Annotated in this window: 60 protein-coding genes and 1 pseudogene (2 of these 61 only partly in view); 40 read left to right on the top strand and 21 right to left on the bottom strand. The window is 44.5% G+C overall.

Features of this window, described 5'->3' with window-relative positions:
- The 4 genes from R7E00_RS09890 to R7E00_RS09875 all read right to left on the bottom strand — a co-directional run.
- Positions 1-927 carry the 5' portion of an ABC transporter permease gene (locus tag R7E00_RS09890; protein ID WP_222716900.1) on the bottom strand. Its footprint begins 240 nt before the window's first position, so only the first 927 of its 1167 coding nucleotides appear in the window; its start codon is at positions 925-927; its stop codon lies off the left edge, out of view.
- Between the two features lie 22 nt (positions 928-949).
- The gene (locus R7E00_RS09885) at positions 950-1930 is read right to left on the bottom strand and encodes an HlyD family secretion protein (RefSeq protein ID WP_005377122.1); all 981 of its coding nucleotides are present in this window, start codon (positions 1928-1930) and stop codon (positions 950-952) included.
- Between the two features lie 3 nt (positions 1931-1933).
- The gene (locus tag R7E00_RS09880) at positions 1934-3349 is read right to left on the bottom strand and encodes a TolC family protein (protein WP_005387166.1); all 1416 of its coding nucleotides are present in this window, start codon (positions 3347-3349) and stop codon (positions 1934-1936) included.
- 130 nt (positions 3350-3479) lie between these two features.
- Complete coding sequence (locus R7E00_RS09875; RefSeq protein WP_005377125.1) at positions 3480-3707, bottom strand: hypothetical protein; 228 nt, start codon at positions 3705-3707, stop codon at positions 3480-3482.
- A 476-nt stretch (positions 3708-4183) separates the two neighbouring features.
- On the opposite strand from R7E00_RS09875, the gene R7E00_RS09870 reads away from it, so the two are divergent.
- Positions 4184-5803 carry a sensor histidine kinase gene (locus R7E00_RS09870; protein ID WP_053306993.1) on the top strand — a complete coding sequence of 540 codons (1620 nt, stop codon included), beginning with the start codon at positions 4184-4186 and terminating at the stop codon, positions 5801-5803.
- Complete coding sequence (locus R7E00_RS09865; RefSeq protein WP_017821355.1) at positions 5800-6486, top strand: response regulator; 687 nt, start codon at positions 5800-5802, stop codon at positions 6484-6486. Before R7E00_RS09870 ends, R7E00_RS09865 begins: the two co-directional genes overlap by 4 nt.
- 91 nt (positions 6487-6577) lie before the next feature.
- Here R7E00_RS09865 and R7E00_RS09860 read toward each other — a convergent pair whose 3' ends face one another.
- Positions 6578-8713 carry a TonB-dependent siderophore receptor gene (locus R7E00_RS09860; RefSeq protein ID WP_064353992.1) on the bottom strand — a complete coding sequence of 712 codons (2136 nt, stop codon included), beginning with the start codon at positions 8711-8713 and terminating at the stop codon, positions 6578-6580.
- 99 nt (positions 8714-8812) lie between these two features.
- Positions 8813-9778: a helix-turn-helix domain-containing protein gene (locus R7E00_RS09855; protein ID WP_005387160.1), complete on the bottom strand. Its 966-nt coding sequence runs from the start codon at positions 9776-9778 to the stop codon at positions 8813-8815.
- 537 nt (positions 9779-10315) lie between these two features.
- On the opposite strand from R7E00_RS09855, the gene zwf reads away from it, so the two are divergent.
- Genes zwf through gnd form a run of 3 tightly spaced genes read left to right on the top strand, consistent with a single transcriptional unit; the run spans position 10316 to position 14018 of the window.
- Positions 10316-11818, top strand: a complete 1503-nt coding sequence (gene zwf / locus R7E00_RS09850; RefSeq protein WP_017634563.1) for a glucose-6-phosphate dehydrogenase — start codon at positions 10316-10318, stop codon at positions 11816-11818.
- The gene (gene pgl, locus R7E00_RS09845; protein WP_005387158.1) at positions 11815-12531 is read left to right on the top strand and encodes a 6-phosphogluconolactonase; all 717 of its coding nucleotides are present in this window, start codon (positions 11815-11817) and stop codon (positions 12529-12531) included. Before zwf ends, pgl begins: the two co-directional genes overlap by 4 nt.
- 38 nt (positions 12532-12569) lie before the next feature.
- Positions 12570-14018 carry a decarboxylating NADP(+)-dependent phosphogluconate dehydrogenase gene (gnd, locus tag R7E00_RS09840; RefSeq protein ID WP_262606325.1) on the top strand — a complete coding sequence of 483 codons (1449 nt, stop codon included), beginning with the start codon at positions 12570-12572 and terminating at the stop codon, positions 14016-14018.
- An 85-nt stretch (positions 14019-14103) separates the two neighbouring features.
- On the opposite strand, the gene R7E00_RS09835 is transcribed toward gnd, so the two are convergent.
- The gene (locus R7E00_RS09835) at positions 14104-14307 is read right to left on the bottom strand and encodes a hypothetical protein (protein WP_104975364.1); all 204 of its coding nucleotides are present in this window, start codon (positions 14305-14307) and stop codon (positions 14104-14106) included.
- 578 nt (positions 14308-14885) lie between these two features.
- Here R7E00_RS09835 and R7E00_RS09830 point away from each other — a divergent pair.
- Positions 14886-15023 (top strand): hypothetical protein, encoded by a 138-nt coding sequence (locus tag R7E00_RS09830; protein ID WP_005377165.1) that lies wholly within the window; start codon positions 14886-14888, stop codon positions 15021-15023.
- Between the two features lie 61 nt (positions 15024-15084).
- Here R7E00_RS09830 and R7E00_RS09825 read toward each other — a convergent pair whose 3' ends face one another.
- A complete protein-coding gene (locus R7E00_RS09825; RefSeq protein WP_104975363.1) occupies positions 15085-16851 on the bottom strand; it encodes a sigma-54-dependent Fis family transcriptional regulator in 1767 nt (588 codons plus the stop codon).
- Between the two features lie 239 nt (positions 16852-17090).
- Between R7E00_RS09825 and R7E00_RS09820 the strand changes: the two genes are divergently transcribed.
- Entirely contained in the window at positions 17091-18611 is a 1521-nt protein-coding gene (locus R7E00_RS09820; protein WP_104975362.1) for an aldehyde dehydrogenase family protein, read from the top strand.
- 127 nt (positions 18612-18738) lie between these two features.
- Here R7E00_RS09820 and exsE2 read toward each other — a convergent pair whose 3' ends face one another.
- Positions 18739-19044, bottom strand: a complete 306-nt coding sequence (exsE2, locus tag R7E00_RS09815; protein WP_104975361.1) for a T3SS regulon translocated regulator ExsE2 — start codon at positions 19042-19044, stop codon at positions 18739-18741.
- An 8-nt stretch (positions 19045-19052) separates the two neighbouring features.
- Entirely contained in the window at positions 19053-19499 is a 447-nt protein-coding gene (exsC, locus tag R7E00_RS09810) for a type III secretion system regulatory chaperone ExsC (RefSeq protein WP_005377174.1), read from the bottom strand.
- Between the two features lie 388 nt (positions 19500-19887).
- On the opposite strand from exsC, the gene R7E00_RS09805 reads away from it, so the two are divergent.
- From R7E00_RS09805 to R7E00_RS09710, 20 genes and pseudogenes are all read left to right on the top strand, one after another.
- The gene (locus R7E00_RS09805) at positions 19888-20301 is read left to right on the top strand and encodes a YscW family type III secretion system pilotin (protein ID WP_054579559.1); all 414 of its coding nucleotides are present in this window, start codon (positions 19888-19890) and stop codon (positions 20299-20301) included.
- 609 nt (positions 20302-20910) lie between these two features.
- Positions 20911-21771: an AraC family transcriptional regulator gene (locus tag R7E00_RS09800; RefSeq protein WP_005377191.1), complete on the top strand. Its 861-nt coding sequence runs from the start codon at positions 20911-20913 to the stop codon at positions 21769-21771.
- Between the two features lie 148 nt (positions 21772-21919).
- On the top strand, positions 21920-22900 hold the full coding sequence (locus tag R7E00_RS09795; protein WP_262606326.1) for a T3SS regulon anti-activator ExsD domain-containing protein: 981 nt from the start codon (positions 21920-21922) through the stop codon (positions 22898-22900).
- A 12-nt stretch (positions 22901-22912) separates the two neighbouring features.
- Positions 22913-23341, top strand: a complete 429-nt coding sequence (locus tag R7E00_RS09790; protein WP_085569994.1) for a YscB family type III secretion system chaperone — start codon at positions 22913-22915, stop codon at positions 23339-23341.
- The gene (sctC, locus tag R7E00_RS09785; protein WP_392404192.1) at positions 23338-25212 is read left to right on the top strand and encodes a type III secretion system outer membrane ring subunit SctC; all 1875 of its coding nucleotides are present in this window, start codon (positions 23338-23340) and stop codon (positions 25210-25212) included. The genes R7E00_RS09790 and sctC overlap by 4 nt, the downstream gene beginning before the upstream one ends.
- A gap of 5 nt (positions 25213-25217) precedes the next feature.
- On the top strand, positions 25218-26519 hold the full coding sequence (sctD, locus tag R7E00_RS09780; RefSeq protein WP_053307004.1) for a type III secretion system inner membrane ring subunit SctD: 1302 nt from the start codon (positions 25218-25220) through the stop codon (positions 26517-26519).
- Positions 26506-26709 carry an EscE/YscE/SsaE family type III secretion system needle protein co-chaperone gene (locus R7E00_RS09775; protein WP_005377198.1) on the top strand — a complete coding sequence of 68 codons (204 nt, stop codon included), beginning with the start codon at positions 26506-26508 and terminating at the stop codon, positions 26707-26709. The genes sctD and R7E00_RS09775 overlap by 14 nt, the downstream gene beginning before the upstream one ends.
- Positions 26710-26727: 18 nt before the next feature.
- Positions 26728-26976: a type III secretion system needle filament subunit SctF gene (sctF, locus tag R7E00_RS09770; protein ID WP_005377199.1), complete on the top strand. Its 249-nt coding sequence runs from the start codon at positions 26728-26730 to the stop codon at positions 26974-26976.
- Between the two features lie 3 nt (positions 26977-26979).
- On the top strand, positions 26980-27339 hold the full coding sequence (locus R7E00_RS09765) for a YscG family type III secretion system chaperone (protein ID WP_170893413.1): 360 nt from the start codon (positions 26980-26982) through the stop codon (positions 27337-27339).
- On the top strand, positions 27336-27971 hold the full coding sequence (locus R7E00_RS09760; RefSeq protein WP_053307006.1) for a YopR family T3SS polymerization control protein: 636 nt from the start codon (positions 27336-27338) through the stop codon (positions 27969-27971). Before R7E00_RS09765 ends, R7E00_RS09760 begins: the two co-directional genes overlap by 4 nt.
- A gap of 8 nt (positions 27972-27979) precedes the next feature.
- Complete coding sequence (gene sctI / locus R7E00_RS09755) at positions 27980-28324, top strand: type III secretion system inner rod subunit SctI (RefSeq protein WP_005387149.1); 345 nt, start codon at positions 27980-27982, stop codon at positions 28322-28324.
- On the top strand, positions 28324-29070 hold the full coding sequence (sctJ, locus tag R7E00_RS09750) for a type III secretion system inner membrane ring lipoprotein SctJ (protein WP_086012989.1): 747 nt from the start codon (positions 28324-28326) through the stop codon (positions 29068-29070). The genes sctI and sctJ overlap by 1 nt, the downstream gene beginning before the upstream one ends.
- A complete protein-coding gene (vscK, locus tag R7E00_RS09745) occupies positions 29063-29728 on the top strand; it encodes a SctK family type III secretion system sorting platform protein VscK (RefSeq protein ID WP_053307007.1) in 666 nt (221 codons plus the stop codon). The genes sctJ and vscK overlap by 8 nt, the downstream gene beginning before the upstream one ends.
- Positions 29707-30345 (top strand): HrpE/YscL family type III secretion apparatus protein, encoded by a 639-nt coding sequence (locus R7E00_RS09740; protein WP_053307008.1) that lies wholly within the window; start codon positions 29707-29709, stop codon positions 30343-30345. Before vscK ends, R7E00_RS09740 begins: the two co-directional genes overlap by 22 nt.
- Before the next feature lie 185 nt (positions 30346-30530).
- Positions 30531-30962 carry a type III secretion system chaperone gene (locus tag R7E00_RS09735; RefSeq protein ID WP_053307009.1) on the top strand — a complete coding sequence of 144 codons (432 nt, stop codon included), beginning with the start codon at positions 30531-30533 and terminating at the stop codon, positions 30960-30962.
- 3 nt (positions 30963-30965) lie between these two features.
- Positions 30966-32129, top strand: coding sequence for a VopS family T3SS effector adenosine monophosphate-protein transferase (locus tag R7E00_RS09730; protein ID WP_017821339.1), 1164 nt, complete (start codon positions 30966-30968; stop codon positions 32127-32129).
- 255 nt (positions 32130-32384) lie between these two features.
- Positions 32385-32831 (top strand): type III secretion system chaperone, encoded by a 447-nt coding sequence (locus R7E00_RS09725; RefSeq protein WP_033906168.1) that lies wholly within the window; start codon positions 32385-32387, stop codon positions 32829-32831.
- 10 nt (positions 32832-32841) lie between these two features.
- Positions 32842-33808: pseudogene (locus R7E00_RS09720) on the top strand (hypothetical protein).
- Positions 33809-34038: 230 nt separating this feature from the next.
- On the top strand, positions 34039-34497 hold the full coding sequence (locus tag R7E00_RS09715) for a CesT family type III secretion system chaperone (protein WP_005377211.1): 459 nt from the start codon (positions 34039-34041) through the stop codon (positions 34495-34497).
- 9 nt (positions 34498-34506) lie between these two features.
- Positions 34507-35985 carry a hypothetical protein gene (locus R7E00_RS09710; protein ID WP_053307010.1) on the top strand — a complete coding sequence of 493 codons (1479 nt, stop codon included), beginning with the start codon at positions 34507-34509 and terminating at the stop codon, positions 35983-35985.
- An 89-nt stretch (positions 35986-36074) separates the two neighbouring features.
- Here the strand turns inward: R7E00_RS09710 and R7E00_RS09705 are convergent, their stop codons facing one another.
- From R7E00_RS09705 to vscN, 10 genes are all read right to left on the bottom strand, one after another.
- Positions 36075-36977, bottom strand: a complete 903-nt coding sequence (locus tag R7E00_RS09705) for a DMT family transporter (RefSeq protein WP_372035280.1) — start codon at positions 36975-36977, stop codon at positions 36075-36077.
- A gap of 106 nt (positions 36978-37083) precedes the next feature.
- Entirely contained in the window at positions 37084-37794 is a 711-nt protein-coding gene (locus tag R7E00_RS09700; RefSeq protein ID WP_031781101.1) for a helix-turn-helix domain-containing protein, read from the bottom strand.
- 102 nt (positions 37795-37896) lie between these two features.
- Positions 37897-38946, bottom strand: coding sequence for a SctU family type III secretion system export apparatus subunit VscU (gene vscU / locus R7E00_RS09695; RefSeq protein ID WP_042523790.1), 1050 nt, complete (start codon positions 38944-38946; stop codon positions 37897-37899).
- 15 nt (positions 38947-38961) lie between these two features.
- Complete coding sequence (gene sctT / locus R7E00_RS09690) at positions 38962-39747, bottom strand: type III secretion system export apparatus subunit SctT (protein ID WP_053307011.1); 786 nt, start codon at positions 39745-39747, stop codon at positions 38962-38964.
- Entirely contained in the window at positions 39744-40010 is a 267-nt protein-coding gene (gene vscS / locus R7E00_RS09685; protein WP_005377227.1) for a SctS family type III secretion system export apparatus subunit VscS, read from the bottom strand. The genes sctT and vscS overlap by 4 nt, the downstream gene beginning before the upstream one ends.
- Positions 40011-40023: 13 nt before the next feature.
- Positions 40024-40674: a SctR family type III secretion system export apparatus subunit VscR gene (gene vscR / locus R7E00_RS09680; protein WP_005377232.1), complete on the bottom strand. Its 651-nt coding sequence runs from the start codon at positions 40672-40674 to the stop codon at positions 40024-40026.
- Positions 40671-41639 carry a SctQ family type III secretion system cytoplasmic ring protein VscQ gene (vscQ, locus tag R7E00_RS09675; RefSeq protein WP_025768125.1) on the bottom strand — a complete coding sequence of 323 codons (969 nt, stop codon included), beginning with the start codon at positions 41637-41639 and terminating at the stop codon, positions 40671-40673. The genes vscR and vscQ overlap by 4 nt, the downstream gene beginning before the upstream one ends.
- Positions 41636-42847 (bottom strand): type III secretion system needle length determinant, encoded by a 1212-nt coding sequence (locus tag R7E00_RS09670; RefSeq protein WP_213911264.1) that lies wholly within the window; start codon positions 42845-42847, stop codon positions 41636-41638. The genes vscQ and R7E00_RS09670 overlap by 4 nt, the downstream gene beginning before the upstream one ends.
- Before the next feature lie 9 nt (positions 42848-42856).
- Complete coding sequence (locus R7E00_RS09665) at positions 42857-43318, bottom strand: type III secretion protein (protein WP_025768127.1); 462 nt, start codon at positions 43316-43318, stop codon at positions 42857-42859.
- Positions 43315-44637, bottom strand: a complete 1323-nt coding sequence (vscN, locus tag R7E00_RS09660) for a SctN family type III secretion system ATPase VscN (RefSeq protein WP_017821332.1) — start codon at positions 44635-44637, stop codon at positions 43315-43317. The genes R7E00_RS09665 and vscN overlap by 4 nt, the downstream gene beginning before the upstream one ends.
- A 185-nt stretch (positions 44638-44822) precedes the next feature.
- Here vscN and sctW point away from each other — a divergent pair, with 185 nt between their 5' ends.
- The 13 genes from sctW (at position 44823) to R7E00_RS09595 (ending at position 55662) form a co-directional block, all read left to right on the top strand.
- Complete coding sequence (gene sctW / locus R7E00_RS09655; protein WP_017821331.1) at positions 44823-45716, top strand: type III secretion system gatekeeper subunit SctW; 894 nt, start codon at positions 44823-44825, stop codon at positions 45714-45716.
- Positions 45697-45981 (top strand): TyeA family type III secretion system gatekeeper subunit, encoded by a 285-nt coding sequence (locus R7E00_RS09650; RefSeq protein ID WP_213911262.1) that lies wholly within the window; start codon positions 45697-45699, stop codon positions 45979-45981. Before sctW ends, R7E00_RS09650 begins: the two co-directional genes overlap by 20 nt.
- A complete protein-coding gene (gene sycN, locus R7E00_RS09645) occupies positions 45968-46342 on the top strand; it encodes a type III secretion chaperone SycN (RefSeq protein ID WP_005388159.1) in 375 nt (124 codons plus the stop codon). The genes R7E00_RS09650 and sycN overlap by 14 nt, the downstream gene beginning before the upstream one ends.
- A complete protein-coding gene (gene vscX, locus R7E00_RS09640; protein ID WP_005377246.1) occupies positions 46339-46716 on the top strand; it encodes a type III secretion system protein VscX in 378 nt (125 codons plus the stop codon). The genes sycN and vscX overlap by 4 nt, the downstream gene beginning before the upstream one ends.
- Before the next feature lie 5 nt (positions 46717-46721).
- Positions 46722-47063, top strand: a complete 342-nt coding sequence (gene vscY / locus R7E00_RS09635; protein ID WP_005377248.1) for a type III secretion system chaperone VscY — start codon at positions 46722-46724, stop codon at positions 47061-47063.
- Entirely contained in the window at positions 47047-49173 is a 2127-nt protein-coding gene (vcrD, locus tag R7E00_RS09630) for a SctV family type III secretion system export apparatus subunit VcrD (protein ID WP_104979251.1), read from the top strand. Before vscY ends, vcrD begins: the two co-directional genes overlap by 17 nt.
- Positions 49173-49586, top strand: coding sequence for an LcrR family type III secretion system chaperone (locus tag R7E00_RS09625; RefSeq protein ID WP_042523767.1), 414 nt, complete (start codon positions 49173-49175; stop codon positions 49584-49586). The genes vcrD and R7E00_RS09625 overlap by 1 nt, the downstream gene beginning before the upstream one ends.
- A 60-nt stretch (positions 49587-49646) precedes the next feature.
- A complete protein-coding gene (locus R7E00_RS09620) occupies positions 49647-49931 on the top strand; it encodes an LcrG family type III secretion system chaperone (protein WP_005395092.1) in 285 nt (94 codons plus the stop codon).
- Positions 49932-49941: 10 nt separating this feature from the next.
- Complete coding sequence (locus R7E00_RS09615; RefSeq protein WP_284144530.1) at positions 49942-51765, top strand: virulence-associated V antigen; 1824 nt, start codon at positions 49942-49944, stop codon at positions 51763-51765.
- A 12-nt stretch (positions 51766-51777) separates the two neighbouring features.
- Positions 51778-52263 carry a SycD/LcrH family type III secretion system chaperone VcrH gene (gene vcrH / locus R7E00_RS09610; RefSeq protein ID WP_005377258.1) on the top strand — a complete coding sequence of 162 codons (486 nt, stop codon included), beginning with the start codon at positions 51778-51780 and terminating at the stop codon, positions 52261-52263.
- A 7-nt stretch (positions 52264-52270) separates the two neighbouring features.
- Positions 52271-53470 carry a type III secretion system translocon subunit VopB gene (gene vopB / locus R7E00_RS09605; RefSeq protein WP_054866172.1) on the top strand — a complete coding sequence of 400 codons (1200 nt, stop codon included), beginning with the start codon at positions 52271-52273 and terminating at the stop codon, positions 53468-53470.
- Positions 53471-53480: 10 nt separating this feature from the next.
- Positions 53481-54485: a type III secretion system translocon subunit VopD gene (gene vopD, locus R7E00_RS09600; RefSeq protein ID WP_005377262.1), complete on the top strand. Its 1005-nt coding sequence runs from the start codon at positions 53481-53483 to the stop codon at positions 54483-54485.
- Positions 54486-54690: 205 nt separating this feature from the next.
- Positions 54691-55662 carry a TAXI family TRAP transporter solute-binding subunit gene (locus tag R7E00_RS09595; RefSeq protein WP_213885708.1) on the top strand — a complete coding sequence of 324 codons (972 nt, stop codon included), beginning with the start codon at positions 54691-54693 and terminating at the stop codon, positions 55660-55662.
- 293 nt (positions 55663-55955) lie between these two features.
- Here R7E00_RS09595 and R7E00_RS09590 read toward each other — a convergent pair whose 3' ends face one another.
- A protein-coding gene (locus R7E00_RS09590) for a sulfite exporter TauE/SafE family protein (RefSeq protein ID WP_213871873.1) crosses the window boundary here: on the bottom strand, positions 55956-56629 show its 3' portion. The gene runs 97 nt beyond the window's last position; only the last 674 of its 771 coding nucleotides appear in the window; its start codon lies beyond the right edge, outside the window; it ends in the stop codon at positions 55956-55958.

Here is a 56629-nt window from a genome sequence, read left to right as displayed (position 1 = left end):
CATGAACGCGAAGCTTGGAGCCGTAAATGCGCCAGCAAAACTCATCGCACGTGCAGGATCCATCGACAAGAAGAAGAACAACGCTCCCATAATGATACAGGCGATAACCGTCACCAATTGTGCTAATAGCATAACCACAAAACTGCCTTCCATTGGCCAATCAAGCACGGAATAAAACCAGTACAAGAACAACGCACCTTGCGCCATAAAGACCGGAATGTACCGACTTAATAAGGTAGTGAGCCTGGCGTATGGCTTTTCGCCCAAAAATGCAAAGCCATTCTTTCCACCATAAATGCGAAAGTGCGCGGCAAGAATCAAAATAGTGCTTACTACAATACATATTTGCCAAATGGCTGGCACGATAGCCGTTACCAAAAATTGTGCGTAGTTATTGTTACGGTTAAATAATGCGGTTATTTGTGTTGACACGGGTACAGCCTGTCCAGCCGCTGCTAACGTTGTGGTGTTACCCTTAGCCAAGTTGCCCATTACTTCAACCTGAGCGTCGAAATAGCCTTGTGCTTGCGCAACAGCAGAGTTGATCAGTTTCGCTACCAAAATGTACTGACTGTTGTAAAAGACAGAAAGTTGAGGTTGGCGGTGCTGGAGAATGTCTTGGTCGAACTTAGATGGGATGACCGCGTAAGCGTAGATATCGCCTTCAATCATCGCATTTTTTGCTTCGCTTGCACTGGTGTAGTGATAGTTAACAGCCAGACTCGACGACGCATCCAAAGATTGAATGAGCTTTCGAGAAAGTTGGGAATGTTGTAGATCAACCACACCGATTGGCAGATCCCGGGCAATGCCCGCAGAGAACACTCCCCAAATCATCATCGCGAGCAAAATCGGTATCCAAGTAAGGCACGAAAGCAACCACTTGTCTCGTCGTAAGATATGCCGCTGTGAAATCTTAATCGTCATAGCATTAACCTAGTGGTTGTGATTAAAGTTCAACGACAACACTCATTCCCATACGCAGCTCAGGTTCGGGTTGAGCTGGACGAGCTTCTACTTCAAAGGTACGAAGATCAAAACCTTGAGAAGCATCGGTTGCTCTCCACGTTGCAAAGTCACCCATAACGGCAACATGCGTTACTTTGAACTCAACATTTTTATTTAAGGCAGGCAAATAGGCATCAAAGGTTGCTCCTTTTTTAAAGTGTTGAAGGTAATCTTCACGCACATTAAGTGTCGCCCAGGCATCTTCTGTATCTATCACAGTAACAACCGGGAAGCCCTGAGGTGCTAATTCACCACTTTGAAGTAGAACTTGAGAGACTTCGCCGTCAAACCAGCTGTAGATCTGAGTATCTTTCGCGTACGCTTCTACTTCGGCTACGGCACCTGATGCCATGCGCGCTTTTTCCGCCGCAGCCACTTTGGTTTCACTTCTAGCGCCTTCTTTTGCCATTTCGTACATTTGAAACGCAGCACTTTCTGTGTATTTCGCTGCTTGCCACTGAGTTAAAGCTTCATCGCGTTTTTGTTCTGCAACCACGCCATCGTTATAAAGGTTATTCACACGATTGTAGGTTTTTTCCATTAAATTCGCAGCGGCTTTGGCTTTCATCCACTGATCTTTTGCTGCTTGGATTTGTTGCTCACGTGCGCCTTTCTCAGCTTCTTGAGCTAAGGCGTCCGCCGCTTTTTCACCTGCTTTTGCTTGTTCTAACTTCGCTTCAATTTCAGGACTATGAAGGGTAAAAATAAGCTGACCTTTCTCTACATCGTCGCCTTTACGTACCATGACCTCATCAATACGCCCTGGAACTTTTGAGGAAATACTGTATTGCTGGGCTTCAATTAATCCCTGTAAGCGGATCGGTTCCGGTTGATAGGCTTGGTAAAATTGATACCCAACCCAAGAGGCAACACCCAAAGCACAAAGTGAGAGTAAAACGGGTTTTAGTGATTTAGCTGCCATGATTTATTTCACCTCTTTGGATGTTGAAGCAGGGATATAAGCGGTATTTTGATATTGTTCGAAGCTGTTCATTTCACTGCTCAATGCGAGTAGCTTGGTTAAAGATATTAAATAGCGGAAACGCGCCGCTGAACGTTGTGTTTCTATACTCGCGACATAAAGTTGTGCATCCACAACATCCAGAGAAGACGACAGACCCTGAGTAAATGCTTTTTCACGCAAGCGCAGGTTTTCGTTAGCGAGTTCAATGCTAGATGCGAGCCCTTGTACTTCATCAATGGCTTGCTGAGCCTCCAAGTATGTCTTTTGGACTAACAGCGATAAGTCTTGTTTGGCTTGGGACTTTAATGAGTCGACCTGCGAGACGACGCTTTGAGCGGCTTTGACTTTTTCGCTTCGCCCTGATGATTCAATCAGTGGAATGCTGACACCAACACCAACTAACCAGTCAGGCTTCATTTGGCTTGCGAGAGAATCGTCTTCATACAAGCTGTAGTCGCCGTAAAGATAAACTTCAGGGTAGTATTTCCCTTTTTCTGCTTTGATTAAGCTAGAGGCTTGTTTGTGTTTAGCGCTCAGAAGCTCTAACCCCGGATAGGTAAGCAACGTTTGATCGACAAAAGCAGTAAGAGGGGGAAGACTGTCGTTGATAAACAAAGATTCAGCGGGCTCTACGGCATCATCTTGCGCGAGTAATTTACCTAATGCAGCCTGAGCGATACTCAAATCGCTGGCTGCTTTACGTGTTTCTACAGATGCTTTATCTAAAGAAGCCTCGGCTTGCAGGCGCTCAACGTGCGCGATTTGTCCTTGCTCTTCAAGCTTAATGGCAAAATCTCGATGCTTTTTTAGCCCAGCTTCAACCGCTTGCCGCGTTGCGAGTACTTCCTTTGCCAGTACGACAGAAAAGTAGTACTTCGATAAATCTTCAAAACGCGCTTGTTGTTCCATTAAAAGCTGACTTTTCGCCTCATCCGTTTTGCCTTCTGCTGCTGATTGAGCCGCAGAAATTCTACCACCAGTAAAAATTGGCCAAATGGCACGAATAGACGAAGAGAAAATATCGCGCTCGGTTATGGTCGAAGTGGTATTAGCTAAGGCACCAAAAATAGGCTGAAAAGCAGGAGGTACGTTAATGTGTGCTCCTGTGCTGTCTAGGATCTGTTTTCCCGAAAGCGTGATATCGGTATCTAAACGCGTGTAATTCGCGCCAATGGTAACTTGAGGTAAGTTGAGATTGCTGGTGGCACTCTCTTGGTATTGGTAGTTCTCGACGTTTGAGCGTTGAGCTTTAAGAGAATAGTTGTTTTCTAGCAATAGCTGCCATGCGGTATCAAAAGTGATCGGTGCCGCATGACAGGCAAGGGAAATCGAGCTGCTAAGTAAGCCCAGTATCCAAAACTTTCCTGTTTTTTTCATAATGGCTGCTTTGTCGTAGAGTATTAGCTCTAATATAAAGGATTCGTAACTGCGTGTTAAGTAGGAGGGAAAATTGGGCAGTAGTATGCGCCCAGTTATATTTGTGCTGGGCGCGGGAGATGTTACAAATTTATTTCGTATATGGACAGTGAAACTCCGCTCTCCACTCGAGCTGACGAGAACCTCGCATCGTATTCAATAGATCTTTTCCACTCATTTGAGGGAACGATAACAGGACTTTGAGATCAGAAGTACCGCCTCCGTTTTTTTCATAAGCCCTGACGTGTGTAAATGTTGAATACATATTCTCTGACAGCATCGCCTTATTCAGGCATATTCCAAAGGTATCGCGTTCCATGTTTGGTGTTCCTTCTAACTATAAATGCACCTCTGTTTATAGTTTTCCAGTTTTCAGATGGTGTCTAAGTGTTTGTCATGTAGTCAGTATTTGTGTTTTGTTTTATTTTTGTCCAAACCACTGACATCAATGTTGAGCTTTTAATAGACTTCCAGCTTCACTGCTTTCAAACCGAAACTCTCATTGGTTTCGTTGATTAAAAATTATACGTTGTAAAGTCTAAAAACGCCTCAAAAACCGCTAAAATCGATGTGATCGCGATCATGATTTTAAGGGCAATTTATGTATGGAATTGAGTATCAGAGAGGAATGCTAAATTTGGTGAATGGTTGTAATTTTATGTTTCAGCTCGTCGATTAATTAACCGTAAACTCTGCGGTTTGTTTGCCTTCCTCACAGATTTATCACCGCGACAACGTCATGCTGTTAACTGAGTGTTAACGTTACGCTCAAGAGTGAATCACAAGGATGTATCAATGAGTTGGAAAACCATCAGCTTTCGTAAGCGGATGCTCATTATCATGACGCTATCGGGGTTGATAGAGCTGTTATTGCTTGTCGCCGCGGGGTTCACTTATCTCAAAATCAATCAAGAGCAAGAAATGGGAGAAAAAGCACTGGGTGTTGCCCGTTTTTTAGCGGACTCAGCGGTTGTTCGTGAAATGATCGAAACCCAAAACCCCCAGCCATACCAACTTCGCTTTAGAGAATTAACCGAAGCCATAGGTGCTGCATTCATCGTTATTGGCGACCATAAGGGAGTACGCTTAATCCACCCTGTTGATGAGCGGTTGGGCAAGCCAATGAGAGGTGGCGACAATCGTCGAGCGCTAGAACAGGGGTTGTCTTATGTTTCGACGGCACAGGGCTCGTTAGGTTATTCAGTTCGTGGTAAAGCTGCGATTTTTGACGAGCAAGGGAACATCATTGGTGTGGTTTCGGTTGGCTATTTGCTCGACCGACTGCAAGACCGCATCGAACCATTTTTGGCCTTTTTGATTTTAATGGTCATCGTAGTTGTCGTCGCTAATGCCATTGTATCCAATTATGCGTCGAGAAAGTTTCAGCGCGCCATTTTAGGCTTTGAGCCTGAAGAAATAGGGCGGTTGTACGGCGAATTAGAAGTGACGATGAGCACCATCAAAGAGGGCGTGTTAAGCATTGATGCCCAAGGGATACTTCGCTCGATAAATCGTAGTGCCTGCCAGATTCTCGGTATTGATAGAGAATCAGCGCTCAATAAACCTTTGACTGATACGCTGCGTGATAGCGATCTATATACAGTGTTAGAAAGCGGGCAGGAAGATCATGATATTGAAATATTCCTTAATCATAAGCGCCTGATTGCAAATCGCTCTCCAATTTATGTTGATGGAAAAATCGTGGGGGCGGTATCGAGTTTCCGTTTAAGGGATGAAATCAATGATCTAACCGAGCAGCTATCACAAACCAAGGAATATGCAGATTTGTTACGTTCACAGACCCATGAGCATCGCAATAAGCTCAACACCATTAGTGGGCTAGTACAAATGGGTGAACTTGATGCGGTGCAAAAGTTAATTGGACAAGAAACCGCACACTATCAGGCAATGATTGAGTTTTTAAGAGATACCGTTAAAGACCCGCTAATTGCAGGTATGTTGCTTGGAAAAACTGAACGTGCTCGCGAGTTAGGCTTACAACTGGTGGTTGAGGAAGGCAGTCGTCTGGAGCCCCTGCCTGAGTGGCTAAATTCGGAAGACCTAGTCACAATTTTGGGTAATTTGATTGATAACGCTTTCGATGCCACGTTAACTTCAATTCGCGATGAATCAAATGTTGCGTCAGAACGCAGAAACATTGATGTGTCCGTTAGCGATTACGGAAATGAAGTGATACTTGAGGTGATAGATCATGGCTGTGGCCTCCCAAAAACAATGGATCCACAAACATTATTTACAAAAGGCGTTTCGACGAAATCTCGTCAAAATCGAGGTGTTGGGTTACACCTTGTCAATCAGCTTGCTACTCGATATCACGGCCATGTTGAGATGATACCCAATACAAATTATGGGACAAGAATAACGGTGTACTTACCCAAGGAAGAACAATTATGAGTATGGCGACTCGCGTAATGATCATTGAAGATGATCTGGCTATTGCTGAGCTGCACCACAAATACTTAAGCCAACTGACAGGTTTGGAAGTGGTTGGAATTGCGACCACGAGAATGGAAGCAGAAATGCAACTCGACATTCTTAAGCCAGATTTACTATTGATGGATGTCTATCTTCCCGATGGCACAGGGCTTGAGATACTAAATACACTGCGTGCAAGTAACCAAACGTGTGATGTCATTTTGATTACAGCCGCAAGGGATGTCGATACGTTACAACAGGCGATGAGGGGTGGCGTTGTCGATTACCTGTTAAAACCAGTGATGTTTCCACGTTTAGATGCCGCACTGAAAAAGTATGTGTCCCAACGCCAACAACTAGACATCGTAGAGAGTTTGGATCAGAACCTCGTTGATAAAATGCTGCAGTCTCACGCCAATCAAGACAACTTGCCGAACCGATTACCAAAAGGGATTGATGGTGTAACCCTAGACAAGATCAGAGAGTTGTTCCCAAATGGAAGTGCGCTGACCGCTGATGAGGCAGGTGAAAAAATCGGAGTGAGTCGAACAACCGCTAGACGTTATCTTGAGTTTCTTATTAGTACTGGTGAACTAGAGGCTGATTTAAACTATGGGTCGGTAGGTAGGCCAGAAAGGTGCTATAAAAAAGTGACACGGTAGCGTTTACATTGATGCTCTATGCAAAATAAAAAGCGATGGCTTGTTTTAGAAACCATCGCTTTACAAATTACTGCTGTTCCGCTCTAAGAGGTTAGAAGTTGTATTCTAACTTCGCTTCGATAGAGCGCTCAGCGCCAAACCAACAGTTATTTTTGTCGTAACAAGAATAGTATTCTTTATCGAATAGATTGCTTGCAGAAAGCGTGACGCTAGCCCCTTTCATTGATTCAGATACCGTTGAGAAATCGTAACTTGCTGCTAAATCAAACAAGGTGTAGTCCGGTACGTTTTGACTATTCTGTGCATCAATTTGTGCTTCTCCGACATAGCGAACGCCAGCACTGGTACGAAGGCCTGAAAGATTTCCTTCAAAGAAGTAATTGGCCCATAGAGAGGCCGTTTGCTCAGGTACCCAAACCGGCGTTTTACCTTCTTGGTTGTAATAACTGTCCTCGGTAATCTCCATATCGGTATATGTATAGCCTAGAGTGAAATCAGCTTGTGCTGTGGCTTGCCATTTTGCCTCAAGTTCAATACCTTGTGATACCACTTCGCCCGCTTGATAGTTCGGTGCATATGGATTATTCGGATCGGTCAAGATCGCGTTTTTCTTCGTAATATGGAAGAGTGCTAAGTTACCTGAGATATCACCAGATAATGGGGCGTATTTAAAGCCTAACTCCCATTGATGACCGGTTGATGGCTCAAATGCTTTACCAGAAGAGTCGGCACCCGCAATTGGCTCAAAACTTTCCGAGTAAGTAAGATATGGCGAGAGACCAAAGTCTAGCTCATACAAACCACCGACTCGGAAAGATACGTTGGTATCGTCTAACTCTTCCTTGCTGTTGGATACTGCTCCTAGATAATCGCTAACGGCGTCTGTATTTGAATCGTATTTATCCCAACGAAGACCTGCAATCATTACAAGTTGGTCGTAACGAACTTGATCTTGGAAATAAACGCCAATCTGCTTCGTTTTGATATCTAAGTTTTGTTTGTATTGGAAATTCAGTGCATTACGATCAATGCTGTTGTGGTCAGGATTAAAAATGTCCTGAGTTAGCGAATACCCAAGCGTGTCTTTGTATTTTACATCTGAATCTAGATACTGATAATCAAGCCCGAACAATAAGTTATGTTCAAAATTTCCTGTTTTAACGTAGCCAGATAGTTGGTTGTCAATCACAAAGGATTTGGATTTTTCATCAGTTAAATAGGCATTTCGACCAACGGTACGGTTATCCGCTTCAAGTGCACCGTTATATGTGTTTTCCTGATAGGCATCGGCGGTCATGTAGCGGGCATTCTGTAGAAATTGCCAATTGTTGTTAAAGTCGTGTTGGACTTTGTAACCCATCATCAGAACTTCGCGTTCGTAAGTGTTCCAGTCCTCATCCCCTAAATAAGTGCTTGGTGACATCGAGCCAAGTGGGTTTTTAATCACTGAGCCAGACGCAGGCACAGTCGTGTAGATACCTGCTGATGGATCATTTTGATAGTAAACATTCACGTTCACTAATGTGCTTTCTGTCGCTTGCCAATTGAAAGATGGGGCGAGTACGTAACGTTCGTCTTCAGACGTATCGGCTTGACCATCTCGCTGTTTTGCCAGGCCGACGATACGGTAATCAACATTAGAATCACCAACTTGTCCTGTGGTGTCGAACGTCAGTTCTTTTAGGCTGTTAGTCCCTGTACTAATCGAGACAGAGTGCGAGGGTGTTGACTGAGGCGCCTTGGCGATAATGTTGACCATACCTCCTGGTGGAATATTGCCGTAAAGAACAGACGTTGGCCCTTTAAAAACCTCGATTTGCTCAAGAGCAACGGAATCGACCTGCGGTTGAAGGTTCCAACCGTTGTACAGCAAAGGAAGACCATCATAAAAGTTGGTGTAGTTAATAAAACCACGAATATTGAATAGGTCAAGTCGGGAAACGGCACCGCCACGCAATTCTGTATTTACGCCAGGTGCATAACGCAATGCTTCGCTCACCGAGTTTACGCCGCGCAGGTCCATGTCATCTTTAGTGATTACCGTGATCGCTTGCGGTGTTTCCTCCGGTTCTAAAACGGTTTTAGTTGCGGTGTTTCGGTATGTTTCTCCTAGCACCGTAATCGTTTCGTGTTGGGATGTGCTCTCAGTTGCATTGGCGTGGCCAGCGAGCAATGCGGATACGACGATAGCAACCGCTGAACGATGAAATCGAATCGGACTTTCCATATTTATAAATTCCACTACTTTTTCTATTTATTGATAATGATTGTTATTTGTATTCTATATTCAAAGAAATAGGAAAAGTTAACAATTTGGTGCAAAACACTAATCTTTGGAACTTATTCTTCTGTTCTTAGGTTTTAAAGATAGCGAGTCGTTTGGCTCTACAGGAATCCAATACTGCATTTGTGCTTGTTCGCTATCAACATCATAACCTTCTGGATAAAGCTCTAACTCATAACCATCGATAGCATGATAATTAGAGTAGGGTAGCCAATGTAAAATAAACCATTCCAGCGTTGAGGCGAGCTCTGATGCTTTGCCTATGTGTGTAATGACGGCGTAGGTTTGCTCAGGAACAGCCAAGAGGTCTAACCCCGAGTTGGAAGAGTTCGTTGATCTTGGTGCGTTTGCTGTTGGACTGCACTCATAACCTGCCCAATACTCAAGTTGTTGGTTGTTTGAATACGCTTGAGTCACATCAATCACGCCAAAGTAACTACTTTCCGAATTGTTAAGGTTTTCAGATGAATAAAGACGTGACCAAAGTGACGGTACTTTGGATTGGAAATCGGGCGTAGCGGAAAACAATCCGTGAATAGGTTCATGATAACCAGCAAGTTCAAAAGCCGGTTTTGTTTCTATTCGAACTTCAATAAAGCGCTGATGTTTTTTCTCTTCTTCTGGTGTCTTACGCAGCGTCAAAGGTTGCCTCAACCCGGAGAGTTGTTGCGTTTTTCGATATTCGCGGGGGCTTTTTGAAAACATATTCCTGAACGCACGGCTAAATGCGTGTTCAGATGTAAATCCCATTTCTATCGCTATATCTAACGAGCGGTCAGAAGTATGGATTAAGCGCTCAGCCGCAAGGCTAAGTTTAAGCTCTCTGATGTAGTGAGCGACGGATACGCCAGTGTGTTGTTGAAATACGCGTTGCAGTTGCCAGCGCGACCAACAACTTGCTTTCGATATTTCATCTACGCTCAGAGTGCTGTCTAAGTTGGTGTGAATGTAGTCAAGCACCGATTGTATTCGGTTTATGGGATGTGGGTTAATGGCGCTTGATTTCATGGCGTTCTACTTTCACATTAATAGTGATTTCATTATCTTTAATTGAGTATCATTATCAATAGGGTGATGAAATAAAAAGTAAGTAACACAGATCACGATAAAACTGTAATGGATTGCAAGGATGAGTAATTATTGCCCATATTAGAGTTTTTGCTTAAATTTTGGAGCGTTCAGATGAAACTTTTTTTATCAATAAAATACAATCGCTTATGACGTTTTGTGCAACTTATTTAAACGTTTGCACTGGCAAGTGTTGATGTAAATCAAATAGTCGTAGACAATATTGCCCCGTGTCGGACTCTCCTCCAGCGAGTACAGTGTGTACTTTTGAGACATAAGTGACTTAAATGACCTCAATACGTCGTGTTTCCAAGAATCGGAAATGCAACTTCTTGAGGTTCTTTGGGCCCATAGACTTTACCTATCAACGTAATAGGTAAGACCAATTTTCTATTTTGAGGTGCCATTGATAGGGTTGGCTCATTCTCTAGCCGTATCCGGGCACACAATAAGTACCTCGTTTTTAAGGGAAAGATGATGGTAATACCAGAAAACAGCAGCATCGTTATTTTTGGTGCTTCAGGTGACCTTACGTACCGTAAGCTCATTCCTGCTTTATACCACCTCTACGCGAACAAGCAGCTTCCAGAGAATTTTGCCATTCTGGGTGTAAGTCGCACTGAATACAGTGATGAGTCTTACCGCGCGAAGCTGAAAAAATCGCTTCAGGAAATGGAAAAGACTGAGCCAGAAACGCTTGATGCATTTATTAACCATCTGCACTACCAAGCAATTAATACTTCTGACACACAAGATTACGGTAAGCTATCTTCTCGCTTAGACCAACTTGCGGACGAATATCAATTCGAGCAACGCAATACGCTTTTTTACTTAGCAACCCCACCAAGTTTATACAGTGTGATCCCTGCAAGTCTTGCAGCACATGGTCTTAACAGTGAAGAGGATGGCTGGAAACGCCTGATCATTGAGAAACCATTCGGCTATGATCTTGAATCGGCGCGTATTCTGGACAAAGAAATTCACGAGCACTTCCAAGAGCATCAAATCTACCGAATTGACCATTACTTAGGTAAAGAAACGGTACAAAACCTACTTGTGCTTCGTTTCTCTAATGCGATGTTTGAGCCGCTTTGGAACCGTAACTTCATTGATTACGTTGAAATCACAGGCGCAGAATTCCTTGGCGTAGAGGAGCGTGGTGGTTACTACGACAACTCTGGTGCTGTGCGCGACATGTTCCAAAACCACTTGCTACAAGTATTAGCAATGGTAGGTATGGAACCACCAGCGCAAATCAATGCAGACTCGATGCGTGATGAAGTGGTAAAAGTGCTTCAATGCCTAAAGCCATTAGACGAAAACGCTCTGCGCAACGATCTAGTATTAGGCCAATACACGGCGTCTGAAGTTCGTGGGCAAAGCCTACGCGGCTACCGTGAAGAACCGGGAGTTGCAGACGATTCTCGTACAGAGACTTACATCGGTTTGAAAGCGTACATCAACAACTGGCGTTGGAATGGCGTGCCATTTTACGTGCGTACTGGTAAGCGTCTTCCAACACGCGTTACTGAGGTGGTTATCCACTTTAAACAAACACCGCATCCTGTGTTTGGTCAAAACGCACCAGAAAACAAGCTGATCATTCGTATTCAACCAGACGAAGGCATTCAAATGAGCTTTGGCTTGAAAGAGCCAGGCGCAGGCTTTGAAGCGAAGGAAGTGAAAATGAACTTCCATTACGCTGACCTGCAAGAAACGCAAATGCTAACGGCATACGAGCGTCTTCTACTTGATGCTTTGAATGGTGATGCTACGCTATTTGCACGTAGTGATGCGGTGGAAGCGTGCTGGCAATACGTACAGCCAATCTTAGATTTTAAGCAAGATCCACAATCCCTCTTCGGGTACGCATGCGGCACTTGGGGACCTAAAGAGTCAGATGACTTGTTACAGCGTGATGGCCGCGCTTGGCGTTTCCCATGTAAAAACTTAACAGATACGGATTACTGTGAACTATGATCAACCATAAGATCTACCAAACAGCAGAACAGGTAGTTGAAAGCCTAGCTAACGATATGAAAGCGTTTAGCGAAATGGGCAGACCTGTTCACATCTCTCTTTCTGGCGGCAGCACTCCTAAAATGCTGTTTAAACTACTGGCTTCAGAGGCTTACGCAACCTCCATTCAATGGGAAAACCTCCACTTTTGGTGGGGTGACGAACGTTGTGTTGCCCCTGACGATGCAGAAAGCAACTACGGTGAAGCGAACACGTTGTTGTTTAGCCAAGTAAATATTCCTGCAGAAAACATTCACCGCATCCGTGGCGAAGATGAGCCTAAAGCAGAAGCCGAGCGCTTTGCAAAAGAGATGGCAGAGGTAATCCCGAATGAAAACGGCACACCTGTGTTTGACTGGATCTTATTAGGCGTTGGTGCTGATGGTCATACAGCTTCTCTGTTCCCTGGCCAAACGAATTATGATGATGCGAACCTATCTCTTGTGGCGTCGCATCCTGAATCGGGCCAACTTCGTGTGTCGAAAACCGCACGCGTATTAGAAGCAGCGAAACGCATTAGTTACTTAGTGCTTGGTGCAGGAAAAGCGGACATTGTTGAAGAAATTAACAGTTCACCAGCACACGCACTGCCATACCCAGCGGCTAAGATTCAAGCGAAATCGGGCCTAACGGAATGGTATTTAGATTTAGACGCGGCAGCAAAAATTGCTTAAGACGCTGCTCGTCGATGAAATAAAATTGGAGAGAAACAATGAAAGGTGATATCGGTGTAATTGGCCTAGCAGTAATGGGTCAAAACCTTATCCTAAACATGAACGATCACGGCTTTAAAGTGGTTGCTCACAACCGTACTGCTGCTAAAGTAGACGAGTTCCTGGAAGGTCCAGCAAAAGGCACGAACATCATCGGTGCATACTCTCTAGAAGAACTAGTAGAGAAGCTAGAAACGCCGCGTAAAGTAATGTTGATGGTTCGCGCTGGTGACGTTGTAGACAAGTTCATCGAAGCGCTAGTACCTCTGCTAGACAAAGGCGACATCATTATTGACGGTGGTAACACTAACTACCCAGATACAAACCGTCGTGTTGCTGCACTACGTGAAAAAGGTATCCACTTCATCGGTACTGGTGTATCTGGTGGTGAAGAAGGTGCGCGCTTCGGTCCATCTATCATGCCTGGCGGTGCTGCTGAAGCATGGGAAGCGGTTAAGCCTATCTTCCAAGGTATCGCTGCGAAAACTGACGCTGGTGAGCCATGTTGTGACTGGGTTGGTAACGACGGTGCTGGTCACTTCGTTAAGATGGTACACAACGGTATCGAATACGGTGACATGCAGCTTATCACAGAAGCTTACCAGTTCATGAAAGACGGTATTGGTATGTCTGCAGACGAGATGCAAGCAGTATTCGCTGATTGGAACAAGACTGAGCTAGACAGCTACCTTGTTGAAATCACGGCTGACATTCTTGGCTACAAAGATGAAGACGGTGAGCCTCTCGTTGAAAAGATCCTAGACACAGCAGGCCAAAAAGGTACTGGTAAATGGACTGGTATCAACGCACTAGACCTAGGTATTCCACTAACGCTTATCTCTGAGTCTGTATTCTCTCGTTGTCTATCTGCACTGAAAGACCAACGTGTTGAAGCCGAGTCTCTATTCGGCAAGACAATCACACCAGTTGAAGGCGACAAGCAAGAGTGGGTTGATGCACTACGTCAAGCGCTACTAGCTTCTAAGATCATCTCTTACGCTCAAGGCTTCATGCTAATGCGCGAAGCATCGAACGAGAACGGTTGGGACCTAAACTACGGTAACGTAGCACTAATGTGGCGTGGTGGTTGTATCATCCGCTCTGCGTTCCTAGGCAACATCCGTGATGCGTACGAAGCGAACCCAGACATCGCATTCCTTGGTTCTGATGAGTACTTCAAAAACATCCTACAAGGCAGCCTAGCAGCATGGCGTAAAGTAGCAGCGAAGTCTCTAGAGTCTGGTATCCCAATGCCATGTACGATTTCTGCGCTATCTTTCCTAGACGGTTACACAACAGCTCGTCTACCAGCGAACCTGCTTCAAGCTCAACGTGACTACTTCGGTGCTCACACTTATGAGCGTATTGACCGTCCACGTGGTGAATTCTTCCACACTAACTGGACTGGTACAGGCGGCGATACAGCGTCTACAACTTACGACGTTTAATCCGCGGTCAGTAAGCTGATCAAAGCAAAAGGGTGCCCAAGTGGCATCCTTTTTTGTGTTTGCTTTTACGGAACTTCAAGAGCGCCTAGGCGCTCTTTTCAGTGGTCGTTTTCTTGCTTCGATAAAACCTGTCCTTTAGGTAGAGAATTGCACTGACCACAAGAGCCACTAAAGAAACAGTGAATAGGGCGTACATGCTGAGAATCCATGCGAATGTGGCCGTCAAGAATGCGATGAAGGAAAACATCCTGCTGAAAGACATCACATGGCCAAGTTTGTTACTTTTCATAAACGCCTCCCAAAGCTAAGTGGGGATAGACAATTGTGGTCATATGCCACACTTTTAATTGTCTGCTCTTTTGGGACGTTTCACACAAAAAAGTGGCTAAAGATTTCTCAAAAAAGGTGAAATATTGAACTGGTAGACAAATCGTTAAACTGAGTTGCACAGATATGACTTCGGTTGTCTATCACTTCAAAGTTTTTAACTACGCAGATTAAGGGCATGTAGCGCTATTATTATCGTATTCGAACTCTACGATACACAATTGCAAGTGAATCTACACTCGTAAGCTCATCCCTGTCGTCAGTTACAGTAAAAGCTTTTTTCTCTGTTTAACAATACCTTAGTAACTACGGGCAATTAAATCTGTTTTTCGATCGAAACTCAGATTGCACAAAAGGTGAAAAAGAGTGCTAGGTAAGCCTCTAAACTACGCCTATAATTAGCGCCCACATGGAGGATGTTTATTATATGAACATCCTTTATTTTTTGAAACTAGCAACAAGGATCCAGTAAAACATGTTTTTCTGGTTTTGTTTACGTCGACCAAGAAGGTAATTAACACAGCAAATTGAGGTTCTAAGATGACTCTTAACAAGTACTTTGTTTTCATTCCAGCAGAATTGGAACAGGAAATGCACAAGGACAATCAAGTGATCTCTGAGAAGGAAACTCAACGTCAGGCATTAGTAAAACAGGCACAACAACAAGGCGGCCTGTAAGCTAGGTTTCAAAGAGAAAGAGCACCGCAACGGTGCTCTTTTTGTATCTGAGGTCGTAGAATTAACTTAATATGCCAAGGCTTTTCAACTTTCTGTAAATGGTATTTCGGCTCACACCAAGCATACGAGACGTTTTGCTAATGTTCCCCTGGTTGGCTTGATATGTTTTGAGCAACTTATCTTCGACGGTTGCACGCAGTTCTGAAGTTGGTTCAGCGGATGCTGCTCCTTCTTGAGCTTGGCTGAGTTTCTTACTTAGGTGGGCTGGGACGTGTGTGAGTTCCAATATTTCTTCACCTTGCGCCATTAAGGCGGATACTTTGATTAAACTATCGAGTTCACGCAAATTTCCTGGCCATGAGTAAGACAGCATCAGAGAAAGTAGGTGAGGGCAAAGCTGTTGTTCAGATTCGGCGTGACGCCGATGAATGTTCTCAATCAGTTGTCGTTTGTCATCACGTTCCTCAAAGCGAGGTAGCTCAATGATCAAGCCATTAAGGCGATAATACAAATCTTGGCGGAACAATCCTTCGCTGACCAAATGTTCCAGATCTTTATGCGTGGCTGCAATGATTTGCGTATCGACTTGAATACTTTGGTTTGAACCCACGGGAAGCACGGTTTTATCTTGCAATACATGGAGCAAGCGGCTTTGAGCTTCCAAGGGTAAATCTGCGATTTCATCTAGAAACAAAATCCCTTTGTGTGCTTGGCGAATTTTTCCCTGATAGCCTTTGCTGTTTGCGCCAGTAAAGGCACCGGCTACGTAGCCAAATAATTCAGATTCAACCAGATCTTTTGGTAGCGCTCCGCAGTTGACGGAAACTAACGGTCCCGCTTTTCTCTGGCTGTTTTTATGGAGTGCTTTCACAAACTCGTTTTTGCCAACACCAGTCTCTCCGAGAATCAACAAACTGATGTCTTTATCGATGACGCGATTGGCTTGCTGCCAACAGTGCTCAACAGCGGAGTCGCCATAATGAAGATCATTGGACGCCGCTACAGCACGAGACTTGACCTTGCTATCTTTATCGGTAAGCGGTTTTGTTTTGAAAACGAAAGGGTGCTCATTTCCCCGAGTGGATAGAATGTCGTCTAAGGATTGCCCAATGATACTTTTTTGCGCAAAAAGTTGAGAGGCTACTTGATTGTGAGCCAAAACTTGTCCGTCTTCATTTGCAATGATAATTCCTTGCCAACCACTATTCAGTAAACCTTTTTCGCACGCTAAATCCACACGAATATGCCCTTGTGGAATCAAGTTAAGTAGTTGATTCTCCACTTGCTGGACCATGTTTTGTACTAGTACTTGCGTTGAGAAGTCATGTCTCTTTTGCTCGCTCGTAATATCTAATACGCCAATGAGGTTACCAAGATGATCGAAAATAGGATTAGCCGAACAGCTAATAAAACGATGGTGTTGGATAAAGTGCTGATCACCAATAACAGAAACGGGCTTTGCTTCAACCAAGGCTGTACCAATCGCGTTGGTGCCTTTGACCTTTTCTTGCCAGCATGCACCAGAGCTTAGCGAGATTTCCGTTAACTTTTCACGAAATCTAGGCTGTCCCCAACTGCCGATGATGACACCATCTGAATCCGTCAAAATTAAGCGACTGTCGCTATGAGCAAATAGCTGATTAAACAGAGGGAGCGCAAATTGAGTGACTGCCTCTAGCAAAAAATTGAGTTGGTGACGCCTATCTTGGAGCGTTGCTGGCGTTACTCGAATATCTTCAGGGCGTCGACGCTGTTTTAAACCCGCTTGTTCACTTCTGACCCATGAAGTTGAAAGCCAATTGTTATCGCTAATGTGTTGAAGTTCCATGACTGTACCATTTTGTCACAGTGAGGGTGTGCCATTTTGGAACACTTGAACATTGGTGTTCACACCATACATCCGCTCAAACATCGCTCACTTGGTTTGTTATCGCTTGGTAATCATAGTTTTACATTTAATTAACAACAAGTGTGGCGTAGTTGGCGTGTGACTTGCGTAATGCTCTTTGTGAACAGTGCGATACGACACTGCAATAACACATTGAACGAGAAACAAAAGGAAGAGTTATGATCTATGCACAGCCAGGTAGTGAAAATGCCATTGTTAACTTTAAATCGCATTACGATAACTTTATCGGTGGGGAATGGGTAAAACCAACGGGTGGTGAGTACTTTGACAATATCTCACCAATCAACGGACAAGCGTATTGTAAAGTTGCTCGCTCTGGCGAGGAAGATATTAATTTAGCACTGGATGCCGCGCACAACATCAGAGCAAAATGGGCCAAAACCAGCGTGACAGAACGTTCGAACATCTTGCTGAAAATTGCTGACCGTATTGAGCAGCATCTAGAAGAGCTTGCAGTTGCAGAAACTTGGGAAAACGGCAAACCAGTTCGCGAAACCTTGGCGGCAGATTTACCTTTAGTAGTGGATCACTTCCGTTACTTCGCTGGCTGTATTCGCGCGCAAGAAGGCAGTGCGGCAGAACTGGATGAGCACACCGCAAGCTACCACTTCCCAGAACCGATTGGTGTGGTTGGTCAAATAATTCCGTGGAACTTCCCAATGTTGATGGCGGCTTGGAAACTAGCACCGGCACTAGCGGCGGGTTGCTGTGTGGTATTGAAGCCAGCAGAGCAAACCCCAACATCCATTCTGGTTCTGATGGAAAAAATCGGTGACCTTCTTCCTCCTGGTGTCATCAACGTTGTAAACGGATATGGTTCTGAAGCGGGTCAAGCATTAGCAACCAGCAACCGCATTGCGAAACTCGCGTTTACCGGGTCTACGCAAGTTGGCAACCACATTCTGAAATGTGCAGCAGACAACTTGATCCCATCGACAGTTGAGTTAGGTGGTAAATCTCCAAACATCTACTTCTCAGATATCTTCGATTACGAAGATGAGTATCTTGATAAGTGTATCGAAGGTACGTTACTTGGTTTCTTCAACCAAGGTGAAGTTTGTACCTGTCCATCTCGCGTACTGGTTCATGAAGCGATTTATGACAAGTTTGTAGAGAAACTGACGGAACGCGCACATCTGATTAAACAAGGTAATCCGCTCGATACCGATACTCAAGTCGGTGCTCAGGCTTCTCAAGAACAGTTTGATAAGATTTTAAGTTACCTGGAAATCGGCCGTGAAGAAGGCGCAAAAGTGGTCTTTGGTGGTGGAGTGTCAGAACAGCCAGAGTCTATCAACCAGGGGTACTACATTCAGCCAACCATGTTGGAAGGCCACAACAAGATGCGAATCTTCCAAGAAGAAATCTTTGGCCCAGTGATTGCTATCACCAAATTCAAAGATGAGGCTGAAGCGTTGGAAATCGCAAACGACACCGAATATGGCTTAGGCGCAGGTGTTTGGACACGTGATGCGAACGTTGCATATCGTATGGGCCGTAATATTGAAGCTGGCCGGATCTGGATTAACTGTTACCACGCTTACCCTGCACACGCAGCGTTCGGTGGTTACAAAAAATCGGGTATCGGGCGCGAAACGCACAAGATGATGCTGGATCACTACCAGAATACTAAGAACTTGCTGATTAGCTACAGCATCGACCCGTTAGGCTTCTTCTAGTGAAACTAAGTAATTAATAAAGAAAAAGCAGTATGAATCAAAACCCCCGAATCTTCGGGGTTTTTTATTAGCGTGAGCTTGTCGGCTGAAGGTTAACTTAGATGTTTAACCTGCTTATATTGTGATATCAGGAACGTTGAATTATCGCCACTTTTCGTTCCATAAGCTTTTCTACGGCGGCGTTTTGCTTGTCAATGTTGAGTTGCGGATCAAAGTCCAAAACGCGATTGCAAGATTCGAGACTGGCAAATTGATTTAAACATTCACCAAGCTCTCTTTTAGAGCTTGTTCGCATCAGACTGCTTTCTGATGAGGAGAGTAGGGTGACTTTACGGCCATGAAACGTTCCTTGCGGCACTGCATCATTTTGCTGCGCTTGTTGAACGTCATGAACCGATGAATTGGTGTATGTGGATTGGATGTCATTGGACATAAAGACACCTAAACTCTCAAGTCTAAAGTTTGTGGCATCGGTGGTGCCTCATCAATGGTTACATGCGAAGACAATAACGCTTCCCACGACTCGCTGTGCGTCAGCAATTCTGCTAAAGCTGTTTCAAAATATTCGTAATCCAGTCGCCTAATGTTAATGAGTCGGTTTAAACATAGGACATGTCGGTGGTTATCCAAACTAAAAAATAACTGGTGCTCAGGCCAGTGATAATTAAAGGCCAAGAAAGAACGATAAAGATCGGAATTTACAATTTGAAGGCCAACAATCTCAGCTTCGAGCTGCAGAGTTGTCGATTCAGGATGAAAGATGATATGCACCCTTAGATTATCATCAAAGGCTAAGCTTACTTCATTTTCCGTTAGATGCAGTGCAGGCAAGCCTATTTGATGAGCAAACTTTAGCAAAATCTCATCGATAGTTTGGCGTGCTGACATAGGAATAGTCCCTTTTGAAATTTTATCAAGGAAAATATTAGATGTATCTCTTCATGTTTATCAATATTAGTCGGTTGTTATTATATTTTGGCTTTTAAATGTGTTGAGAGAAATAGAAAGGCAAAATTAAATGTGTTCAGATGCATATCTCGATGGCAGTGAGATATATGAATATCATTTTTCTCTAATAAACTTCAATTAAGGAAGGAATGAAAGTGAGCAGAAACTGCTTTTGAAATTACAGTCCATGTTAACTACGTGTTGTCGAAAAATGCGATTTATTGTCCGCTTGTAGTATAAATATAAGTTGATCTTTTATATTTTTACATAAAGAATTGTGTGAATTTCAAATGAGCTAGATTATATAAAATAAGTTTATGGGGTCATAATGAACAATTCTATATGGGCTGGTTTTATTGGGTTATTCATACTGAGTGGGTGCAGTCAGACTGTGTCCGTTAATGGGGTGGATGGCTTTGATACACAGAGTCAGGCATCAGTCTATGGTTGGGTTTCTGTCGACGGCTACTTTCCACCTTCGATTACTTCTCTTGAAGTGGAAATATGTAAAGTTATTGACAATCAATGTCTTAAATCGGCATCTCAGAGCTACCAAGGCGTTCAGTTGCCTGTGCAGTATTCGTTTTTAATTGCACCAATTCAAGCTGGTGAAGGAAAAATGAAGATTATTGGAAAGCTTTATTCAAACGGTGAGCTCGTTGCTGAAAAAGAAAAGAACTATTTATTTTTAGAGGGAAATAAACAAGAAAACTTGATTCTTGTTCCAAAAATAAACAGATAAAATTTTAAGTACTACATTTTTATTAGAATTTTCTAATTTATAAAAATAAAGACCATATCTTTCCTGTTGTGAAAGATTTGTTGTCTTTTATAAACATTAATTACATGACTTTGAAGTCATCGGGTCAGTTGTTTTTTAGACTCATACTTGTTGCAAAAACAGTATTTTTTATGATTATATCTCGCTCCTTGAACACGTTGGCTTGGCGTTTTAGGCTATAAAACATACATTTTCATGATTTTGGAAATTTAATTTTGTTCTAGAAACGATGCCGAAATCTATTTAATTGTATTCTAATGTATAACAAAACAACCAAACTTAAATAACGAAATGATATTTAAGTTTTGGCTAATGATAAACGCTATCTGATAAAAATAATAAAGACGGACAGCAGAAATTTACTAAGTCAAACTTTTACCTTTAGGTAAAGGTAATGCTTGGGTTATTCGCTAATTATTCGGGGGGTATGGTAAGTGATAGAACTTCTATGCTCTTTTCTTTGCTTCTTTAATTCATACAGCAGTACTTAGAAATAACAACAATCAAAGTAGTGCTTTGAAAGTTTCTCAACATTTGCACTGAGAAACTCAAAATAATGAAGGGTAGAAAATGGATGTGTCAGGCCAACTAAACTCAGAAAGGGTCGACTCGAGTTCACGAAAAATTCGTAGTTTTTCCTGCTATGAAAAATCTGACGAAGTATTTCACTCAGACCAGTCTCACATTGTTGTCGTCCACAATGGTCAGCTTCGAGTTCAAACAGGTGATTGCACAATCGATGTTGCTGCAGAAAATGGGGTATTTCTATCTCAAGGGGATTACTTGTTAGAGTACTCTCCGCTAGATGGGGCATACAAAGCGTCGATTATTGCTTACGACAATGAACTCGTTAGTCAGTTGCTGCAAAAACACAGTGATCTCTTGATGATGCTGCCTAAGGTAGACAAAGTTTGTTCTGGTTTGTTTACTTTTGGTTTGAACATACTCGTTGAACAAGTGCTTTCTAGCATGCAGACGCTTGAGCAACAAGCGTACCCTGATGCCATTATGTGCCTAAAATACGAAGAACTACTCATTCTCTTGCTACACAGCAAAGGAGGAGAATCACTGTATGCGTTGCTGTCACAACAAACAAACCGTACGTCGGAACGGTTACGTCGATTTATGGAACAGCATTACTTAAAAGAATGGAAGTTGACAGACTACGCGCAGGAGTTTGGTGCCAGCTTAACCACTTTTAAAGAGCTTTTTAATGAGCACTATGGCATTTCTCCAAGAGCTTGGATCAGTGAGCGTCGACTACTGCATGCTCATAAACTGCTGTTGACGAGCAAGATGAGCATCGTAGATGTGGCGATGGAGGCAGGGTTTTCCAGTCAGTCTTACTTTACGCAGAGTTACCGTCGTCGTTTTGGAACGACCCCAAGCCGCGTACGTTCGGGAGACGACCAAGTGGCTATCGCGAAATGAAATGACTTGGGACTAAAATTTTCTGACTAATTTTGAAAGTCACTCACCAGTGTAAATTCTATTATGTATCGTGTAACAACGAACGATTAAAAATTATTACATCTCTTTCTTTCTGGATTGTTCGAAAGGGGTGCGGAGACGAACATAAATGAAAAAGCAGCATTGGCGACGCCGTTCGCTTTTTCCAGACAGCATAGTGACACAGCGGAAAGTGACTGTTTTACAAAGAGGAGCTCGTTATGAAAGCGCCTCGAAACCTACGCAGGATCTCAATATTGTGCACGTCAATCACCGACAATTGTTGAGTGAAGGCGTCATAAATTATGAGCAGTTATCTTTACTTCAACGCTTGTTGGATAGAAATGTCGTCGATAGCCTATGCGCTAGCCAGTTAGTTAAAACGTATCAAAAACTTGGTGCTTCGATAGACCGGTTTGCCATGCGTTTATTTTTGGAAATTGGATCGCAGCTCAGTGATAGCAGCACAATCACAACGTTCGAACAAAGGCTGGACTACATCAACTCTCGTCTGGGCTTTCGCTTTAATTTGGCTGTCCCAAAAACGTTGATGCTTTGTTTCCATTTATCACTCAACGAGTGGATTAACCGACAAGTCGATCAAAGTGCTCTTCATGCTTCGATTAAAGTTGAACAACTTATCAATCAACTCGATATTCAGAAGGAATATTGGTCGAAGCTATCAGGGGAAGACACCAGTGCCGTCTTTGTTCAACAGCAACTCGATCTTATTAAGAGCCAGCAGCATCAACTTAAAAAGCAACTTGGGACGTTAAGCGAACAACAGTTGCAAGTGATTGAATGTCATCGTTTGTTAATTGAGAAGTGGCAACCGTCTTTAGACGAGCTGAAAGGGTTCGCGGAGTACACCTCTACAACCGAACAATTTATTTCTGAGTGGAAAAATTGGTGTTCGGAAGTGCGACTTGAAGCCCCTGAGCTGAACGAAGTTTGGGATGCATGCGATGTGGTTTACAACGACCAAAATGCGGTTGCGAAAGTATGGCAATGGTTCAAGAACATGCAAACTGTTGGTGATATCGATCACTACTATTTTGATACTCAAAGTGGTCAGTGCGGCCAGGCTTGCAATCACCTCAGCCAGATCTAAATAGGGCGTTAAATGTTAGATAAGATGATGAAATCTTTAGCGGAAGCGCTAAAGGTAGGGGATTTTATTGCCTCAGAAAATGGTTCTTACAACATCGAGGTTGACCAGTTATCACTGACCATCAAGCAACGTGCGTCATGGATTTTATGGGAAGCGACGTTACCCTTCCAGTTTAAAGAGCATCTAGATTATCAACAAGAACAAGCGTTACAACGTTGCATGCAGCTCTCATTAAAAACCATTCGTGAGGATGGCGGCGTACTGACAACCAATGATGATCAGCAATTGATTTTGCAAAGTAAAGTACGGGTTGAGGACTGTTCGGTGGAACGGTTCTCTGCTTTGCTTTCTAAGCACGTCAATCTATGTGAGCGTTACATTGCATTATTGGAACAAGAACGCGTGAACCACACAATCAACCATACAGTGTGGTTACCATGATTCTAAAAATCTTTCCCAACATTAGGCGTGCTGCAACAAAGGCATTGTTATGCGCAGTGAGTGTTGTTCCTTTGGGATACGCGCAAGCAACAGACTTACACTGGCCCGAACAACCGTTCCGCTACTATGCAGATAATGACTCATTAAAAGAGTTGTTGAATAACTTCGGTGCAAATTATCGTGTCTCGGTTTCTGTTAGTGACAAAGTCAACGATCGAGTGAATGGGCGTTTTACCCCTGAAGATCCGGCGGAATTCCTCGATTACTTATCGCAAGTGTACAACTTGATGTGGTATTTCGATGGAGCCGTCTTACATGTCTATAAGGCGACAGAAACTCGCTCACGTTTACTTCAATTGGAATTACTTACGGCTAGAGAGCTACGCAGTACGTTAATTTCCACCGGCGTTTGGGATTCTCGTTATGGTTGGAGAGCTGCTGAGAGCAAAGGGTTAGTCTATCTTGCTGGTCCTCCACGTTATGTCGACTTAGTGGTACAAACGGCGGAGGCATTGGAAACGCGCTTGCTGCAGAAATCGAATTCAACCGACGAATTATTCGTTGAGATAATTCCTTTGAAGTACGCTTCTGCAACGGATAGAGAAATTGCATATCGAGATCAGACAATTACGGTCCCGGGCATCGCATCGGTGTTAAAACGGGTCGTGTCTGGTGTTCAAACGCAAGTGGCGAGTGCGTCTAGCAAAGAAGTTACCAGTCCAGATAAGCCTGTAAAAAGTAATAAAACCGCCTCAGTTCATGGTGGCGCAACAGTTGAAGCAGAGCCGGGCCTTAATGCGATTATCGTTCGTGATACTCAAGCACGATTACCGCTCTATCGTAAACTGGTCGCGCAATTAGACCAGCCGCAATCAAGAATTGAAGTCGCGCTATCGATTGTCGATATCAGTGCCAACGATTTAAGTCAGTTAGGAGTGGATTGGCGAGCGGGAGTGTCTGTCGGAAACAACCGCATTGTCGATATCAAAACAACAGGGGATGTGAATTCGGGGGATGTGACGCTCGGCAGTGGACAGAACTTTAAGTCCTTGCTTGATTCAACCAACCTAAATTACTTGCTGGCTCAAATTCGTTTATTGGAATCCAAAGGCAGTGCTCAAGTGGTTTCAAGACCAACATTGTTAACTCAGGAAAATGTCGAAGCGGTACTGAACAACAGCAGCACTTTTTACGTCAAGCTGGTTGGTAAAGAAACCGCAGCGCTGGAAGAGGTCACGTATGGCACGTTACTGAGAATTGTCCCACGTATCGTTGGTGATAGATTTGCTGCACGACCTGAAATTAACCTGAGCCTTCATCTCGAAGACGGTGCAAAGATCGCTGATGGTGGCGTCGATGATCTTCCTTCCGTTCGTAAAACTGAAATCAGCACCTTAGCGACGGTTAAACAAGGGCAAAGCTTACTTATCGGTGGTGTGTACCGAGATGAAGTGAGCCATCAGTTACGTAAAGTGCCATTGCTAGGAGACATCCCATATTTAGGCGCGCTGTTTAGAAGTAATACCAACACTAAGCGCCGCACAGTACGAATGTTTATTTTAGAACCTCGAATTGTTGTGGATGGTATTGGCGATAGTGTGTTGATTGGCAACGAATATGACTTGCGACCAAGTATCGGCAAGCTTAACAACATCTCCAACAATAGCGCTGAATTTAAATCGGTAGTGGAAGTATATAGCTGCACATCGAGGGTTCAAGCCGAGCGCTATCAACAAGACTTATTGTCACAGCAAAAGTCGTCTCAATTAACGCAGTGCCAATTACCAACAGGGCAAAAGGGTTGGCGGGTGAAAGTATTGGAATGTGATGACTCACAAAGTGAGTGTGTGCGCCCTTCAGAGGAGTCTTAACCGCGATGCAGCAATGGAAAATTCGTATTTTATCAGGCGTGCATACCGGAGTAGAAGTCACCTTACCTGAAGGTACTCTCGTGCTTGGCAGTGACGACTTTATTGCTGATCTTGTACTGTCTGATGCTGGGGTCGAAGCGAACCATTTCACCCTCGTTTGCCAGCAAGACTCGGTCATTTTACGAGGCTGCGAAGAGGCAAATATTAACAGTGAAGACATCGCTGTTGCAGATGATGGTATCGAGTTGTCACGCCATGCTGTTGTCTCGGTCGGCGTTGTGAAGTTCGCTCTGGGATACGCGGAAGATGCGTTAATTGTGAGTAACGTCAGCGACGAATCTAGCCAACAGAATACACCTGTGGTTGCTGTGCAACGCTCTAGCTGGAAAAAAACAACGCTCATCGCTTTGCTCTGTAGTTTTGTCCCGAGTGTCATTTTTGCCGGTATGTGGTACAGCCAAGCTAACGGAAACAACAATGAAATTGTTACAGAAGCAGAACCCATTGTTTTGGTACGTAACATCTTAGGCGAGCTCAAACTTAGCGACGTTCGTGTGGAATGGAATGCCGCCGCACGCCAAGCAGTCTTAGAGGGCTATGTTGAAGACCGAACACAGAAACTCGATCTGCTTGGTCGAATTGATGTATTGGGCATCAATTACAAAAGTGACTTAAGAACGATGGAAGAAATCCGTCGCGGGGTTCGATTTATTTTGCGCAACCTCGGCTATCACCAAGTGAAAGTCGAAAATGGTGATGAGACCGGCACACTGCTGCTGACGGGCTATATCGATGATGCAAGCCGCTGGAACCAAGTTGAACAAATCTTGGAGCGAGACGTGCCTGGTCTTGTTGCGTGGAAGGTTGAACTGCAGCGAGCGGGTGCCTACATGGATACGCTAAAAGCGTTATTGACGGATGCGGAGCTACTGAAAAAAGTCCAGTTGGTCACCAGCGGTGATCGCATCGAAGTTCGTGGTGAGCTTGATGATATCGAAACGACTCGATTTTACGGTGTGACCCGAGACTTCCGGGAACAATATGGTGAGAAACCGTACTTAGTTTTGAAATCCATACCTAAGGTGAGTAAAGGCACCAACATCGATTTCCCGTTTCGTAGCGTTAACTTTGGCCAGGTTCCATATGTGATTCTGACCGATAACGTTCGCTATATGGTCGGTGCAAGAACGCCTCAGGGCTACCGAATATCCAGTGTTACACCTGCTGGTATTGAGTTGGTTAAAGGCGGGCGGGTGATAACAATAGAACTTGGATATGAAGGTGAGACGAACAATGACAAATCTTGAACAAATTTTAAATAACGACACAAACGGTGCGGAAGTGCACAAGATTAAGAGCAAGCTCTTAGAAGCACAAGCGGTGGTGAAACGTCAGTTGGATTTAGGGTGCTCACCACAGCAGTACCAATTGCTACTCAAACAGTATGAAGCTTACACAGCCGCCCATGCGGTCGTTGAATCATACGAAGCTAACTAAAAAATACGAGGAAGTCTTATGTCATTTTACGATGCTAGTAACAGTGTAAACCTTGATGATGTTAAAGCTAAGTTAGAACAACAAGCGAAAGATGCCAACACAGAAGTGACGGCAGCCATCAAGAACCTAGAAACCAATGCCGATGATCCATCAAAGCTTGCCGAGCTTCAGCACGCGATCAACAAATGGTCTGTTGTTTACAATATCAATGCGACCACCACTCGTGCGATTAAAGATGTGATGCAGTCGATTCTCCAGAAGGTGTAAAGCATGGAACGAGAAACGCGCCAACTGCTGGCTGAAATCGCGCTGATGGCAACAGGTATGCATCGTCATCAAGAAGCCAACACGATTGCAGATGGCCTTGAAGCAAGCTCAGGTTCTGAAGAGACCGTTGCGATGATTCGTGCAATGAGCCTCATGAATAAAGGCTTGTATGAAGAGGCTCATCAATTACTCGAACCACTTTGTAATGCCTATCCAGATCTGATCAGCTTAGCGGCTCTTGCTTCTGCCAAAGCCGGTTTACTGAGCAAAGCGGAAAGCTGGGTAAAACTTGCGTCACAAGGAAGCGAAGAAAGCCAAGCATTTGCTGCGAGCTTTTCTCAGGACATTAGGAATCTTGGATGATCATTGATTCAAGTAACCTAAGTCTTCAACACCAATCTTTGCGTCAGTTGGAGTCGCGCCATTATGAGCGGAGCGATGAAGACAAGATGAAAGCACTCATGGAGCGAAGTGACAAGCAAGAGCAAGTTTCACATGTTTCTCCAAAAGAGACGCTAGAGAAAACAGAAGCCAAACTGGCGGAGATTAAAGCGTGGTACGAATCATTAAAAGACGCAGAGGTTGTCAGTAAACAAAGTGTCTTATCATCGTTAAATGAAGCGTTTTCCGACCCTCAAGTTAAACGAGAGGCAATGTGGTACGCCTTTCATGAGGCGAAGAGTGCAAAAGGCAACGAGCAGCCACAATCTGATTTGTTAAAGGTGTTGAAGCAGGAGTTACTAGGGAATTTTTCGGGACAGCTTATTGCCGAACCACCTGCTGATAAAACAGCACTAAAAGCAATGCTAGCGCAGCATTTTCCACTGGGTGCCCAGAAAGAACAAGCCTTATGGCATTGCTGGGCAGAGTTGAAGTCGTTACCTGATATGGCATCAACACTGGACATGGTTCGTGATGAACTTAGCTTCATGATCCAAAAAAATGCGATGGTGAAAAACATCATGACTCACAGTCACAAGTTAGATTTATCTTAGGAGTACATATGATAAACACGCAGTACACCGAGGTGATGCAAACCAACATTGATAAGTTACAGGATGCGCAAGTCGAAGACGGTTTAAGCGAACGTTTTGAGCAAGCCATGTCGGTTCCCGAGGCAAGTAATGGCCTGGAGGGAGGTTTGCTAGAAAACATCAGCGAGTTGAAAAACACTATCGATAACGCGAAAAGTAACCTGCAAGACAACATGAAGATGGTGGGTGATGATCCGGCGCAATTACTGCAAATGCAGTGGGCGCTGACACGCATTACTTTTCAAGAAGAGCTGATCGCGAAAACCGTGGGTAAAACCACACAAAACGTAGAAACCTTATTGAAGGCACAATAGTGATGATGAATAAAATGAGAGCAGTTTTCATCATGCTCACGTTGTTTCTGGTAGGTTGTCAGACCGAGTTATACACCAACGTTACTCAGAAAGAGGGTAATGAGATGTTGTCGATCTTACTATCCGAAGGTGTCGTTGCAACAAAAGAGCCTGACAAAGACAACACCGTCAAGTTAATGGTAGACAGTTCTCAAATCGCCTTCGCGGTAGACGCGCTAAAGCGAAAAGGTTATCCAAGAGAGCAGTTTTCCACACTGAAAGAGGTGTTTCCCAAAGACGATTTGATCTCGTCACCATTAGCAGAGCGAGCACGTTTGGTGTACGCGAAATCTCAAGAGCTCTCCTCAACCTTATCTCAGATTGATGGCGTGCTAGTGGCACGTGTTCATGTTGTTTTGGAAGATCAAGATCTGCGTCCAGGAGAGCGTCCAACTCCAGCTTCTGCCTCCGTATTTATTAAACACGCGGCAGATATTGCGCTTGATTCATATGTTCCGCAGATCAAATTATTAGTGAACAATAGTATTGAGGGGTTGAACTACGATCGAATCAGCGTAGTGATGGTACCCTCATCAGAGGTTCGAGTTGCTACTCAAAACAATCAATTTAAAAGCATTTTGTCGGTTCAGGTCACCAAAGAGACGGCGAATAATCTTATCGCTATTTTGGTGTTCTTGGTAGCGGCACTCATCGGCTCGAATATCGCTACTTTTACATGGTGTCGTAGGAACACGAAGCGTGGTTAAACCAGAAACACCACTCGCGCAGGTACAACACCAGTTTAACTATGCGCCTTGCCAGTACATCCATAGAAGTTGGATAGAGCAAAAGCAGCCTTGGTTACTAAATATCGAAGGCTGGAGAGATAACCCCATGTTCAACCAATGGTGTATCAATGAGTGGGCGTTATCTCCCGTTCCTGAGATGGCTTTTAACAGACCTTGTCATAGTTTGGCATTGCTCCCGACAGACGCGTTGAATCAACTCGTATTGATGGTGGGTGGAGCTTTGCATTGCGTTGCGATGCGAAGCGTTGTCTTAAAACATCCTAAACAGGTTCTGAACAACGTATTTGGTTTGGAAGGCGCTCGGTTCTTAATTCAAAACGGGCCGATGCTGTTATCCAGCTGGCCGCAAGGCTGGCAGCGTTCGTTACCAGAACTATTGGATGAAAGGTCTGTTGAAGCAAGCATGAGGGCGCTGGGATATTTTTGGATGAGGTTTATTTTGATTAACTCACTAGAAGATGTTGTTCTTCGTTGGCAATTCAAATTAGAAAAGCAACTTAGCGAAAACGCGGAAACAGCTAACTGGTTGGAAGCGGATCAACGAGATCTGGCGTATCGACTCACAAAAAAAATCGCAAAACAGGTTATTCCTCAATGGTTTCATTTGTTGAAATAAAAACAGACAATTTGCAGCTGGCACCTGGCTTAAAGGTGCTGAAAGCGAAAGATTATGCCAGTTATCTGGATTCGCAACACTTAGTTGAAGCCGCGAACTCCAAAGCTGAAAGCATCATTGCTAATGCCCAGCAAGCCTACGAAACCGAAAAACAACGTGGTTATCAAGATGGCCTTGCACAAGCCAAGATTGAAAATGCGCAAACGATGGTTGAAACTTTAGCACGTTGTAATGACTACTATCAGCAAGTCGAAGAAAAAATGACAGATGTGGTGTTAGAAGCAGTACGTAAGATCATCGATACCTTCGATGATGTCGATACCACGGTGAGTGTAGTTCGAGAAGCGTTGCAACTGGTGAGTAACCAAAAGCAGGTCATTTTACATGTCCACCCAGAGCAGGTTGTTGAGGTGAGAGAAAAGGTGGCTGGTGTATTAAGTGATTTCCCTGAAGTCGGTTACGTTGACGTGGTAGCAGATGCGCGCTTGAAAAATGGAGGCTGCATTTTGGAAACAGAAGTTGGGATCATCGACGCCAGTATTGATGGACAGCTGCATGCATTAAAGCAAGCCATGGTGAAGCAGCTCAGCGAGCGTAAAATTACGATTCATGAATAAACCTCAAAAACTCAGCACTTGCTGAGTTTTTTCATTTTAATGCCTTTAAACAAAAAAAATCCGACCATTTCTAAAATATTCACTGCCATAAATCCTTAAGAATACACCTAAGAAAGCTGCTTAGTTGATAAGTGTTGCAACCAAGCAGCGCCTCTAAAACAACAAAAATAGGATTATTTAGTCGAATGGCTAATGGATTTATAACTTCTTTACTGACAGATTTTGCCAGCCGCTGCCAATTGGAGCCGTTGGTTTTTGATGAGGATGATTGTTGCCATCTACTCGTTGAGCAAAACACAGCAATCACAATTCGTGCACAAGAAGATCGTGTGACGCTTATCGGGCTAATTTCAGGTGATAAACCGAGTGCTGATACTTTGCATCAACATATGAAAGGTGCCTTAACGCAAGGCTCTCCAGCGGTATGCTGGGAGGAAGAGACCGGATATATCGGTTTCATACACCTGCCTCAGCAACTGCTAACTGCATCTTTTTTCGATGAGTCATTTGCGAATTTCATCGAGTGGTTAAAAAGTGCGAATACACAAGAAGTAACCAATAAAACAATCGAAGTACCGGAAACGAATACCACTCATTTTTCCACATTAAGGGTTTAAAGCATGATCAGTTTTGGAAGTGTTAGCGCGTTGCAGGTCGCCATGCCGCAAGCTCGTAACGAGATACTTAACGAAGGTAAGCTGAGTATTGGTGGCAAAGAATACCAAATCAACGCAGCGACCCAAGAATTTACTCGCGCCAATCCTACGAATGGTGCGGTAGCGCGATTTTTTGAAGCGACAGGAAAACTGTTTCGCGAAGGTAGCCCACAATCGGTAGCGAAAGCCCTTACAAAAGCCGTATTTGATAATGAGCAAGGACAAGCTCAGCGTTTACAAGCTGCTTCTTCTGTTGAGCATGGACAAATGTTCTTCAAAGATGGAAGCATAAAAACCGCATCAGATGTCTTAAATGCCTTTGCGAAGTTAGACAGTAAATCAGTTCAGTCGAACTCTGCTGAGCTAAACCAGTTAGCTGAGCGAGCGATGACAGAGGCAATGTTAGAAACCGATTCTGGTAAAAACCTCACATCACTGATTGGCGAAAGTGCAGCGAAGTTGCTTGCTGGACGTGTAGTAAAAGACTACGGCGGTGGTGTATCTGCAGCGCAGAAAAACCCGGCAGGTAGCATTAATCAAATGCAAGCGGTGTTTGATATGGAGGTGATGCATCTTAAATCGGCGCAACGTCATATCGAAGGTCTAGCAAGCACCGATCTAAGCCAAGGTGTATACGCTGAAGGACTGGCAGAGGACGCGTTTAACAAAAGTGGCGTAACCAATAATGTTGAAAGAGCTGCGGCGTGGATCATTAATGCTTCTAACTCTAAAGGAAACGATGCCGAAAATATTACGTCTTTACTGAAAGAATACGCGTCTAATGGTAAAGATTTATTGAATATGGAAAACCTAAAAGAGCTACACGCTCGATTGGTGCCTAATGTTGAGCGTGATTACCGAGGGCCAAATATTTCGGGTGGCACTTTGCCTTCAAGTATTGGCGGTGAGGGCATGTTAAAGCAGCACATTGAAGGCTTTTTGAAAGAGAACCCTGTAGAAGATAAAGACTTAGGTAAGCATTTGTTCGCCGGAGTTATCGGGTACCATGGCTTTACCGATGGAAATGGTCGCATGGGTCGCATGCTATACGCGATAGCAGAACTTCGTAACGACTCGTTCAATCCTTTAGCTATGGATGCAGAAAATAGCCTTCACGGTATTAAGTGATTTTTTACTTCTATTTAATTTTTGGAGCGGCGATTGCCGCTCTTTTATTTTCCAGCTTAACCTTAATTTTTCTTCTCAATAAAACGGCTAATAGCAATAAAAATGAGACGTTGAAATAAAGTGTCGGTTTCTATCTCGCCATAAAATCTCTTTTATCCTTATTCGCTTATTTAAATGAGCCGTTATACCCAAGTGGCTTCGCTGCAATAAATATATCGATGTCACTTAGTTATAATAAATTAGACAGGACACAACATGGATACAGGAAAGATTAATATGCTTCTCTCTGAGCTAGGAGAAGTGCTGAACCTTGAGCGCGTGACAGCGTATGACGATCAAATGTGGTCACTGCATTTTGCTGAAAACAACAGTGTCGATGTTCTGCTCGTAGAGGAAAAAGGCGAGTTATTGATTTCCAAAAACCTGCTTATAGAACAAGATGATATTACGCTAGATAAACTTCAAGTTTTACTTGAATACAACTTCTTGTATCGAGAAACAGGTGGTGTGCAGTTTTGTGTGAATCCAACACGCAAAGACGTTGTTCTTCAAGTTGCTATCGCGGCTGGAAGTGAACTCACCAACATTGCTAACTTAATCATTCAGTTGAACGAATTAGTTGATACTTGGGGACAGTTATTTCAAAACAACACGGTTGTAGATTTTAGCCAAACAGACGTACACGCATTTATTCAAGTTTAAGGCATCACACATGGTCAATATTAATACATCGCAAATGCACTCGTTGAGTCAGTTAACGTCACATTTGGCGACACAAAATCAAGCTGACGACAAAGAGGTTCGAGCACACAACGGTAAAGATATTTTTGTTAAAGAGGGCGCACCAAAAAATAAAAGTATCAGCGCGCGTATTAGCCACCAGAATAAAGCGAAAGATATTGTAGTGAACCTGCTTACTAAGCAGGGTATTCCTAAAGATGTTGCGAAGCTGATGCTGAAAAATGTGTTGAACGGTGAAAACAAGTTAACGCTTGGGAGCCTGAAAAATCTTGAGAGATTGTCGTCTGGTCCTAGCTCAAATTGGCCCACTTCACAAACGGCAGCCTCTTCTTCCAAAACCAATAAAGCCTCATCGAGTGTCGCGCTTATCAACGAACATAAAGCCAACCTTCAAAAGCTTGGTGATTTTGCCTGTACGGACTTAAATACGTTCGGTGTTAAGGGGTCACAGTTTTATGAAACAAAAGGAAAGCCACGACTAAAAGAGCTTCGCGCGAATCATGCAAGATCACAGAGCGACGATGTCCGCAAACGGAGTTCAAGCTGCAGCACAAAGAGGAACCGCACCGCAATTAAGCACTCTACAGAACATTGCTAAGGCAGTACAAACCGCGAAAGCTGGCTGCTGTACTACATTTGCCTTTGCTGCCGCCGCTGAGATGATTCAAGGCATGTCAGGAACACCTGAAAGTGAACCCAAAGTAGAAGTGGTTGCGTTTAAAAAGGGTCATTCAGGTACACACCTTTATGTACTGGTTGGTCGACAAGAGGGGAGCGACATAAAAGATCCATCAACGTGGAGTAAGGATGTGAAAATTGTTGACCCGTGGGCGACATCTGCATTCGGTGCACCAATGTTTGGAGATGCACAACGACCACCTGTTTCGAATATGTTCCCGCCAACAGAAGTCATTTTTGATAGCCATAAACTGGGTTAGTCACTCTGCAAAAGAAGTGAGCAAATACACCATGCTAAGCATCTAACCTTTATTGAAAGAGCAGCTCTGAGCTGCTCTTTTTTATTACTCTGGCAACTCGATTTTAGAGCGAGATTTCTGCGGAAAACCTCACAATGAAGGCGAAAAAGTGACAAAAATAAAGCCATTACCGACATCGTTCAATCTGCAATCGTTGTTCAATAGAGTTATTGAAACAAAAGGAAAAAGTTATGAACACGATTCAACAACTGCTCTTGGAGTTTTGCCAACTCAATGAGTTGCCCGAACTGAATTTTGAAGAAAATGAACGTTGTCAGCTACTGGTCGATGATCGCTACATGTTGTATTTCATCGCGACAGATACGGATGATTTGATGTTGTCTGTAACGTTCGGAGGGTTAGAAAAATCCGGTGAACAACGACTAAAAGGTTTAGAGCTTCTTGCTCATGCTAACTATCAAGGAATTGGTAGTGGCAACCTCGCACTTGCTTTGGCTCCAAACGGTCGACAGCTTGTCTTAGCAGGACGTAAACCCGTTGAGCATCTAAATACGACGAACCTTACCGCTTGGTTTCACGAAGTTATTGAACAGGCCGAGCTGTGGCAAGCGCGTTTCGCAATGTTGGATCAAGCGATTCCAACCACCTCTAATCATGAACAAGCTCATGTTCAATCACTTCGTGTGTAGGAGAGAAAAATGGTTAATACAACACAAAAAATCAGCCAAAGCCCAGTACCTGATCTAGAGCAGTTTCGTGCAGTTGCTGCGCAAAAAGATGACCGAGTGATCAGTAAAAGAGGTGAAGTAAAAGAACCTTCCACATTCCACAAAGGTCACAAGTTTGCTTCTATTCACGAAGGCGTATTGAGAAGCAAATACACTAAGTTTTTCCAAGAAAACATCAAAACTCACCTTGATTTAAAACAAGCGCTACTTAAGCAAGAAAAACCTGAGGTTGCGCTGTTGGCTTACTCCCTAGTGAGTCCTTCAGGCTATCGCGGTGAGCCACTTACTGAGCGTAAAATCTTAGAAGTTGTCAGCCTATTGGATGAAATAAAAGTGAGCAGCGATACGTACCAGCAGCTTAAAAATACGTTTGATGCGATCAGCAAAGATCCGCGTATGCAGGTGAGCTTAGAAGCCCAGTATCCGGGAAAAATGGATGGCTTTGCTGCTGAACTGCTGCAGATGGGCAAAGAAAAGCTAAAAGGTTCTGGTGTTAACGCCGTTATTAACTTGGCATTACCTGGCGTTGGCTTATTGATTTCTACAGGTCGAGAGCTGCACAAAGCGGCCGTAAATGGTGATGCTGAGGCTTACCATCATCAGTTAGAACAAATTTCACAGCTGCCAGGGCGAGATCAACGTCTTTCTATGCCGATGCAGCAAACCTTGGCTCAAGGTCATGCGATACTGTCGGCTGAAGGTGGCATTGGAGCTACATTAGGTATGGCGACGGGGAGCCTGGGCACGTTCGGTGTTAGCTCTGTAGCAACGGTGGGCGTCACACCGATAGCAAAAGAGGCAATCGGTTCTGCGGCAACGACTGCTATCATGAGCGGCGGTGGTTTTGTGGCGAACCAAGCTGGGGCATACGGGTTAAATACGGAAGTAAAAGAGCAACTTATGCAAGATGAAATGTCTGGTGTTTTACCTAGACTTGAAGTTTCCAATGCAAAAGGAGACTTTACCTTCAGTATGCAAGATCCGGCTTCTGTCCGCGCATTAATGGCGTACCTTGGCCCTAAGGAGGATACTGCAATGACTTCTCCTCAAGCGCCTAAAGAAGCACAACAGATGGAAGCCGCTCGATTAACACTGAAAAAGATGTTGGGTTCAGAGCCAAGTGAGCACTTGGTTCCTGACGTAGATTCTATCTTGAAGCTAAGCCCAGAGGATGCACCAAGTAAAACCGAGTCTATTGCTAACGGGGCGTTTAAAAAACTGTTAGGAGAAGATTGGGATTGGCTCATGCCAGCTGTTCGAGCGATTGATAAAGGGGAAGCAAGTAAAATAAACGAAAAGCTAACCTACAAGCTCCCCCTAGATGCAGCAAACGGACGAGTTTATCTTGATAAATGCCCAAACCTGAGTGACGTCCAGTTAGATGCGCTAGAAAAACTAGGCTCACCAAGTCAATTGCGATTGATGTACTTGGCTGAAGGCTGGGTGTAATTTCAAATGGTAAAGTAGGGGGTAGGTGCTGCTCCTTACTTTATCTACCGTCAGCGTTCCTTTTTGGGGCTGGCTCATGTCCATTGAATTTAACTTTTCGACTGAAGAAACAAACACACAAGTGTCAACGTTATACCAACCCAACCAATGAAAGAAATTTCTTCCCCAACAATCGCAACTGCTAGTGCTGCTGCGATAACAGGTTCAAATAGCGTGAGTATGCTAGCTCCACTGGCTGTAACAAACCGTAGCCCAAACCCAAAAGCGACGTAACCTAACCCCATTGGAATCAAGGCCATGTAGAGCATGACCGTCGTATTAGTTGATGATGCAAATAGATTATCGCCCGTGATGAAAAGTGTTGGTAGAAGCAAAACTCCACCAATACCAAAAACACTTCCCATGGCTGTTTGCGATTCAATGCCGTGGTCAATCATAGTCTTTACTCCCCATGAGTAAATGGCGTACGTCAAACCTGCCAATAGGCCAAGTAATACACCCCAATGCTTCATATCATGATCAAATAAGCTATTTGCGGATGACTCAGAAGCCAACAACAAGGTAATGCCAATGACCCCGATTGCGAAACTCATCATCCAGCGCTTGGTTATGGTCTGATTTCGGCTAAAGAGACACTCTAACAAAGCAGAAAAGAAAGGTGCAGTGGAGATAGAAACAACCGTACCAATAGCCACACCGGCGAATCGCATTGATGAATAAAAAGCCAGTGGGTAGGTGGCTAAGGCGATAATACTAACCAGTAACGTTTTCTTCTTATGTACGACTTTTCGAAAATCTCTCTTCAGTGACTTCGCAGACAGACATGCTTGCATAAATCCACCAATACCCATAGAAAATGCGCCAATGGCGAGAGCACTGACATCCGGTGCCAAGCTGGCAGCGGTGCCCGTCGTTCCCCACAGGGTTGAAGCAAAAAGTATGGATAAAGTTCCTAATTGATAGTCGGTGAAATGTTTTTTTAACACTGTAATTTCTACCTAGTGAATGGCTGTTTTAGGGTAGAAAGAATAAAAGAAAGCGATAGAGATTTTTGTGCTGAAAAGACGGAATACTTGTTCCAGAGGACTATTTTAGTGACTACCGGGAAAACTCTCTAGGAGACATGCCAAAATGCATTGAAAACCGTCGACTAAACGCGGAAAGGTCACTATAGCCAACTCGTTCAGCTATCAACTGAACTGGAAGGTCTGTATGAGTCAGTAGTGCTTTGGCTTTTTCCATACGTTGTAATGTAATGTATTTATGAACGCTCACTTTTAGCTGCTCTTTAAAAAGCTTTTTAAACTGCGTCGGACTCAAGCAAGCGGCATTCGCTAATGAGGCAATGGTGAGTGGCTGATCAAGCTGCTCGGCGATCACAACCTGTACATCTCGAATACGCGAATCTACGGAGCGAGACCGCTTTTGTTGCTCCAGCAACAGATAGAAGGTTGCAACCATTGAGTTTTCAATTTCATCATTAACCTGATACTCAAGCTGTTTTTCGACAAACTGGATAAAGCTCAGTAGAGGCGGGCTAATCGAAAACACAGCCACACTACTATCCATCAAATGAGTGGGCAAAGTGGTCATATCCGCAACAATAAAGCGTGATGACTCTTCGGCATTAAAACCGTGAGCACAACTTTTGGGGATGACTATGCAGTCGCCAACCGCCACCTTTCCGACATAACTATCCATATCAATATGTATGTTGCCCTGGAGAGGAAGCACCAATTGATGATAATCACTATGAGTATGTCGGCTCATACGTTTCGTGTAGGAGCGAATGCTTAAGCTAGATTTCATAAAAACAACATACAGTTAAAGGATACCGCATTATAGCGTTGAAAGTATCGAGGTTGAAAGCTGGGCAGTTGTAAGCCCAGATCTTGAATGGGATGTGGTTTGTCAGTCCGCCTCGGACTCTAACGAGGCCAACCAACGAAGCACTTCCGCAGTTGCTTCAATAAGATCGCTTGGGATGTACTGGTCGACGTTGCCGTCGGCGTATAGTGCACGAGCAAGAGGGACTTTTTGCATCACAGGAACGCCTTCTTCTTTAGCGATTGCGACCATACGTTTGGCTACCGCCTCGGTTTCCATCAAAGTGATGACGGGCAGGGGCGTTTCGCCTTTCTTGTAATAAAGGCCAACCGCGATATGTGTTGGGTTTGTAACTAATACATTAGAACGTTTAACGTTTTCGCGCTGATTGGAGGCTTGTAGCTCTTGGTGCAACTGACGACGTTTGCTTTTTATTTCTGGACTGCCTTCCATCTCTTTGTATTCGCGCTTCACTTCGTCCTTGCTCATTTTGAGCTTTTTCGTGTGATCAAATTTCTGGTACGCAAAATCTGCGGCAGCGATGACGATGAAGCCTACCGAAGAGATAATCATTAATTGTTTAATCATGACGCCAGTAATGGTCGGGACACATTCTAGCCCACAAGTTGGAATTTGCATTAAAGCGTTGATGTTACCGCGTAATGTCACCCAGATAATGCAGGAAAGAAGAGAGACTTTAAGGATCGACTTGATAAACTCAATCACACTCTTGAGGGAAAAAATGCGTTTGGCCCCTTCGACGGGATTGATCTTTTTGATGTCGGGTTTAACGGATTCACCACTAAATAGGAAGCCGAACTGCCCCATATTGGAAAAGATGGCGACGAGTGCAGCAACCAGAATAATCGGGGCGAGTAGATAGGCAATTTCTTTTGCGATGGCAATAGCGACATCGACTAGCGCATCTTGGAAACCCTGATAAGCAAGCTTACTTGGTAGTAGAATAAGCGCTGAGATGTGCGACATGTAATAATCGGCGAACGCAAACAGTACAATTATGAGCGCCAAAATTAATGCAGACGATACGATTTCTTGGCTTTTGGCAACCTGACCTTTCTGTCGAGCATCGCGTAACTTTTTTGCGGTGGGTTGCTCTGTTTTTTCTGCACTCATAAAGAATCCTAAGCGTTATTGCCAAATGGTATTGAGTTGTTCTGCGAATCGGGTAATGCCGTAAAACTGTACTTCAAAGTGATCCATCATTATTCCGAGATACACGATCAGTAAAACACTCGCGATGGCACTTTTTATTGGCATGGCAAGGAAAAAAACATTCAATTGCGGTGCAAAACGACTGATAAGCGCCAGACCAAACTCAGCAAGAAACATTGCCAACACTAATGGAGCGGACATCAACACACCAAGCCACATAAGCTGTTCAAATTGCGCGTAGAAGAAGCTCACCCATGCGTCGCTAACGGTTGGGAAAAAGTCCACGATCGGCCAAGATGTATAGCTTTTGAATAACGCATAGATAAAAGTGACAAAGCCCCCGCCAGAGAAGAACAGGGTAATCAACGTTTGGGTCAGTAATACCGCTGTTGGTGTGGATTGTGAGCCTAGCGTTGGGTTAAACATACTTGCCATGGCAGCCCCACGTTGGTTGTCGACCAGAAAACCGGCCGCTTCTATCGCCCAAAAAGGGATAGCAGCAACAAACCCTATCAATAGCCCAATTAATACCTCCTTACCCAAAATCACTATCAGCAAAATGCCGTCGGTTTCTGCAGGCAAGCTTTGCTGATTAATCATCGGAAATATAAACAGCGCGAGTGAGCAAAGTACACCATTTCTCACCATGGTGCCGCCTAGCATTTGCTTGCTCAAAATAGGCAAAAAGATGAAGCATGCCATTAACCGAGGTAACGTCAGGCTGTACAAAAATAAAGCCTGGTGTAAGTCGTGATAACTCATCGTATTTGAGGAATTTTATCCATAGCAAGCGAGGCGAAGGCGTGGAGCTCTGCCCCTAGCCATTGCGTTGTGACGAACAGCGTAATAATGACCGCGATAAGCTTGACCACAAAGCCTAACGTTTGTTCTTGGACCTGAGTTAACGCCTGAATAAGCGACACCAATGTACCAACCAATGCTGCGACTAAAATCGGCGGTAATGACAAGTACAACACTAGGGTTAATGCTTGAGTCGTGAAATGAATGATTTCAGCAGAATGCATACTTTCTCCGTGATTAACCGTAACTCAACACTAAGCCGTGGGTGAGCTTTGTCCAGCCGTCAAGCAAGACAAAAAGCAACAATTTGAAGGGGAGGGAAATCGTCATTGGCGATACCATCATCATCCCCATCGCGAGTAGGATATTCGACACAATTAGGTCAATAGCGATGAACGGTAAGTACAACAGAAAGCCAATTTCAAAAGCGCGAGTAAGCTCGCTGACGGTAAATGCGGGCAGTAAGAGCAATAAACTGTCCGACTCTAAACGGTCTACGTACTTCTGTGGCCACAATGTGCGTGCAGCATCAGTGAAGAATATGGCTTCGGTTTCCCGAATATGCTTTTTCAAAAATTCTCGATAAGGCTGTAAACCGCTTTCAATGAGGCCTTCTACACTTGCAGAATCTTCAAGGGAGATATCATGCTGCTTTACGTAGTCGTAGGTTTCAAACCCGACGGGAGCCATGATGAAAATTGACAGAATGATGGCCAATCCGTAAAGCGCCATATTCGGCGGAATTTGCTGTACACCGAGAGCGTTACGCAGCAGTGAGAATACAACGGCGAGTTTCACAAACGACGTCGCCATCATGGCGATAAATGGGATCAGTGCCAGCAGTGCTAAGCTGACAATGAGATTGAGCTCGTCGGGTAACTGGATCATGCTGGCTCCTGCGTGCCACCGAACAGCTCCAGTACGCGCACACCTAAATGTTCGTTAACATTAACCAGTTCACACTCACCAATGATTTTGCCGTTGGCACGCAATGTTACCGGCTTAGATACAGGCTGGTTTAGCTCGAATACGTACCCTGGCTGAAGCTGGTTAAGCTGCTCTAGCGTGATGGTTTGATGGCCGATATCAAACGTGAGTTCCACAGGCAGTTGCTGGTGGTCGGTTAACATTTCTGAAGTGTTTACGTCATTCATATTGGTTTCTTTTTCAATAATGTGAAGAGTTTGGTCATCTAGCTGGCAGCGCCAGAGATTCTGGTTAGATACTTGAAAAATGGCTTGTTGCTTGGCGATGTAACCATCGTCAAAAAAGATGACATCTCCCAGCTCGAGCGAATTAAATTCGCTTAACGTCAAATGGGTCCTTCCAAGACTTAACCACACAGGTAAAGCGAGGTGTCGAGCTTGTAGAGCAGCGCTGTTTGGTAGCGCATCCAACAACACGTCTGATCCTTCGCTAACCCACAAACAAAGAGAGCCGTTAGGCTTATTGAGGGTTAACATTAAAGTATGCTCTTGGGCCTGGCTCGCCTCTAACGGCTGTAGTTGACTAAGAATGGGTAACTGACCAAATAGCGCTTTGATTGCCTCACTATGCGGTTCTATCTGTGAGCTCAAAAGTGCTAACTGGAGGGAGTTAGGCAGGGACTCAAACGCAGTAGCATTTAAGGTCGATTTCAGCCAATGTTGGAGCTGCGCACGAGAAAAGTCTACTTGTAGGGTTTGCCCTCCAATCAACGTGGTTAAACGGAACCCTTCAAATGAAGGGATTTGAGCAACAGTAATCGATACGCTCTGACCATCAGTCCCTTGGAAGTGGCACTGTTTTGCACAAAGTTGATTGCTGAGCGCGATACTTTCTGCATCCACTTTGGGTATTATTAACGGCGTCATAGGTCATTCTCCGCTTGCCATTCTTCATACACGCTGCGTTGTTGGCGTGAGTGTTGTTGTTCATGTTGTTGTTGATCGAGCTGTTGAGTTTGTTCGCTGATCGCTAAGCGAAGTGGCTGCTCACCGCCGAATCGGTTTAGCCGTTCAGCAAGATCTTGTCTAGCTTGCTGGCTAATAATGGAAAGGGCATGCTCTTGTCGAATCGTCACGCTATACCCTTGAGCGTCCAACTTTATGTGGATTTCACCACCTTTTAATTGCCCTTCACTTAGAAACAGCCGAACCTCTTTGTTGTCCGATGCGGTTGGTAGAGCAACATAGATTTTGTCCACCAATTGCTGGAGTAATTGGTTTACGTCTCGCGTTGGGCTTGGTTGAGCCTGCGAAGCAACACTTTTTAGGATGACATCGCCTTGTGTTACCGCACTTGCAAAGGGTTGAGAAGGCACTTTTTCTTCATCCGTTTTAACGGCGACTAGTGCGCTTTTCGTCACGATTTTTTCAAGAGGCTTGGTTTCAGGCAGGCCACCAGTTTGGTCTGGTCGTTTGCCTGTATTCTGTAGCGGCGGAGTTGCACGCTTATTGTGCGTTTTTTCAGTTTGCTTTTTCGTTAAGCCAACAATGTTAATCCCATCTTGAGCGAGCTCTGTCTCTGTCGCACTTTGGGGAAGCAAGCCAGATTCAAGCGTAGAGAGACAATCCGGCGAGGTATGTTTATCCATCGGCGTCGGTTTATCATCTTTCAAATGAGCTTGAGCTTGAAAGTGAGGATCAACACGCTCGGTAGAAGGGGAGCTTAGAACTGTGTCGCCATCGCTTTTTCCATCATGTTTAAGCAATTTATTGTTTTCGCTAATTATTTCTTCGCTATTTTCTGCGTCGTCTTGCGATTTCTCTACGTCTCTCTTAGTGACGACGTCACTTTTGCCTTTTAAAGTGGAGATGTTTTTGTCAGCGTTGGCTTCTTGATTCGATAGGGTAGGTTTCTTATCTAGACCTTGAGATGTCTTGTGCCTTACCGGTATGTCTTCTTCGCCACTATGATTTTTTTGGGGATTCGCAACGATAGACTCCTTTCCCTTGCTAGGCTTCTTCGTCATTGCATGCTCGAATTGTGATTGAAGCTCGGCCTCCTTCTCGAGAGGCACTTGTTCTGGCGTTGATTTGTGCAGCGTATTCGATGCTTCAGTTGTTGGGGTAATGCGCATAGTGAACCTTTAGATAATGTCGACAGTGCGAAACTCTTCCTGTTCGAGTTCTTCTTTGTATTGCCTTTCTCGCGATTTTTCCGCGACTTCTTGTTGCTGCAACTGAACGAATTTTTCTTTGGTTTTATGGGCTTGTCGCGCCTCTTTTTGCTTTTCTTTAAGTGCCGAGCGTTCGATTTCAAGCGCTTTTTTTGACTCGGCCACACGTTGTTTAAGTTCGGCTTCTCTCTCTCTTAACAACGCGATTTCTTGTCTTAATGTTTCTAGCTCTTTGAGAACGAGTGTTTGTTGTTTTGCTTTAGCAAAACGTCGCTCTTCTTCTTCCTGGCGCCAAACGTGATAGTCCGCGACAGAACGTTCGGCCTTTTGAACCTGTGCTGCGGCGTTTGACACTCGGTATTCTTGACGCTTGACGGCTTTATCCGCACGTTCAGCGCGAATTTTTTTGATTTCTAATAAGCGTTCTATCATTGTTTCGCCATCCCTTTAAGTTGAGCGATAGCGCCATCAAGATCGCTTGGTTCATGAGTACCTTGGCGTAAAAAGGCGCGTATATCATCACTTTGTGCAATGGCCAAATCCGCTCGACTATCTGCGCCATGTTGGTATTCGCCAATTTTGATTAGCAGTTCAACTTCTTCATACTTAGCTAACATTTCGCGAATATGAGCAGCAGACGCCTGATGATCGGGTTCAACGATTTGATTCATCACTCGGCTTGCTGAGCGAAGTACATCAATGGCGGGGTAATGGTTCATTGCCGCAAGTTTGCGCGAGAGAATGATGTGCCCGTCTAGAATTGAGCGAGTTTCATCCGCGACAGGCTCCGTCATGTCGTCACCTTCCACCAACACGGTGTACAGTGCTGTAATTGATCCTTTGTCTGATTGTCCAGCTCGTTCCATCAGCTTTGGCAAAGCGGCAAAAACAGAAGGCGGATAGCCACGTCGTGTTGGTGGCTCGCCTGCGGCTAGTCCAATCTCCCTCTGTGCGCGGGCGAAACGCGTTACAGAATCCATCAGAAGTAGCACGCGTTTACCTTGGTCACGAAAATATTCTGCTATAGAAGTGGCAACAAAAGCGGCTTTGGCGCGCTCCATTGCTGGGCGATCAGAGGTAGCGACCACTAAAACCGATTTGGCCATTCCTTCTTCGCCTAGGTCATGCTCAATAAACTCGCGCACTTCGCGTCCACGTTCACCAATCAAAGCGAGAACGGTCACGTCAACTTCTGCGGAGCGAATCAGTTTTGCCAGTAGGGTACTTTTACCCCCACCAGCCGCTGCAAAAATACCCATGCGCTGACCTTCACCACAGGTCAGTAGCCCATCAATGGATCGAACGCCAAGAGAGATTGGCTTTTCAATTAGTTTACGTTGCATTGGTGGTGGCGCATCGCGATAAACAGGATACCAAGCACTTGGTTCCTGACTCTGCGTACCATCGAAAGGACGTCCAAGCCCGTCAAGCGTTGTACCTAACAGGTGGTCGCCAACACCCACTTCGTGCATTTTGCCCATTGGGCTTACTTCTGTATTTGAGGAAATCCCAAACATATTTCCTAACGGGGTGAGCAGAGCGTGATGCTGCTGGAAGCCAACCACTTCCGCTAACAAAGACAGAGTTTGATCGGGATTACGCAACTCACACAGTTCACCTACACGAACGCCAGGGACGACAGCTTTGATAATGGTGCCGGTGACTTGTGTAACGCGCCCGCGAATTTGGATCAAACGCGTGTGTTTAATCGCAGATTGTTGGATATCAGTGATGTATGAGAAATCGTTCAAGGTAAAAATATGCGCAATGATTGATGCTGAGAGAATAGAAAGTATAAGAATCAATTTATAGTGAATATCAGTCGGGAGTTTTTAGAAAACTGAAAGCGCACTAAAAAAACACGTCTGATTTTGACAGCTTCAAAAAAGCGCACTTCCTATAATTCGCCTGTATTGTGCGGAAGGAGTGCAAGTGAATGAGTATTATCAACAATCATATCGCAACAAATCCAAAGTTTGATGCGTCTATCCAAAACGGGTTGGAATCGTCTCGCCCCGACGTTTCACAAAAAGGCAATTATCGCGGTGAAACCGTCCGTGTTCACAATGCCACACAATCACTTTTTGATGCGATGGAAGAACTCACTTCACTCGGTTCCGAAAAAGCAGAGAAAGATCTGACCAAGCGCAAAGTGAAAGACAGTGGCGTTCGAGTTAATGAAGCGCACGAACTCGTTTCTGACTATCTGCGAAAAGTCCCTGATCTTGAAAAGAACCAAAAGATCAAAGATTTGGCTACAAAAATGGCGGGAGGGAATATCTCGACCATCGCTCAATTGCAAGCTTATTTGAATGGATTTTCAGAGGAGAAAAGCCATCAATACCTTGCGTTAAAAGCCGTGAAAAAGTTTTTGAGTGCGAGTCCAGAAAGTAAACACCTACTAGCGCTGATTGACCAAGCACTTCTAAGAATCGAGCAAAACCCAGATACATGGTCTCAAATTGATACGGAAATCCGTGTCTCAAATTTTGCTGATGAATACAGCCAAGAGCAAGAGTTTAGCTCTTTGCATCAGCTGCGCGGCTTCTACCGCGATACCGTTCATAGTTATCAAGGGCTCGGCGCGGCTTATCAAGATGTTGTGGCGCGCTTTGGTGAGCAGGAGGTATCGACCGCTGTTGACTTTATGCTGCAAGGCATGAGTGCAGATCTTAGTGTTCAAGGTAGCAGTATCGATTCGGTTAAGTTGCAGTGGTTGATGTCCGATATGCAAAAACTCAAAACTCTAAATACGTTGCAAGATCGTGTGAGTCAGCTGTTCCAAATGTTTAAACCGGAAAGGACGAATTATGGCTTATCAAGTTTCTAATTTGATGGCTGATGTGATTGCGTTGGTAGAGCAGCGATGGGTAAGCAGTGATGAGATATGGAAAGTCGCCAACGCAATGGAATTGACGGCGGTAGAACAAACAATCGATTTTTTTCGAGAGTTCCATAAGTTAGTTCGCGCAATCCCAATTGACGTATTCGCCGATGAAGAACAACGACAGAATTTAATCCAAGCGGTACAAAAGGCGCTAGACGAAGCCATTGATATAGAAGAAGAGGAAGCGTGGGAAGATGAGTTGGATTGATGCATCCGTCGATGAATTTTGCCGAGGAATGGGGCTCGATGCCGTCGATTTCTCATCAGCTGGACGGGTGCAGCTGGATTTTGAGCAAAGTGGTACGCTGCATATTGAGCGACAGGGTGAGCAGTTATTCTTGATGTTGTCTCGAGCGTTATCTTGGCATCAAACCAGTGACATGATTCAAAGTGCACTGTGTTTGTGTCATGCCGATCAAGGCTGGCCTTTCGAAATTAAAACCGGCTTGTTAGATGAGCAAACTCTGGTTTTTTCAGCAAGGCTAAAAGGAGAAGAAGTAACACTTCCGACCTTAGAGCAAGCGTTTACGCTTTTGGCTCGTCTACATAACGATGTGGCAGGCTCATGACTCGAGTCAGCACTTTAAACGTAGGCATCGAAGCCTTTACGCATGTTACTCATAGTGAAGTTAAGGCCGATTTCCCAGAGCGATTTCAACTGCTTCCTGATGGTCAGGCGGTCGCTACACATTTAGAGAAGCTCTATGACCTCCGGCCTTCAGACCAATATCTCATCGCGTTAACTAAGCCCAAGCTGCTGCATTCAGAGTTGTTGCGTCCAGAAAAATACCGTCAACAATTTGATGAAACGTTGGCTCAGCTGCAAGTTCTTGCACAGGACTCAGGCTCCGCTTCTTTTATCAAAGCATCTGAAACGCTACAAAGTACACAACTTGATCAGCGTTACCTCACTATGGCGCTCAATCTCCTTATCCAGGTCTAACCAACATGTTGAGATCCAAAGACATTGAACTCTTACTTGTTCACGCTGCGCTACAAGTTCAATACCAAAAGCCAGAGCATGCCATTTCTATTCTCGATGCGGTTCTAGAAATAGAACCGCAGCACAAAGAGGCGATGCAAACACTTGCTGTGGCGTGTTTACAAAGTGGTCGATATACCCGGGCGATTGAGGTGTGTGAGCACTTATTAAAATCCGACCTTCATCCTGACTCGGCAGGACTCTGGTTTTGTTTAAGCCAAGCGCGTTGGAAACAAAATGACGTCGATGGGGCACGCCAAGCGCACCGACGCTATCTGCAATCTTTAAATAGTGAATCACATGAATAAGTTGATCGATATTCTAAACAAAGTAGGGCAACGAAAAGACATCATGCTTGCGGTGATGTTACTCGCGATCGTCTTTATGATGATATTGCCACTTCCTACCGCACTGGTGGATGTGCTGATTGGCACCAACATGAGCATTGCGGTGGTGCTGCTTATGTTAGCGATTTACATCACCACGCCACTTGAGTTCTCTGCATTTCCTGCGGTGCTATTGATCACGACATTGTTTCGTCTGTCTTTATCTATCACGACAACCCGCTTGATCTTGCTACAAGGCGATGCTGGTCAAATCGTTTATACATTCGGTAACTTCGTTGTGGGCGGTAACTTAGTGGTCGGTATCGTTGTGTTCCTGATCATTACCATTGTTCAGTTTATGGTGATCACCAAAGGCTCAGAGAGGGTAGCAGAAGTTAGTGCGCGCTTCTCACTCGATGCGATGCCTGGTAAGCAGATGAGTATTGACGGTGACATGCGTGCCGGAGTAATTGACGTACACGAAGCTAGGCACCGACGATCACTGATTGAAAAAGAAAGCCAAATGTATGGCTCGATGGATGGCGCGATGAAGTTCGTTAAAGGCGACTCCATTGCGGGTCTGGTCATCATTGTGGTCAACATCTTAGGTGGTGTCACGATCGGGGTAACGCAAAAAGGCATGAGTGCTTCTGAAGCACTTGAGTTGTTTGCGATTTTGACCGTTGGCGATGGTTTGGTATCGCAGATCCCGGCACTTTTTATCGCGATTACCGCCGGTATTATCGTGACGCGTGTTTCTCATGAAGACTCTTCTGATCTTGGATCGGATATTGGTGGGCAGGTGATTGCTCAGCCACGAGCACTTCTTATTGGTGGTGTGCTTTTGGTGCTGTTCGCACTCATTCCTGGGTTTCCAAAAATCACTTTTCTGGTCTTGGCCGCCGTGGTTGGTGGTGGTGGTTTCTTCCTTTTCTATCAACAGAAAAAACAAGCGGAATCAGATAGCACCGACTTATCAAGCTTTGTTTCGCAAGGAGCCGGATCGCCAGCAGCGAAGCCAAGCAAACCCACGCCTTCTAGAAACAGTAAAGGTAAGTTAGGTGAGCAAGAAGAGTTCGCCATGACAGTCCCGCTGTTGATTGATCTTGACGCGAGCCTTCAGGAAAGCTTGGAAGCGGTCGCATTAAATGAAGAGCTAGCAAGGGTTAGACGCGCACTATATCTCGACCTAGGCGTGCCTTTCCCAGGCATCCACCTGCGCTTTAACGAGGGGATGCAAAATGGCGAGTACTTAATTCAGTTACAAGAAGTCCCGGTTGCACGAGGACGAATTGTTAAAGATCAACTCTTGGTGACAGAAGGGAATGAACAGATCGATTTATTAGGCGTGCCTTATGAGCAAGATGAAGATTTTCTACCTGGTATTTCCAGCATTTGGGTGGCACAGAGTTATGAGCAAAAACTCGTAGCCAGTCATGTAGGTTTTCTCACACCCGACAGAATTTTAACGTACCACTTGTCTCATGTTCTTAAGGAGTACGCGCAAGACTTTATTGGTATTCAGGAGACGCGTTATCTGTTGGAGCAGATGGAAGGCAGTTATTCGGAGCTAGTCAAAGAGGCCCAGCGTATTGTTCCGTTGCAAAAAATGACGGAAATCTTGCAACGCTTGGTTTCTGAAGACATTTCTATCCGAAACCTTCGCGTGATCTTGGAAGCCATGGTTGAGTGGGGCCAAAAAGAGAAAGATGTTGTACAGCTGACGGAGTACATTCGTTCCAGCTTAAAACGTTACATTTGCTACAAATACGCGAGCGGACAAAACATGTTGCCCGCTTACTTATTGGATCAAAGTCTCGAAGACACAATACGCAGCGGTATTCGTCAAACCTCAGCAGGGAGTTACTTGGCGTTAGACCCGTCAGTAACGCAACAATTTGTCAGTGATGTGAAACAGACCATTGGTGACTTAAGCCGCATGCCGAATAAACCTGTGCTAGTTGTGTCTATGGATGTACGCCGATATGTGCGAAAGCTTATTGAATCGGAATACTACGATCTGCCCGTTTTGTCATTTCAAGAACTAACCCAGCAAATCAATATTCAGCCACTTGGAAGGGTGGGGATGTAATGAAAACAAAACTAATACTCTCGCTGGCGCAAGCGGGGATCGAAGTGACGCCATACTTTTGGCAACAAAGTGAAATTCAACTTGGTTATCGAATTGAAGTTGAAGGCTTAGAGCTCGTTTTTCGGGTGGAGGACGGTGAAATCATCATCGTTCTTCTGAAACGCATTCGTCCAAAATTGGGGTTGAGTAACCCCTTTGCCGGCTTATTTCTCTTGGCTGAACATGCCATTCAACTTTATCCCTCCGATTGGGTCATTCGCGGCAACGTCGATGTGTTACGTGGTAGCAACATGAGCAGCCAGCGATTGGCACAGTTCTATCTAAAAGCATGCGGTGCAAGCCATGATGAGCTAGACGGCTGGTACTGTTTACGCCTAGCAGATTATAGACCTTTGAAAAAGTTGAAAAAGTAAAAACTCACGACTGTTACTGACAGCACCGATGAGATGACCCGCTTTAAGATAGGAATCAAGATGAAGCAACCGTTTACCGATGCGATTGAGAACGCTGAGCTTGCCATTAGAAAAGCTGAAGACAGAACCGATATTTTTAACGAGCTATTGGAAGGCTTAGGTGTTGGTCCTGTTGCGGGGGATGTTTTACTTGGAGGCATAAAAGCGCCAGTAGATACCATGAAACGTGCAGAGCAAGAGCTAATAGACGAAGTCCAGCGCCGCCGGCAACAACAAAATCAGCTACAAGGTACGTCAGGTAAACGCAGAAAGCGTCCCACAGTGATGCGCGGCATGATGATTTAGAGGTTTGGAAATGACGAATATGAAAACGACTGGCTCTACGACAGGAGCAACAGACACAGCTGCGAGTAGTGCACCATTACCCACTTTCCAACAAAACTTGATAGAGGCATTTACCCCTGTACTGGGTGAAGCAGAGACTCAGCAACTTGCCTCGATAATCTCTTCATTGCCAACTATCTCGGGACAAACGGAATCACAAAGTATCGCGCTTTATGTTGATACACTTGAAAACCTAAAAGCGAAAAATAACGCGTTTGCTGGTATATCATTGACCGACACCGCATCTGTTTGGATAAAGTCGCTACAAAGTGCTAGCTCAGATGGCGAATTAACCGCAGCCGAGTTTAATGCTCAAACAAACCAAACGCTATCAAATCAGTTTCAGGCTTGGTTTAGTAAGTTACTGACGGAAAACGTAGATAGCTCGTTGTCTACTGAGTTTGTTAGTCAATTTAATCTGGGCACTCAGAGTAACCAAGCGGAGCAGATCGCCAACCTCTCCGAGACAGGTCTGGCTAATGCCACCAAAGAAATTTCTCTTTTTGTTGCAGAGCTTGCTAATCAAATGGGCTCCCGTGAAGTGAGAGATGCTTCTATTTCTTTTCTTCGCAATGCCTTTAGTAGCTTAGGTTCCGTTAATCTCGCGCAACTGAAGAGCTCGGACTTTCTGTTGACTAAAGAGAGTTTCGCCCTTCAAGTCTCAGCTCAATTAAAAAGTAGTTTTCAAGGCATTGGTATTACTTTAAGCACCGATGACGCAAGTGCGCTAGCTAGCAGAATTACCTGGACTCCTGGTATTTCTAAACAGCAGCTTAAAGAAGCGTTAGATGAAATGGCCGCTCAAGTGAAAGGCCAATATAGCGCAGCTTATGGTGAGGCGAGTGGAACGAACAATCTAAAAGCAACACTTAATACTGTCATTGGTGGAACTGAGCCTTTGACCCTTTCTAGTCTGTTCGCCAACTTCGCGGTGAGTTTAACAAATATAGAAATCGATGACTTTTACCAGGACAGCGCGATAGCCGATGTCCAAAAGACACAAATAACGGCAGCTCAAGTTAATTTGATCAAAGAAAACACCGAACGAGATATCCGATTACAGTTTGAAAAAATAGTAAAAGGTGAATCTACCGGGGCTTCATTTACTGAGCGATACGAGGCATTGCGCAAAAACTTAGGGGCATTGAAAGAGCGTCTACTCAATATCACCGATAAAGAGAAAGCGGATCGCGAGGTGAGAGCAGAGCACTCTCTAACGGCTCGTGATTTGTTGGCCGTTGTTGAGTCCAGCATTGGAGACCGTTTTGATGAGCAAGTGCTGCTTGCACTAAATGAGCGTCGTGTTAACCGTTTAGAGAAACGTAATGACCAGAAAGAGGCATTAGAGGATCTCACAATACAGCTTAAAGTTTTTGGTGTTGTGCAATCAAAAATTCACTCTACGCAAAGTGTTGATGGGGTTTATAAACCGGGATATCCAGAAAGTAACTTCAAAGCGAGTGACTTTAACTACAGCAATCAAACGGATTTTGAAGCTTCACCTGAGTACAAGTATTTGACGGATAATAAGATAACAAACCATCGAGACTTCCTTCAAACACAAGGTATTACTATCGGTGATGGTGCTTCGTACCAAGACGAAGAGAAGTCGAAAAAGCTGTCTAATTTTTCTAGTTCTGTCAGTGCTAAATCCAAGTTGCTTAACGATGAAGTGCAAATCAAAACCACTGAGCTGAACGACACCAGTTCTCAATACAACTCGACCGTTGAAGCGATGAACAAGTTTGTTCAGAAGTACCACAGTATTTTACAAGAAATCCTACGAGCCATTTAAGGATAACCAACCATGACTAAAACAAACGCGACCGATCCATCTCAAATGCAAGCAGAAGAGCTGCTGTCTTTTCTGGAAGAGGGAGGCACGCTAAAAATGTTGCACGATGTGTCTCAGGACACCATCGAACACATTTATGCCGTAGGTTACAACTTTTTCCAATCGGGAAAGATTGAGCAAGCAGCGAAAGTATTTCAATTACTCAGCATGCTTGATCATTATCAGGCGCGATTTTTCATTGGCCTTGGCGCGGCTCGTCAGGAGTTGGGTGAGTATCTGCAGGCAATAGACGCCTACAGCTACGCAGCGCTAGTGGACGTAAATGATCCACGCCCACCTTTTCACTCTGCTGAATGTCACCTTAAACTGGAACAACTGACAGAAGCAGAGAGTGGGTTTTACAGCGCGAAGGAGATGTCTGCCGGAAAATCACAATATGCAGATTTGCATGAGCGTGCAGGCATCATGTTAGAAGCGGTGAGAAATAAAAAGGAGTAATTAGACTATGAGTTCTATTGCACTTGACCGCATCCAGACACAGGTTTATAGCCCTGAATCTGGCCAAGCCACGTTAGATAACGTGCAGAAAACGGCGTCTACAGCGACGCCTTCTGTGACGGTAGAAAACGTGAAGAGTAAAGATGCAGATGTACTGAACACCGGAAAAGTAAAAGTTCAGTTAGATGCACCTAACGCAGCTGTTAGTGACAAAGTGAATGATTTGACGCTAAAAGCCATGGCACAGCTGCAAAAGATCGTCGATACCATTGCAAAATCTCTCCATGCAGTTGCAGACCAAACAGGTTCGATTGCCGTCAAAATCATCGCAGGATCTGCTGATGATTTTGAAGTAGAGCTTGCTGCTATCACGGATAAACTGAAAAGTGCTCAAAACGAGCTGAAAATTCAGGAAGTGAAGGTCGCAAAAGCTAAGCACGAAAAAGAGATGGTGGAAAACCAAGACAAAATCAAAGAATCGGAAGCCGCTGCAAAAGAAGCCCAAAAATCAGGCTTAGCAGCGAAGATCTTTGGTTGGATCAGTGCGGTGGTTTCTATTGTTGTTGGTGCCGTAATGGTGGCAACGGGTGTTGGTGCAGCAGCCGGTGCACTTATGATCGCTGGTGGCGTTATGGGAGCAGTGAGCATGGCGCTGCAAGAGCCAGCCGTTCAAGATGCGCTAAAAGAAGCGGGCATAAATGTCGATGTGCTAAACAAAGTCGTAATGGCATTAGAAATCGCCGTCGCGGTTATTGGAGCTGTTGTGACGTTTGGTGGTGCAGCAGCTGGCGGTATCGCGAAACTTGCAGCAAAAGGTGCTGGTAAGGTAGCTCAAAAGGTCACAGAAATCGCTACGAAAGCCGCTGCAAACATGGCGAAAGTGGCGGATATGGGCACAAAAGCTGCGACAACAACAGCGAAAGCGATTCGTTATGGCGCAGAAACCGTCGATCTTGCCGTCAATGTGGGTAAAGGCGCAACGGACAGTGTCCACGCTGCTAACAATGCTCACGTGACAGAGATTCAGGCTGATATCACAGACCTTCGAGCCAAAATGACGTTAAGCCAGGCTGTCATTGATAAGCTCAAAGAAGAGATTGGTAAGTTGATGGAAGACTTCCAAGAGCTGATGAGTCTCATCATGCAAATGATTCAAGCGAAAAGTGAAACTATGCAAACGGTGTTAAGCCGTCCTGCAACGGTATAAGGAGTTTATTATGCTAGATAAAGTAGGCGGAACGGGTCGTGGTGAACTATACGGTTTAGGCGACACCATTAAAACCAACAAAGCAGAAAAAGCGCCGGAAACAAAGCTTGAAGCGGGCGCCGTTAAAAGCCAAAGTGAGTCAGGTGTTTCTGGTGCAGCACGCTACCAGTTAGAGACACCTAAAGCTCCTACAGTGAGTAACCAAGCTCAAGTTGTTGCAAACCTAATGAGCGCTCTTGCACCGACGGTGAGCTCATTAATGAGCACAACGATGAAAGCGCTTAACGGTGAGGAGGTGATCAAGTCACCATCAGATGCGGTATCACAATCGTTGACGCTATTAACATTGTTGTATCAAGTATCAAAGCTGAGCCGTGAGCAGCAAGTGCTACAACGTGAAATTGCTGTTGAAGCAAACGTCGCGAGTTTAGAAAGCCAAGCGGCAGAACTCAACAACTCGGCAAGCGCGATGATCGCGATGGCAGTCGTTTCGGGTGTACTAGCGGGTGCTACCGCAATTATTGGTGCCCTTGGTTCTTTCAAAGCAGGGAAAGAAATCAAGAATGAAATGGCGAGCAATAATGTACTTAAAACGCAAAAAGCTGGCTTCGATCAAGCAGAAGAGTTATTAAATAACAATAGCTTGTCTAAAACGCAGCAAGATCAGGTTAAGCGTGCGCACTCACTAGCGAAAGACAATATCGCAGACACGACAGCGCAGCTGACAAGTGGTGGCCGTAAGTTCGATAAGTTGATGAGCTCAAACCAAGCGAAGAACGCGATTCTTCAAGCTTTGGGCCAGATGGCAAACTCAGCATCGAATGTAGAGCAAACCAAAGCGCAAGCGCGCAGCAAAGATGATGAAGTACAAGCGACTCGCGCACAAGCAGCCAAACAGAAAGCCGATGAAAACATTGGTTTCCAAGAAGGCTTATTGAAAGAGCTACGTGACTTGTTCCGATCTATCTCAGATAGCCAGAACCAAGCGTGGCGAGCATCAGTCCCAACGGTGTAACCATCCGTTTCACTAACTACAAAGCGTTGTTTATACAACGCTTTTTTTATGGGATAAAAGTATAAACGCTATTTATCAGCAGGTTAAGTTGATAAAAAAGTATATATCTATAAATCAACCTCCAAGGATGAGAACTCAAACGTTATCAAATTGTTAACGGTTGCTATACTTAAACGGTCATCAACACAGGTAAAAGGGATGTTCAATGTTTAAGTTTAAGCAAATCGCACTTGCGGCTTCTTTGGCTGCACTCACAACAGGCTTTTCTGCGTCTGCGGAGGAAACGTTTGTCACGATTGGTACCGGTGGAGTAACAGGGGTTTATTATCCGACTGGTGGCGCTATTTGTCGCTTGGTTAACAAATCGCGAGAAGATCACGGTATCCGTTGTTCGGTAGAAAGTACTGGGGGATCGATTTATAACATCAACACTATTCGTGCTGGTGAATTGGACCTCGGTATCGCGCAATCAGACTGGCAGTATCATGCTTACAAAGGAACCAGTAAGTTTGAAGAAAGCGGGCCTTTTAAAGAGCTACGCGCCGTATTCTCCGTTCATCCAGAACCGTTTACTGTCGTTGCACGTAAAGACGCGAACATCAAAACTTTTGATGATTTGAAAGGTAAGCGCGTTAACATTGGTAATCCTGGTTCTGGTCAGCGAGGTACTATGGAAGTGCTAATGAACCAGTATGGTTGGAGTAACGACGACTTTAAGCTTGTCTCTGAGTTAAAAGCAGCAGAGCAATCAAAAGCACTTTGTGATAACAAAATTGATGCGATGATTTATACCGTTGGTCACCCAAGTGGAGCGATTAAAGAAGCCACTACGTCGTGTGATAGTAATATCGTAACGGTAGCTGGACCTAATGTAGAAAAACTGGTTGCAGACAACAGCTTCTATCGTGTCGCAAATGTCCCGGGTGGTATGTATCGTGGCACAGATAGTGATGTTCAAACCTTTGGTGTGGGCGCGACGTTCGTTTCTTCTACTGCGGTACCAGAAGATGTGGTTTATAACGTGGTTAAAGCGGTATTTGAAAACTTCGATGATTTCCGCCGTCTCCACCCAGCGTTTGCAAACTTGAATAAAGAGGAAATGGTAAAAGACGGTTTATCTGCGCCTCTTCACCCAGGTGCGCTCAAATACTACAAAGAAGTAGGGCTGATTAAGTAAGCGTTACTTTCTCTTATTATTGATGTAAAACGCCATCTTTCTCGAACAATGCCACTCGTTTAACTGCGAGTGGCATATTTCTATTTCTCGTCATCCTGTACAGCGACGAAGGAGCGTGATACAGGATCTTCCATCCGAGCACTTTGTGATCAAAATGGTTTCATTAGCCGCTCAGTGTAGTGCTATTAGATTCCTAACCTCGCTGGAGTGACACAAAAAATCGTTAAGCCATCTGCATTAATCTTTCGCGCTGGCGTTTTTGTAGGAGTGTTATCCACTTGTACAAGTTTTGCTTAAACATAAACATCAATGAAAAAGTAGATAGTGATGAGAATAGAAGAAAGAGCAACAAACCCTTTAACATGATTGGGATTCAGTTGACGAGATACACGAGCTGCAAGATACCCACCTACCAACGTACCGACCAAAACAACACTACCTGTGCGCCAGTCAATGGAGCCATTGGCAACAAAAATCACGATAGCAATGAGTGAAACACACGTAGATACGAGCAATTTCAAACCGTTCATTAAATTAATGTCTTGGTGGCCAGCTACTACCAGATAGCTCAGAACAATAACCCCTAAACCTGCGTTGAAAAAACCACCGTAAGCAGAGACACCAACAAGTAGTAAACCCAACGCGATTGCTCCGAGTATGCCAGCATGTTTGTGCTCTTTCGCGACAGTTTTGATTAGCATTGTTAAACGAGAACCGGTGAGAAAGAGCACGGTGGCAAATAAAAGTAACCAAGGGATAGCTTCCATAAATAGCGATTCTGGCGTGTTGAGCAACAGATATGCTCCGACAGCGCCGCCGACTAAACTGAATGAGACTGTGAACAGCAGTTCATGCTTGTTCTTCATGATCTCTTCTCTGAACCCGACGGCTCCGCTAATGTAACCCGCACATGAAGCATACGTGTTTGTTGCGTTAGCCATAATAGGAGGAACACCAACTGCCAATA

Source organism: Vibrio sp. Vb1755 (assembly GCF_033338635.1).
In the GTDB taxonomy this organism is placed as follows: domain Bacteria; phylum Pseudomonadota; class Gammaproteobacteria; order Enterobacterales; family Vibrionaceae; genus Vibrio; species Vibrio alginolyticus.
Note: the sequence above shows the minus strand (reverse complement) of the source record. Positions and strands in the feature narration are given on the sequence as shown.

Excerpts from the sequence above, each read along its gene's own strand:
- sctT (WP_053307011.1), bottom strand. The coding sequence starts at position 39,747 with ATGAGTTATCACGACTTACACCAGGCTTTATTTTTGTACAGCCTGACG.
- R7E00_RS09875 (WP_005377125.1), bottom strand. The coding sequence starts at position 3,707 with ATGGAACGCGATACCTTTGGAATATGCCTGAATAAGGCGATGCTGTCA.
- R7E00_RS09620 (WP_005395092.1), top strand. The coding sequence starts at position 49,647 with ATGAAGCAACCGTTTACCGATGCGATTGAGAACGCTGAGCTTGCCATT.
- R7E00_RS09765 (WP_170893413.1), top strand. The coding sequence starts at position 26,980 with ATGGAACGAGAAACGCGCCAACTGCTGGCTGAAATCGCGCTGATGGCA.
- R7E00_RS09870 (WP_053306993.1), top strand. The coding sequence starts at position 4,184 with ATGAGTTGGAAAACCATCAGCTTTCGTAAGCGGATGCTCATTATCATG.
- vscU (WP_042523790.1), bottom strand. The coding sequence starts at position 38,946 with ATGAGTGCAGAAAAAACAGAGCAACCCACCGCAAAAAAGTTACGCGAT.
- R7E00_RS09700 (WP_031781101.1), bottom strand. The coding sequence starts at position 37,794 with ATGAAATCTAGCTTAAGCATTCGCTCCTACACGAAACGTATGAGCCGA.
- R7E00_RS09800 (WP_005377191.1), top strand. The coding sequence starts at position 20,911 with ATGGATGTGTCAGGCCAACTAAACTCAGAAAGGGTCGACTCGAGTTCA.
- R7E00_RS09670 (WP_213911264.1), bottom strand. The coding sequence starts at position 42,847 with ATGCGCATTACCCCAACAACTGAAGCATCGAATACGCTGCACAAATCA.
- R7E00_RS09880 (WP_005387166.1), bottom strand. The coding sequence starts at position 3,349 with ATGAAAAAAACAGGAAAGTTTTGGATACTGGGCTTACTTAGCAGCTCG.
- vscY (WP_005377248.1), top strand. The coding sequence starts at position 46,722 with ATGTTGAGATCCAAAGACATTGAACTCTTACTTGTTCACGCTGCGCTA.
- vscQ (WP_025768125.1), bottom strand. The coding sequence starts at position 41,639 with ATGACGCCGTTAATAATACCCAAAGTGGATGCAGAAAGTATCGCGCTC.
- R7E00_RS09805 (WP_054579559.1), top strand. The coding sequence starts at position 19,888 with ATGAACAATTCTATATGGGCTGGTTTTATTGGGTTATTCATACTGAGT.
- vscS (WP_005377227.1), bottom strand. The coding sequence starts at position 40,010 with ATGCATTCTGCTGAAATCATTCATTTCACGACTCAAGCATTAACCCTA.
- R7E00_RS09625 (WP_042523767.1), top strand. The coding sequence starts at position 49,173 with ATGAAAACAAAACTAATACTCTCGCTGGCGCAAGCGGGGATCGAAGTG.
- sctD (WP_053307004.1), top strand. The coding sequence starts at position 25,218 with ATGCAGCAATGGAAAATTCGTATTTTATCAGGCGTGCATACCGGAGTA.
- R7E00_RS09775 (WP_005377198.1), top strand. The coding sequence starts at position 26,506 with ATGACAAATCTTGAACAAATTTTAAATAACGACACAAACGGTGCGGAA.
- exsC (WP_005377174.1), bottom strand. The coding sequence starts at position 19,499 with ATGTCAGCACGCCAAACTATCGATGAGATTTTGCTAAAGTTTGCTCAT.
- vscX (WP_005377246.1), top strand. The coding sequence starts at position 46,339 with ATGACTCGAGTCAGCACTTTAAACGTAGGCATCGAAGCCTTTACGCAT.
- R7E00_RS09865 (WP_017821355.1), top strand. The coding sequence starts at position 5,800 with ATGAGTATGGCGACTCGCGTAATGATCATTGAAGATGATCTGGCTATT.
- R7E00_RS09760 (WP_053307006.1), top strand. The coding sequence starts at position 27,336 with ATGATCATTGATTCAAGTAACCTAAGTCTTCAACACCAATCTTTGCGT.
- R7E00_RS09885 (WP_005377122.1), bottom strand. The coding sequence starts at position 1,930 with ATGGCAGCTAAATCACTAAAACCCGTTTTACTCTCACTTTGTGCTTTG.
- R7E00_RS09790 (WP_085569994.1), top strand. The coding sequence starts at position 22,913 with ATGTTAGATAAGATGATGAAATCTTTAGCGGAAGCGCTAAAGGTAGGG.
- R7E00_RS09820 (WP_104975362.1), top strand. The coding sequence starts at position 17,091 with ATGATCTATGCACAGCCAGGTAGTGAAAATGCCATTGTTAACTTTAAA.
- sctF (WP_005377199.1), top strand. The coding sequence starts at position 26,728 with ATGTCATTTTACGATGCTAGTAACAGTGTAAACCTTGATGATGTTAAA.
- sycN (WP_005388159.1), top strand. The coding sequence starts at position 45,968 with ATGAGTTGGATTGATGCATCCGTCGATGAATTTTGCCGAGGAATGGGG.
- sctI (WP_005387149.1), top strand. The coding sequence starts at position 27,980 with ATGATAAACACGCAGTACACCGAGGTGATGCAAACCAACATTGATAAG.
- R7E00_RS09730 (WP_017821339.1), top strand. The coding sequence starts at position 30,966 with ATGATCAGTTTTGGAAGTGTTAGCGCGTTGCAGGTCGCCATGCCGCAA.
- R7E00_RS09650 (WP_213911262.1), top strand. The coding sequence starts at position 45,697 with ATGGCTTATCAAGTTTCTAATTTGATGGCTGATGTGATTGCGTTGGTA.
- R7E00_RS09725 (WP_033906168.1), top strand. The coding sequence starts at position 32,385 with ATGGATACAGGAAAGATTAATATGCTTCTCTCTGAGCTAGGAGAAGTG.
- vopD (WP_005377262.1), top strand. The coding sequence starts at position 53,481 with ATGCTAGATAAAGTAGGCGGAACGGGTCGTGGTGAACTATACGGTTTA.
- zwf (WP_017634563.1), top strand. The coding sequence starts at position 10,316 with ATGGTAATACCAGAAAACAGCAGCATCGTTATTTTTGGTGCTTCAGGT.
- R7E00_RS09665 (WP_025768127.1), bottom strand. The coding sequence starts at position 43,318 with ATGATAGAACGCTTATTAGAAATCAAAAAAATTCGCGCTGAACGTGCG.
- R7E00_RS09825 (WP_104975363.1), bottom strand. The coding sequence starts at position 16,851 with ATGGAACTTCAACACATTAGCGATAACAATTGGCTTTCAACTTCATGG.
- exsE2 (WP_104975361.1), bottom strand. The coding sequence starts at position 19,044 with ATGTCCAATGACATCCAATCCACATACACCAATTCATCGGTTCATGAC.
- R7E00_RS09710 (WP_053307010.1), top strand. The coding sequence starts at position 34,507 with ATGGTTAATACAACACAAAAAATCAGCCAAAGCCCAGTACCTGATCTA.
- R7E00_RS09740 (WP_053307008.1), top strand. The coding sequence starts at position 29,707 with ATGGTTTCATTTGTTGAAATAAAAACAGACAATTTGCAGCTGGCACCT.
- pgl (WP_005387158.1), top strand. The coding sequence starts at position 11,815 with ATGATCAACCATAAGATCTACCAAACAGCAGAACAGGTAGTTGAAAGC.
- R7E00_RS09735 (WP_053307009.1), top strand. The coding sequence starts at position 30,531 with ATGGCTAATGGATTTATAACTTCTTTACTGACAGATTTTGCCAGCCGC.
- R7E00_RS09595 (WP_213885708.1), top strand. The coding sequence starts at position 54,691 with ATGTTTAAGTTTAAGCAAATCGCACTTGCGGCTTCTTTGGCTGCACTC.
- R7E00_RS09860 (WP_064353992.1), bottom strand. The coding sequence starts at position 8,713 with ATGGAAAGTCCGATTCGATTTCATCGTTCAGCGGTTGCTATCGTCGTA.
- R7E00_RS09795 (WP_262606326.1), top strand. The coding sequence starts at position 21,920 with ATGAAAAAGCAGCATTGGCGACGCCGTTCGCTTTTTCCAGACAGCATA.
- vcrH (WP_005377258.1), top strand. The coding sequence starts at position 51,778 with ATGACTAAAACAAACGCGACCGATCCATCTCAAATGCAAGCAGAAGAG.
- R7E00_RS09855 (WP_005387160.1), bottom strand. The coding sequence starts at position 9,778 with ATGAAATCAAGCGCCATTAACCCACATCCCATAAACCGAATACAATCG.
- R7E00_RS09715 (WP_005377211.1), top strand. The coding sequence starts at position 34,039 with ATGAACACGATTCAACAACTGCTCTTGGAGTTTTGCCAACTCAATGAG.
- R7E00_RS09615 (WP_284144530.1), top strand. The coding sequence starts at position 49,942 with ATGACGAATATGAAAACGACTGGCTCTACGACAGGAGCAACAGACACA.
- vscR (WP_005377232.1), bottom strand. The coding sequence starts at position 40,674 with ATGATCCAGTTACCCGACGAGCTCAATCTCATTGTCAGCTTAGCACTG.
- R7E00_RS09830 (WP_005377165.1), top strand. The coding sequence starts at position 14,886 with ATGACTCTTAACAAGTACTTTGTTTTCATTCCAGCAGAATTGGAACAG.
- sctW (WP_017821331.1), top strand. The coding sequence starts at position 44,823 with ATGAGTATTATCAACAATCATATCGCAACAAATCCAAAGTTTGATGCG.
- vopB (WP_054866172.1), top strand. The coding sequence starts at position 52,271 with ATGAGTTCTATTGCACTTGACCGCATCCAGACACAGGTTTATAGCCCT.
- gnd (WP_262606325.1), top strand. The coding sequence starts at position 12,570 with ATGAAAGGTGATATCGGTGTAATTGGCCTAGCAGTAATGGGTCAAAAC.
- R7E00_RS09835 (WP_104975364.1), bottom strand. The coding sequence starts at position 14,307 with ATGAAAAGTAACAAACTTGGCCATGTGATGTCTTTCAGCAGGATGTTT.
- sctC (WP_392404192.1), top strand. The coding sequence starts at position 23,338 with ATGATTCTAAAAATCTTTCCCAACATTAGGCGTGCTGCAACAAAGGCA.